The sequence below is a fragment of the Candidatus Omnitrophota bacterium genome (assembly GCA_030688425.1).
Classification (GTDB): Bacteria; Omnitrophota; Gorgyraeia; order Zapsychrales; family JANLHA01; genus JAUYIB01.
The window spans coordinates 1-57671 of the sequence record JAUYIB010000027.1 but is presented as its reverse complement, the minus strand read 5'-3'; the positions used below and the strand labels follow the sequence as shown (position 1 = coordinate 57671).

The 57671-nt window shown below is 54.0% G+C and carries 52 protein-coding genes, 4 tRNA genes and 1 pseudogene (1 of these 57 running past the window's edge); 35 read left to right on the top strand and 22 right to left on the bottom strand.

Annotated features, from left to right (window positions below; genetic code table 11):
* The 7 genes in view from Q8Q08_10740 to Q8Q08_10710 are tightly spaced (at most 47 nt apart) and all read left to right on the top strand, a layout consistent with a single transcriptional unit that may run on beyond the window.
* On the top strand, positions 1-484 hold the 3' portion of the coding sequence (locus Q8Q08_10740) for a methyltransferase domain-containing protein (GenBank protein MDP2654488.1). 383 nt of this gene lie to the left of the window's left edge; only the last 484 of its 867 coding nucleotides appear in the window; its start codon lies off the left edge, out of view; it ends in the stop codon at positions 482-484.
* Positions 485-489: 5 nt separating this feature from the next.
* Positions 490-1662 carry a hypothetical protein gene (locus Q8Q08_10735; protein MDP2654487.1) on the top strand — a complete coding sequence of 391 codons (1173 nt, stop codon included), beginning with the start codon at positions 490-492 and terminating at the stop codon, positions 1660-1662.
* Between the two features lie 9 nt (positions 1663-1671).
* Positions 1672-3120, top strand: coding sequence for an oligosaccharide flippase family protein (locus Q8Q08_10730; GenBank protein MDP2654486.1), 1449 nt, complete (start codon positions 1672-1674; stop codon positions 3118-3120).
* Entirely contained in the window at positions 3117-4022 is a 906-nt protein-coding gene (locus tag Q8Q08_10725) for an NAD(P)-dependent oxidoreductase (protein ID MDP2654485.1), read from the top strand. Before Q8Q08_10730 ends, Q8Q08_10725 begins: the two co-directional genes overlap by 4 nt.
* Positions 4019-5077 carry a hypothetical protein gene (locus tag Q8Q08_10720; GenBank protein ID MDP2654484.1) on the top strand — a complete coding sequence of 353 codons (1059 nt, stop codon included), beginning with the start codon at positions 4019-4021 and terminating at the stop codon, positions 5075-5077. The genes Q8Q08_10725 and Q8Q08_10720 overlap by 4 nt, the downstream gene beginning before the upstream one ends.
* A 5-nt stretch (positions 5078-5082) precedes the next feature.
* On the top strand, positions 5083-7053 hold the full coding sequence (gene asnB, locus Q8Q08_10715; GenBank protein MDP2654483.1) for an asparagine synthase (glutamine-hydrolyzing): 1971 nt from the start codon (positions 5083-5085) through the stop codon (positions 7051-7053).
* A gap of 47 nt (positions 7054-7100) precedes the next feature.
* Positions 7101-8369 (top strand): hypothetical protein, encoded by a 1269-nt coding sequence (locus Q8Q08_10710; protein MDP2654482.1) that lies wholly within the window; start codon positions 7101-7103, stop codon positions 8367-8369.
* Positions 8370-8524: 155 nt separating this feature from the next.
* Here Q8Q08_10710 and Q8Q08_10705 read toward each other — a convergent pair whose 3' ends face one another.
* Positions 8525-9730 (bottom strand): 6-phosphofructokinase, encoded by a 1206-nt coding sequence (locus tag Q8Q08_10705; protein ID MDP2654481.1) that lies wholly within the window; start codon positions 9728-9730, stop codon positions 8525-8527.
* A 129-nt stretch (positions 9731-9859) separates the two neighbouring features.
* Complete coding sequence (gene recN, locus Q8Q08_10700) at positions 9860-11527, bottom strand: DNA repair protein RecN (GenBank protein ID MDP2654480.1); 1668 nt, start codon at positions 11525-11527, stop codon at positions 9860-9862.
* Positions 11528-11997: 470 nt separating this feature from the next.
* Between recN and Q8Q08_10695 the strand changes: the two genes are divergently transcribed.
* The 6 genes from Q8Q08_10695 to Q8Q08_10670 all read left to right on the top strand — a co-directional run bounded on the left by Q8Q08_10695 (position 11998) and on the right by Q8Q08_10670 (position 15074).
* Positions 11998-12073, top strand: a tRNA-Thr gene (locus Q8Q08_10695).
* A 69-nt stretch (positions 12074-12142) separates the two neighbouring features.
* The gene (locus Q8Q08_10690) at positions 12143-13249 is read left to right on the top strand and encodes a class I SAM-dependent methyltransferase (protein ID MDP2654479.1); all 1107 of its coding nucleotides are present in this window, start codon (positions 12143-12145) and stop codon (positions 13247-13249) included.
* A gap of 154 nt (positions 13250-13403) precedes the next feature.
* Positions 13404-13489 (top strand) — tRNA-Tyr (locus tag Q8Q08_10685).
* Positions 13490-13497: 8 nt separating this feature from the next.
* Positions 13498-13571, top strand: a tRNA-Gly gene (locus Q8Q08_10680).
* Positions 13572-13726: 155 nt separating this feature from the next.
* On the top strand, positions 13727-14431 hold the full coding sequence (locus Q8Q08_10675; protein MDP2654478.1) for a glycosyltransferase family 2 protein: 705 nt from the start codon (positions 13727-13729) through the stop codon (positions 14429-14431).
* 181 nt (positions 14432-14612) lie between these two features.
* A complete protein-coding gene (locus tag Q8Q08_10670; protein MDP2654477.1) occupies positions 14613-15074 on the top strand; it encodes a hypothetical protein in 462 nt (153 codons plus the stop codon).
* Here the strand turns inward: Q8Q08_10670 and Q8Q08_10665 are convergent.
* Positions 15058-15315, bottom strand: coding sequence for a hypothetical protein (locus Q8Q08_10665; protein MDP2654476.1), 258 nt, complete (start codon positions 15313-15315; stop codon positions 15058-15060). The genes Q8Q08_10670 and Q8Q08_10665 overlap by 17 nt on opposite strands.
* On the opposite strand from Q8Q08_10665, the gene Q8Q08_10660 reads away from it, so the two are divergent.
* From Q8Q08_10660 to Q8Q08_10575, 18 genes and pseudogenes are all read left to right on the top strand, one after another.
* Positions 15296-17377 carry a hypothetical protein gene (locus Q8Q08_10660; protein ID MDP2654475.1) on the top strand — a complete coding sequence of 694 codons (2082 nt, stop codon included), beginning with the start codon at positions 15296-15298 and terminating at the stop codon, positions 17375-17377. The genes Q8Q08_10665 and Q8Q08_10660 overlap by 20 nt on opposite strands.
* A 138-nt stretch (positions 17378-17515) precedes the next feature.
* The gene (locus tag Q8Q08_10655) at positions 17516-18544 is read left to right on the top strand and encodes an NAD(P)H-dependent glycerol-3-phosphate dehydrogenase (GenBank protein MDP2654474.1); all 1029 of its coding nucleotides are present in this window, start codon (positions 17516-17518) and stop codon (positions 18542-18544) included.
* Between the two features lie 198 nt (positions 18545-18742).
* A tRNA-Pro gene (locus Q8Q08_10650) sits at positions 18743-18816 on the top strand.
* Between the two features lie 170 nt (positions 18817-18986).
* Positions 18987-19388 carry a PilZ domain-containing protein gene (locus Q8Q08_10645; protein MDP2654473.1) on the top strand — a complete coding sequence of 134 codons (402 nt, stop codon included), beginning with the start codon at positions 18987-18989 and terminating at the stop codon, positions 19386-19388.
* Positions 19381-20679: a homoserine dehydrogenase gene (locus Q8Q08_10640; GenBank protein MDP2654472.1), complete on the top strand. Its 1299-nt coding sequence runs from the start codon at positions 19381-19383 to the stop codon at positions 20677-20679. Before Q8Q08_10645 ends, Q8Q08_10640 begins: the two co-directional genes overlap by 8 nt.
* Positions 20680-20755: 76 nt before the next feature.
* Positions 20756-21808, top strand: a complete 1053-nt coding sequence (gene thrC, locus Q8Q08_10635; protein ID MDP2654471.1) for a threonine synthase — start codon at positions 20756-20758, stop codon at positions 21806-21808.
* Positions 21809-21892: 84 nt separating this feature from the next.
* Positions 21893-22531, top strand: a complete 639-nt coding sequence (locus tag Q8Q08_10630; GenBank protein ID MDP2654470.1) for a phosphopantothenoylcysteine decarboxylase — start codon at positions 21893-21895, stop codon at positions 22529-22531.
* Entirely contained in the window at positions 22528-23730 is a 1203-nt protein-coding gene (locus Q8Q08_10625; GenBank protein ID MDP2654469.1) for a cofactor-independent phosphoglycerate mutase, read from the top strand. The genes Q8Q08_10630 and Q8Q08_10625 overlap by 4 nt, the downstream gene beginning before the upstream one ends.
* A gap of 142 nt (positions 23731-23872) precedes the next feature.
* Entirely contained in the window at positions 23873-25102 is a 1230-nt protein-coding gene (locus Q8Q08_10620; GenBank protein ID MDP2654468.1) for an aspartate kinase, read from the top strand.
* Positions 25103-25234: 132 nt separating this feature from the next.
* Positions 25235-26806, top strand: coding sequence for a citramalate synthase (gene cimA, locus Q8Q08_10615; GenBank protein MDP2654467.1), 1572 nt, complete (start codon positions 25235-25237; stop codon positions 26804-26806).
* A gap of 79 nt (positions 26807-26885) precedes the next feature.
* Positions 26886-29561, top strand: a complete 2676-nt coding sequence (locus tag Q8Q08_10610) for a valine--tRNA ligase (GenBank protein MDP2654466.1) — start codon at positions 26886-26888, stop codon at positions 29559-29561.
* Between the two features lie 53 nt (positions 29562-29614).
* Complete coding sequence (gene nadC, locus Q8Q08_10605; GenBank protein ID MDP2654465.1) at positions 29615-30460, top strand: carboxylating nicotinate-nucleotide diphosphorylase; 846 nt, start codon at positions 29615-29617, stop codon at positions 30458-30460.
* Positions 30457-31146, top strand: a complete 690-nt coding sequence (locus Q8Q08_10600; protein ID MDP2654464.1) for a hypothetical protein — start codon at positions 30457-30459, stop codon at positions 31144-31146. The genes nadC and Q8Q08_10600 overlap by 4 nt, the downstream gene beginning before the upstream one ends.
* A 10-nt stretch (positions 31147-31156) precedes the next feature.
* Complete coding sequence (locus tag Q8Q08_10595; protein ID MDP2654463.1) at positions 31157-33013, top strand: CPBP family intramembrane metalloprotease; 1857 nt, start codon at positions 31157-31159, stop codon at positions 33011-33013.
* Positions 33014-33123: 110 nt separating this feature from the next.
* A complete protein-coding gene (locus tag Q8Q08_10590; GenBank protein MDP2654462.1) occupies positions 33124-33981 on the top strand; it encodes an FAD binding domain-containing protein in 858 nt (285 codons plus the stop codon).
* Position 33982: 1 nt separating this feature from the next.
* Positions 33983-34420 (top strand): annotated as a pseudogene (locus tag Q8Q08_10585) ((2Fe-2S)-binding protein).
* Between the two features lie 280 nt (positions 34421-34700).
* Positions 34701-37055: a molybdopterin-dependent oxidoreductase gene (locus Q8Q08_10580; GenBank protein ID MDP2654461.1), complete on the top strand. Its 2355-nt coding sequence runs from the start codon at positions 34701-34703 to the stop codon at positions 37053-37055.
* A 19-nt stretch (positions 37056-37074) separates the two neighbouring features.
* Entirely contained in the window at positions 37075-37476 is a 402-nt protein-coding gene (locus Q8Q08_10575) for a hypothetical protein (protein MDP2654460.1), read from the top strand.
* On the opposite strand, the gene Q8Q08_10570 is transcribed toward Q8Q08_10575, so the two are convergent.
* Complete coding sequence (locus tag Q8Q08_10570; GenBank protein ID MDP2654459.1) at positions 37433-38050, bottom strand: nucleotidyltransferase family protein; 618 nt, start codon at positions 38048-38050, stop codon at positions 37433-37435. The two genes, Q8Q08_10575 and Q8Q08_10570, sit on opposite strands and share 44 nt — an antisense overlap.
* Positions 38051-38471: 421 nt before the next feature.
* A complete protein-coding gene (locus tag Q8Q08_10565) occupies positions 38472-38642 on the bottom strand; it encodes a hypothetical protein (protein ID MDP2654458.1) in 171 nt (56 codons plus the stop codon).
* Positions 38643-38672: 30 nt separating this feature from the next.
* Between Q8Q08_10565 and Q8Q08_10560 the strand changes: the two genes are divergently transcribed.
* From Q8Q08_10560 to Q8Q08_10545, 4 genes are read left to right on the top strand one after another with little or no spacing between them, the layout of a single operon-like run.
* Positions 38673-39767 (top strand): hypothetical protein, encoded by a 1095-nt coding sequence (locus Q8Q08_10560; protein MDP2654457.1) that lies wholly within the window; start codon positions 38673-38675, stop codon positions 39765-39767.
* Positions 39760-40308: a peptidylprolyl isomerase gene (locus Q8Q08_10555; protein MDP2654456.1), complete on the top strand. Its 549-nt coding sequence runs from the start codon at positions 39760-39762 to the stop codon at positions 40306-40308. Before Q8Q08_10560 ends, Q8Q08_10555 begins: the two co-directional genes overlap by 8 nt.
* 26 nt (positions 40309-40334) lie before the next feature.
* Entirely contained in the window at positions 40335-41162 is an 828-nt protein-coding gene (locus tag Q8Q08_10550; GenBank protein ID MDP2654455.1) for an XdhC/CoxI family protein, read from the top strand.
* A 4-nt stretch (positions 41163-41166) separates the two neighbouring features.
* Complete coding sequence (locus Q8Q08_10545) at positions 41167-41577, top strand: pyridoxamine 5'-phosphate oxidase family protein (GenBank protein ID MDP2654454.1); 411 nt, start codon at positions 41167-41169, stop codon at positions 41575-41577.
* Positions 41578-41877: 300 nt separating this feature from the next.
* On the opposite strand, the gene Q8Q08_10540 is transcribed toward Q8Q08_10545, so the two are convergent.
* From Q8Q08_10540 to Q8Q08_10460, 17 genes are all read right to left on the bottom strand, one after another.
* Positions 41878-42324 carry a DUF134 domain-containing protein gene (locus Q8Q08_10540; GenBank protein MDP2654453.1) on the bottom strand — a complete coding sequence of 149 codons (447 nt, stop codon included), beginning with the start codon at positions 42322-42324 and terminating at the stop codon, positions 41878-41880.
* Positions 42325-42507: 183 nt separating this feature from the next.
* The gene (locus tag Q8Q08_10535) at positions 42508-43533 is read right to left on the bottom strand and encodes a PocR ligand-binding domain-containing protein (protein MDP2654452.1); all 1026 of its coding nucleotides are present in this window, start codon (positions 43531-43533) and stop codon (positions 42508-42510) included.
* Positions 43534-43555: 22 nt separating this feature from the next.
* Positions 43556-44968 carry a sigma-54 dependent transcriptional regulator gene (locus Q8Q08_10530; GenBank protein ID MDP2654451.1) on the bottom strand — a complete coding sequence of 471 codons (1413 nt, stop codon included), beginning with the start codon at positions 44966-44968 and terminating at the stop codon, positions 43556-43558.
* Entirely contained in the window at positions 44955-46262 is a 1308-nt protein-coding gene (locus tag Q8Q08_10525; protein MDP2654450.1) for an ATP-binding protein, read from the bottom strand. Before Q8Q08_10525 ends, Q8Q08_10530 begins: the two co-directional genes overlap by 14 nt.
* On the bottom strand, positions 46259-47158 hold the full coding sequence (locus Q8Q08_10520; GenBank protein ID MDP2654449.1) for a tetratricopeptide repeat protein: 900 nt from the start codon (positions 47156-47158) through the stop codon (positions 46259-46261). Before Q8Q08_10520 ends, Q8Q08_10525 begins: the two co-directional genes overlap by 4 nt.
* Complete coding sequence (locus Q8Q08_10515; GenBank protein ID MDP2654448.1) at positions 47158-47793, bottom strand: hypothetical protein; 636 nt, start codon at positions 47791-47793, stop codon at positions 47158-47160. Before Q8Q08_10515 ends, Q8Q08_10520 begins: the two co-directional genes overlap by 1 nt.
* A gap of 476 nt (positions 47794-48269) precedes the next feature.
* Positions 48270-48551, bottom strand: a complete 282-nt coding sequence (locus tag Q8Q08_10510) for a PEP-CTERM sorting domain-containing protein (protein ID MDP2654447.1) — start codon at positions 48549-48551, stop codon at positions 48270-48272.
* A gap of 48 nt (positions 48552-48599) precedes the next feature.
* Complete coding sequence (locus Q8Q08_10505) at positions 48600-49376, bottom strand: exopolysaccharide biosynthesis polyprenyl glycosylphosphotransferase (protein MDP2654446.1); 777 nt, start codon at positions 49374-49376, stop codon at positions 48600-48602.
* A 384-nt stretch (positions 49377-49760) separates the two neighbouring features.
* On the bottom strand, positions 49761-50414 hold the full coding sequence (locus tag Q8Q08_10500; GenBank protein ID MDP2654445.1) for an EpsI family protein: 654 nt from the start codon (positions 50412-50414) through the stop codon (positions 49761-49763).
* A gap of 12 nt (positions 50415-50426) precedes the next feature.
* The gene (locus Q8Q08_10495) at positions 50427-51266 is read right to left on the bottom strand and encodes an exosortase/archaeosortase family protein (GenBank protein ID MDP2654444.1); all 840 of its coding nucleotides are present in this window, start codon (positions 51264-51266) and stop codon (positions 50427-50429) included.
* Positions 51266-52429 carry a glycosyltransferase family 2 protein gene (locus Q8Q08_10490; GenBank protein ID MDP2654443.1) on the bottom strand — a complete coding sequence of 388 codons (1164 nt, stop codon included), beginning with the start codon at positions 52427-52429 and terminating at the stop codon, positions 51266-51268. The genes Q8Q08_10495 and Q8Q08_10490 overlap by 1 nt, the downstream gene beginning before the upstream one ends.
* On the bottom strand, positions 52426-53202 hold the full coding sequence (locus Q8Q08_10485) for a polysaccharide deacetylase family protein (protein MDP2654442.1): 777 nt from the start codon (positions 53200-53202) through the stop codon (positions 52426-52428). The genes Q8Q08_10490 and Q8Q08_10485 overlap by 4 nt, the downstream gene beginning before the upstream one ends.
* Positions 53203-53301: 99 nt before the next feature.
* On the bottom strand, positions 53302-53814 hold the full coding sequence (locus Q8Q08_10480) for a hypothetical protein (protein ID MDP2654441.1): 513 nt from the start codon (positions 53812-53814) through the stop codon (positions 53302-53304).
* Entirely contained in the window at positions 53814-54944 is a 1131-nt protein-coding gene (locus tag Q8Q08_10475; GenBank protein MDP2654440.1) for a hypothetical protein, read from the bottom strand. The genes Q8Q08_10480 and Q8Q08_10475 overlap by 1 nt, the downstream gene beginning before the upstream one ends.
* A gap of 10 nt (positions 54945-54954) precedes the next feature.
* A complete protein-coding gene (locus Q8Q08_10470; protein MDP2654439.1) occupies positions 54955-55458 on the bottom strand; it encodes a prepilin-type N-terminal cleavage/methylation domain-containing protein in 504 nt (167 codons plus the stop codon).
* Complete coding sequence (locus Q8Q08_10465) at positions 55455-55853, bottom strand: prepilin-type N-terminal cleavage/methylation domain-containing protein (protein ID MDP2654438.1); 399 nt, start codon at positions 55851-55853, stop codon at positions 55455-55457. Before Q8Q08_10465 ends, Q8Q08_10470 begins: the two co-directional genes overlap by 4 nt.
* A gap of 14 nt (positions 55854-55867) precedes the next feature.
* A partial coding sequence (locus Q8Q08_10460; GenBank protein ID MDP2654437.1) for a hypothetical protein occupies positions 55868-57671 on the bottom strand: 1804 nt, incomplete at its 5' end.

Sequence of the window (57671 nt, the reverse complement as noted above, 5' to 3'; positions counted from 1 at the left end):
CATCGACCCCATCGAGAACCGGTCTTTCCGGGGGACCCGGATTACAGGATGCACCGAGTTTCTGCCCTTTACAGACGAAAGCCTTGATGCCGTCGTTTTTGCCACCAGCCTGGATCATGTCTGCTCCCTGCAAAAAACAATACTGGAGACAAAAAGGATTCTCGTGAGAAATGGCAAAATCCTCATTTGGATGGGGGACAGAAGCAAATCTTTCTTGCGTAATCTCAAAACCTCTATTTTGCAATTTTTATGCCCGCCCAGTTTTAAAAAAACCAATGTCCCCTATCGCGTCAATAAATTTTATGTTTACCCCAATTACACCGTATTTTATATACCCGATGGCGCCATAGACCCCTTTCATGCTTTCAATGAAAACCCCAAAGAAATCATCAAATTGTTCAAAAAAGAAGGGTTCGTGTGCGACGACTATTCTTATCATAATCAAGACCTCGTCTTTCTCACCTTCGCAAAGGGGGGCCGCTGACACTTATGAAAAGAGTCCTGTACAAATTGGTTTTCGTCCCCATAGAGCTCGCCGCTGTCATCCCTTATATTTTTTTAAGCCTTCTTGCCCGGGCCATTAAGAAAAACATCTCGGTCGGGCTTGGCCCCGAGCCGCTCATTAACAACGTTTACCATAAGCGGGCCTTTGAAAGGGCCGGATTCACCGCCGAAACGTTTGTGAACAGCGTTTACTTCATCACCCAGGATTTCGATTTCCGCGCCGATTTGCTGTTGAAGGGACTGCTGGCCCCATTCCGGGGGCATCTGTTGTTCATCCGGTCAATTTTCCGGTACCAGGGGCTCTACATTTATTTTCACGGCGGGCCATTGATGGAAACGATCTTCCTTTGGCGGATGGAACCCCTTTTATACCGGCTGGCGGGTGTCAAGGTCGTCGTGATGCCTTATGGCAGTGATGTGCAAGAAATGTCCCGGTCCCCCAACCTGCTTTTCAAGCATACGAGAAGCATGGATTACCCAAGCCACCGGTCACGCCGCAAGACGATCGAAACCCGAATTGATTTATGGACGCGAGACGCCGATCATATTATCAGCGGCTGTGAGTGGGTCGACTATATGTATCACTGGGACACGCTGATGCTCGGTCATTTTTCCATTGACACCGAACAATGGACGCCGGCCGCCACCCCGCCGGCCGCCCCAAAACCGTTGAAAATCCTTCATGCTCCAAACCATAGAAACATTAAGGGGACCGCGTATTTTACCAAGGCCGTCCAGGAGCTGAGGACGGAGGGGGTTGCCATTGAATTGGTCCTCTGCGAAAAAGTTCCCAATGATAAAATACGGGAGATGATCCATACCGCCGATATTGTCGCGGACCAGTTGATTGTCGGCTGGTATGCCATGTTCGCCCTGGAGGCCATGTCCATGGGCAAGCCCGTCTTATGTTACCTGAGGCCGGACCTGATCGATTTTTATACGTCCGCAGGACTCATCCGGCCCGGTGAAATTCCAATCATCAATTGCAACCCTCTAACCCTAAAGGAAACGCTCAAGCGCCTGGCAGAATCCCCGCAGACATTTTCCGGGCTGGGTGAAAAAGGCCGACAATATGTCCTCCGGCATCATTCCCTGGAATCTGTCGGAAAGGTCTTTGCTCAAATCAATTCCTCCATAGGGATTTCTCCCAGGCAATAACCAAGCCTCATGGCCACTCAATTCATAAAAGACATCTTCATTTATGGCATAGGCAATTCTCTCCTGAAGCTGCTGACGTTTTTTGTCTTTCTGGTGTACGCCAACGTCCTGACCATCGAAGAATTCGGCATTTTCTCACTGATCACCTCGCTGGCCAATTTTGTCATCATTTTCCTGAGCATCGGGATGAGCAACTCCGTCCAACGGTATTACCTGGACACATCGGAAATCCCTGTAAGCCAGCGCCCGCTGCTGGTCAGCACGGCCCTGTGGATCACGTCCGTATGGTCAATCGTCCTGACATGTGCAGCCGTGCTCATCCTCAGCCCGTTCCAAGGATGGATCTTTCACAAATATCAACTGCCCTGGCTCCTGATCCTTCTCGGCCTGGCCAACAATATCCCCACACAGATCATTCAACTGTTCTCCGACACCCTGCGAATCCATTTCCGGCCGTGGCGCTACGCCGGGTTTACGTTAGTGTCCACTGTCCTGGGATACGGGATCGGCCTTTTCCTGGTCCTAAAGCTGGACCTTAAAATCCAGGGTATCCTTGTCGGCAGCCTCCTCGGGGGCTTGATGTCCATCCCCATCGGTTTTTGGTCTGTCAAGAAAGACATCGGTTTCCATTGGAACTCTTCCATTGCCAAGAAAATCCTGCACTTCGGAAGCCCTTTTGTCCTTGCAGGAATCGCCAGCTGGATGGTCGTCCCTCTCAACCAATGGCTCCTGGCAACCTTCAGGGGGAATCAGGAGGTCGGGCTGTATAATGTGGCCTTTAATTTTTCCAACATCCTGAATTTTTTTATTTCTGCGTTTGCCATCGCCTGGGGACCATACATCTTGAAGGCGTACGCGGAAAACCCGAACTATAAACTTATTGTCAGCCGCGCGCTTTCCTACTGGGCTTTTCTCCTGATTGCCTTCGCCAGCCTTCTGATCCTTTTTTGCCAGGAAATTCTCCAACTCACAACACCCCGCGCGTTCTGGGGGGCCTTGACCCCAACCATTTTCCTGCTAATCAGCAACGTTTTCCTTGGTACCACGCAAATCACGGCCCTGGGGATCACGTTTGCCCGAAAAACCCATCTCATCTCCATCAGCGCATGGATATCCGCTATCGCCAATTTCATTTTGAATGTCCTGCTAACCCCCCAGTGGGGAGCGGTGGGAGCAAGCATAGCGACATGCATCGCATCCGCCGTTTTAACGTGCGCTTACTTATACTGCTCCCAGCGTCTGAACCCGATTTCATTTCAATATGACCACTTGATCTTTCTGAGCCTTACCATTTGCTCAATCGCCATTTGCGCCCTTGTTCTTAAAACATACCCTCATTCACTTGCACTCATTTCCACAAAACTGTTTCTCTGGATGCTCATCATTGCCGGTGGGTTCGTTTACCGTGTCGTGACGCCCAAGCAGATCAAAAACCTTATCCTGGGGAGGGTTGTATGAAAACCTGCCTGCTGACCGGGGGGACCGGCCTAATCGGATCGCAGCTGCTCGGAGAGTTACCAGACAAGGGCTGGAATATCATTGCGCTTACCCGACGAGGCTCGCACGGGCACCACCCGGGAAAGGGCAGGGGCATTCAACACATCTCCTGCGATTTTTCCCGGGATGAAAATCGGACCGAATGGCCGGGCAAAGTTGACGCCGTGATTCATCTCGCCCAGTCCGAGCGGTTCCGGGACTTCCCAGAACACGCAGAAGAGATTTTCCGCGTCAACACCCTGAGCACTCTCTCGTTGCTGGATCATGCACGTTCCTCCGGGGCAAAAACCTTCATTTACGCTTCGTCCGGAGGCATTTATGGAACCTCCGCGCAGCCCTTGAAGGAGGAGCCCTTTTCACCGTCGTTACAAATGGAATTTTACCCCGCGACAAAAATCTGCTCTGAAATGCTCTGCCAGGCCTATCGTCAACACCTGCGGGTCATCATCCTGCGGTTCTTTTTTGTCTATGGGCCAGGGCAGCGGCCCGCCATGCTGATCCCCCGGATGGTGAACTCGGTCAGAGACGGCAAGCCCGTCACCCTGCAAGGGAATGACGGACTCAAAATAAACCCCATTTATGTTTTCGATGCCGTCCACGCGTTGTCCCGTGCTTTAGATCTTGAAAAAAGCCAGGAGATCAACGTTGCCGGCCCGGAAATCCTGTCAATCCGGCAAATGGCCGATATGATCGGCCAAGCCATTGGGAAAACGCCTGTTTTTAAAATTCAGCCGGTTTCGCCACAAAATCCAAACCTTGTGGCCGACATCCAGAAAATGTCGAAACTTTTGGTTCACCCACGCGTCAAATTCCAGGATGGGATTACGGAATATTTAAAAAACCTCTCTGGGAACCATGCATGAGAATATTACACTTGCCGACATCCGTGGGAGGGAATTCCTGGGGATTGTCCCGGGCGGAAAGAGATCTCGGCCTCGATTCCCAGACATTGGTCACACGGGACAACTGGCTCAAATATCCCAGCGATATTTGCCTCCATTGGGAAAAAAACGCTTTTCCGGGAATAGCGCTCAGCGCTGTAAAAACGTTTTGGGATATCCGGAAGAAGTTTGATGTCTTCCATTTCAATTTCGGTTCCACCTTGATCGATTTCCGCCGTCTCGGCATCCATCATTGGGACTTGCCATTCTATCCAAAAGGCAAAAAATTGATCGTCACCTACAACGGTTGCGATGCACGGCAAAAATTCAAGATAACGGGAGCAAGAAAGACAGGGGGGTGTCCCATCAGGGATTGCTGCGGGAAAAAATTCTGCGGCTTGACCGACCATATGAAACGCCATCGGATCCGCATCATGGCCGGCCACGCCCACCACATCTTTGCGCTCAATCCCGATCTGCTGCACTATCTTCCATCCGGGAAAAGCTCATTTTTACCCTATACCATCGCTAACTGGAACTCCCTGACTCCATCCCTCCGCCTCAGGGAGGCGAAAATCAAAATTGTTCATTCCCCCACCAACACACAGATCAAAGGAACTGATCTCGTTTTGGAATCGATCGGGAGGCTCCGGCCGCGTTACAATCTCGACGTGCAGATCGTGCAAAATGTCCCCCATGAGGAGGCGCTGAAAATCTACGAAAACGCCGATTTGGTGATCGACCAGTTGCTGGTTGGATGGTATGGCGGCTTTAGCGTCGAAGCCATGCGCATGGGGAAGGCCGTTGCCGTCTACATCAACACGGACGACCTGAAATTCATCCCGGAGGACATGGCACGGGACCTCTTGGAAGCGGTCATCAACGTCAACCCGGCCAACCTGACCGAAACGCTGTCGCTCTATCTGGAAAATCCGGAATTGTTGTCGCGGAAGGCCCGGGCGGGGATGGATTACGTTAACACGTGGCACGATCCCGCAAGAATCGCGAACATCACAAGATCCTTTTACCACCCATAAATCCCATGTGCGGAATAACCGGCATCATTTCCAGGAAAGAAGACCTTCATCCGACCCTCATCAAATCCATGACGGGTGCCCTGGAACACCGCGGCCCGGATGACGAGGGATATCTGGCGGTTGACTGGACGGGAGGGCACGTCACCCCGCTCACAGGCCCCATCAGCCAGTCCCCTGACCTTCGCATCGAACAGTTCCATCGACAGGCCGGCATGTTCCTGGGACACCGCCGGCTCTCGATCCTCGACCTTTCCCCCGCAGGCCACCAGCCGATGTCCGATCCCGAAAAGATCATCTGGATTATCTACAACGGTGAAATCTATAACTACTTAGAAATCCGGGAAGAACTTCTGGCGCTCGGTCACCGGTTTCAAACATCCACCGACACGGAAGTCATACTGGCGGCCTATCGCCAATGGGGGCGGGAGTGCGTTCACAAATTCAACGGCATGTGGGCGTTTGTCATCTATGACAGCAGGCAAAAAATCATTTTCGGATCGAGAGACCGTTATGGCGTAAAGCCGCTCTATTATTTTAGCGATACTTCGCATTTTGCCTTTGCATCTGAAATTAAGGCGCTTTTAACGCTCCCGTTCGTGAAACGGGAGATCAACGACTCCCAGGTCCATGGTTATCTGAAATGGGAAAAAGAGAGCGGGGAAGAGACATTTTTCAAAAATATTTTTGAGATTCCCCCCGCATGTTCATTCTCGTTCGATCTTCGCTCTGGGGTATTTCAAAAATGGCGCTACTATCAAATCCAGTTTAACCCCGACTGGGAAGACTTCGATCAGGCGCGTTTTTGCCGGCATTCGCAAAAAACGGAAGAATTGATCTTTAACGCCGTCCGCCTCCGCCTTCGTTCGGATGTCCCCGTGGGGTCCTGCTTGAGCGGCGGCTTGGACAGCTCCGCGATCGTGTGCAGCATCAATCATCTGCTAAAACGCCAACATTACGCCCAGTTGGGCCCCTCCCAGAAGACGTTCACAGCGATCTATCCGGGATTTGAATGTGATGAAAGCCAATGGGCGAAAATTGTTGTCAACAGCACGCGAACGTCCTGGTATACGACAACCCCGACCAGCCAGGGTCTGCTTCAGGATCTCGAGGACTTTGTCTATACCCAAGATACACCCTGCGGCTCTACGAGCATTTATGCGCAATATTGTATCATGCGGCTTGCAAAAGAACATGGCGTCAAGGTCCTCCTGGATGGCCAAGGAGGGGATGAGCTCTTTGCGGGATATACCCCGCACTATCAATTTTTCTTCAATGAAATCCTGAAAAACCGGGCCGTCCGGTGCTATCTCAATGAACTCAAATTTCTCGCCAACTCCCCTCTCAACGGCGGGTATCTCTTCAAGGCCTTGCAAGATCTGCTCCTGGGCCGGGGGCTTCCATCCTACGGGATCAATGTTTTTAACAAGCTCACCAACAGCCAAAAGTTCTTGTCGCAGGATTTTCTCAAGGCCTATCCATCCGCACAAGGATACGCCATCGTCCCTTCTGAATGCGGGGGATTGTTGAACGCCGCTTTAAAGGCATACCTGGAAAACAGCCTTCCCAATCTGCTCAAATATGAAGATAGGAACTCCATGCGATTCTCCCTGGAAGCGAGGACGCCACTGGCGGATGACGCCCCCTTGATTGACTATACGTTCCAGGTCCCGTCCGTTTATAAGATACACAACGGGTGGAACAAGTATCTCTTCCGAAAATGCCTGGCAGGAATTTTACCCCCAGCCATTCAACGCCGAAAGGATAAAATCGGGTTTGCCACCCCGGAATATTTCTGGCTCAAGGACATCAACGGCCATCTCAAGGGCTATATCACCCGTAAGCTCACTCCATACGTCAATGTTGAACTTTTGCTCCAGAAATGGGACACGGTATTCCATGATCCTTTAAGCTTAAAAACCGCAAATATCTGGCGGATCATCAACCTTGCGGCATGGATGAAAATTTATTCCCTATAGGATCCCCGGCTTTTTCAACCAAAAAAAGGGCACCTCCTAAAAATCCCATGTCTCCCAAAATCCTCATCATCACCCGCGATTTCCCGCCTTATTACCACTCCCTGGGCGGGGTCGTCAGGACGCTGAAGATGGCGGAATACCTCCTCGACCACGGCGTGGACGTCTATGTCCTGGCGGCCAAGGGCAAGCCCATCAGCTATTTCGGCTACGAAGACACAGTCAAGCGGCTGAAGGTGACGTACGTCGACAACCTGTGGCAGGCCTTTTACAACGACCAGCAGATGCGCTTCCAAAACCAGGCCGGTTCGCTCCTGTCTCCGGACAACCCTGTTTCGTCGTTCATCAGGAACGCCATCCCCGACCTGTGCGTCCCGGACATTTTTGTCTTTTTCATCAACAGTTTTGTCAAACAGGCCAAACGGCTGATTAAGGACAACGGCATCCCCAACGTCCTGATCTCGACCCCGCCCCACAGCCTGCAGCTGGCCGGCCTTAAATTGAAAAGGCATTTCAAGGAGCGCATCCAACTGCTGGTGGATTACCGGGACAGCTGGAACACGAGGGGGCTGTGCAAAAAAAGAAATCCTGTGTCCCAATGGTTCAACGCGAAATGCGAAAGGGACGTTTTGTCAGCTGCAGACCGATTTCTCTATTGCTCCCAGCCCATGTTGGGCAAAATCCACCAAACGATCGCCCCGGTGGAATCCAAAGCGACACTCATGTGCAACGGTTATGACCGGAACGCGGTCCCGGCCGCCGACCCCAAGGCCAAAAACAAAATCTTGACGATCAGTTTCCTCGGCCGGATGAGCGACCAGCCGGAAAGCACGATGAATCCAGGCAATTTCTTCCGAATCATATCCGAATTCCCGCACCCCGTCCAATGCCGGCTGGTCGGCCCGGTCTTGATCAGCCAGTCCTGGCGCGACCGATTGGGGGACAAACTGCACATCAGCCCGCCCGTCAGCCACCCGCAGGCCATAGACCTCATGCGCGACTCCGACATCCTGCTTATCCTTTATTCCGACCGCGATGGATCGGATGAGGTCATCTCCGGGAAGCTTTACGATTACATGGTGGCCGAAAGGCCTGTCCTGGTGATCGGGCCGCCGGACATGGAGGCAAGAAGGATCGTCCTGAACGAAGGGATCGGCTATGCCGCCGATATCGATGATGAAGCGGAGATGCGGAAGGTCCTCAATGACATTTACGCCCGATGGGAGAGTGGTCAGTTGCCGGCGTACTCCATCGAATCCCTTAAAGAATACTCCCGCGATTCCCAATACGCCAAATTATTGCCCCTCTTAAAGCCGTAAAAACGATCGCAGGGTCCTAAAAAAAATCCAAAGGGGGAGAATATTCTCATATAATCTGAGTTGTTCCTGCGGTGCTCTTCTGGTCCTAAAAAAAATCCAAAGGGGGAGAATATTCTCCCCCTTTGGATTTGATCAATTCCGGCCAACGAACTTTTTTACAAATGCCGTTCCATCTTCCCGCTGACTTTGGATGACTGCGGCTGCAGGTCAGCCGGTTTTCTTCCGAAACAAATACCCAGATTCTCATGCAGGGTGACAAGGTTCAGGTCCACATGGCGCTGTTTGATGGCCTCGAGGGTCTCCATGTAACGGATGTTACCACCGTCCAAGCCGGCCACCGTGACCCCGGTGATCCCGCTGGAAAGGAGGACCACCGCCGCCGCGCCAACCTCCTTGCCGAAATTCGCGTCGGCCGCCGAAGTGTGCCCGCAGCGAACCAGATGTCCCGGTGTGACCGCGCGGACTTCCGGCGCTTCACAAATGCCTTTCACGAACAATTTCTCGCGCTTCATCATCTCCCCCACCTGGGGATCGGCCTTGAACCGCTTGCTCAGCTGCTGGGCCACGTAATTGCCGGACCCGGCCAAACGTTTATGCCCGAACGCGTCCACGCCTGCGGCCTCATCAACCAATTCTGAACCATCGGAATTCTTCAGCCCCTCGGCCACAACAATGAGGTAAGAACCCGCTTTCACGTCGCTGTCGGCGACACGCTGAAAGTACCTTTCCTTGGCGTGCTGATAGAGGACGTCAAAATCCACCGGAATTTCCGGGATGAGGGCGGCGTCCGCGTCAGCGGCGATCGCGCCGCGGAAGGCCGTGTGCCCGGCATAACGCCCAAAGACTTCCATCACTAAAATGCGGTTATGCGTCCAGGCGGTTGTTTTCAGGTCTTCCACGAACGTCGCGATCCGGTTGATGGTCGAATCCCCCCCGACGGAGTAGGTCTGCAGGTCCAGGTCCATGGTCTTGGGGGCGTGGACGCACTTGATGCCCTGCTGGGCCAGGTCCACCATGACGCTGCCGGAATCGTCGCCGCCGCTGATGACAAGGCCATCGATGCCGAATTTATTCAAACCTTTTTTGATACGTTCATACTTCTGGGCATCATCGATCTTCTTGACCTTGACGCGGGAATGGCCGGCATCCGAACCGGCCAGATTAAGGTCGATTTTGTCCAGACGGGCCGGGGTCAACTGCGTGAGGTGGTCAAAATCCAGGAGATTGTAAAGGCCGGCATACCCGTTGGGGATCACATAGCAGGCAATTCCCTTGCGGTTGGCCATGAGGGCGGCGCCCTTGATCACGGCGTTGAGACCTCCGCAGTCCCCGCCGCTGGTGATGACTCCGATCTTTTTCATTGGGAAAATCCTTTCTATGAACCGATATTAGGAAATTGTGGAATAAAGTTTTTAAAAATCTTAAGCTAACAACTTATCATAGAATCCCGACAAAATCAATCTGCGCGTGAAAGCAAAATGAGGTCAGTGTCAGTGCTGTTGCGCACGGGAAAGCATTTCCTCGGCATGGGATACCGAGATGCGGTTTTCATCTTTGCCGGCCATCATCTGAGACAGCTCCTGAACGCGCGCCTTGGCATCAAGCTCCTGGACCCGGGTGACGGTGCGCCCGGCAGAAACGGCCTTGGTGACCTTGAAATGCCGGTCCCCGAAGGAGGCGATCTGGGGCAGGTGCGTGATCAGAAGGACCTGGCGGTCTTTCGAAAGCTCTTTAAGTTTTCCGCCTGTGATCGTGCCGAGCCGGCCGCCGATTTGGGCGTCGATTTCGTCAAACACAAGGACGGGGATCGGATCGACCCTGGTCATGGCCTTCTTGAGCGCCAACATGGTGCGGGCCGCTTCGCCCGAGGACACGATCTGGGAGAGGGGTTTCATGTCCTCACCGGCGTTGGGGCTGATATAGAAAACGACCTTGTCCGAGCCGTCCTTATGGAATTCCTCCGGAGTGACCCGCGCCTCAAAAGCCACATGCTCAATGCCCAGGTCCCGGAGTTCTTTCTCGATGGTCATTTTCAGACTCTGCGCCGTTTTTTTACGGGCTTTAGTGAGCTTGTCGGCGACTTTCTTTAATTCCACCCGGAGATTTTCAATCTTCTCCTTCAATTCGCGGTCATTGTGCTCGAAATTCACCATCAGATCATATTTCTGCTTGGCCTCTTCATAAAACCGTTTGGCTTCCTCCAGAGACGGCCCGTACTTACGGCGGATGTCCTCGTAAATGTCGTAGCGCCGGTTCAGGTCCTCGGATTCCTCGGGACGGAAGGAGAGGGAGGAGAGATAATCGCGCAGTTGGGCCAACAACTGCTCGCTGTTATCCTGGAGCCCGGCCAGATGGTCGGACAGGGAGGCGGTCTTTTCATCGATCTGGTTAAGCGTCCTCATGGGCGCGAAGGCGCGGCGGATCATCTCCGAAAGCCCGACCTCCTGGCCTTCAAAAAGCCCGATCAGCTCGGAGACGCAGTGGTAGAGCTTTTCGGCGTTCTTGATCTTGACCATGTCCTGGGAAAGTTCGTCATACTTGGCCTGGTCCAGGGGAATCTGCTCAAGCTCTTTCACCTGATGCGACAACATCTCCAGGTCGCGTTCGCGGGACAGCGAAAGGGCCTGCAGATCCTGCCATTCGGTTTGCAGGCGGGCATATTCCTGGTAACGGCCGCGAAAGGCCTCCATGTGTTCACCGAAATCCGTCAGCTGATCCAGTATCCCCACGTGCGACCCTTCGGAAAAAAGCATCTGGTGGTCGTGTGGGCCGTGGAAATCGACCAGTCGGTCGCCGATGTCCTTTAACTGGGAAATCGTTACCGCAAAGCCGTTGATTTTGATCTTATTCTTGCCGTCCGGAAGAAGTTGCCGCTGAATGATGAGATCCGCCCCGTCATCCTGAAAGTATTCGGCCAAGAGGTCATCCTTACGCAAGGATTTGTCCTTGATCTCAAAAACCGCCTCCACAACCGAAGGGGTCTCGGGGTTGCGGGCCGGAGGGGACTTGGGTCGTTCGCCCAGGGCGAAACGGAGGGCGTCGATGACAATGGATTTGCCCGCGCCGGTTTCTCCGGTCAACACATTCAGCTGTGAAGAGAACTCCAGGGAAATCTGGTCAATGAGGCCGAAATTGCGGATCGTGATTTGTGAAAGCATGGAGCCTTGCGAGTTTTGGTTCAGCTCATTCTCTCCGTCACAAGCGAGAATCGAGGGACAGCCCGCGATTCCTTTCGTTCCTCGTGCCTGCGGGGCGGAACCCCGCCGGTTTCCCACCCCCGGGTTAAATCCAGGGTGTTTTTGGGAAAACGGAATAAAATTCGAGATTGTGTGATGGGCAGAAGATATCTTAGCAAAAGGACCGGGGGTTGGGAAGAATTTTCCCGTCGTTTCAAACTCCTCCTTTACAGAGATATTAAAATTTGTTATATTTATTCACCATTCTTAATAAATCTGCCGGCGTCCCGCTTTTCCAATAGTCCTTGAATGAAGGCGGGACTGGCAATTTTTTCTCAACAAAACCCAAGGTCAATTGCGGCGCAGGTCAGCCCTTCGGCTGCGCTCGGGGCAAAAACGCTTCTGAGCAAAACCGGCGCCGGGGCAAGCATTGATTCTAAGCAAAAGTTATAGCTGGCGTAGCTCAGTTGGTAGAGCAGCTGATTTGTAATCAGCAGGTCGGGGGTTCGAAGCCTCTCGCCAGCTCCAGTTTTCAAATGGATGGCCTGGGAGGGTATCCTTTTAAAATATGTCCCAAACGACTAAGCAAAAACCCTTATGAACACTTCCAGCGGAATCAAGCGCGAGTTGCAGCAAAAATGGGACAGAGAGGTCAAGATCGCCGCTGCCCGCATAGCCCCCAAAATCCTGGGGCTGGATATCCAAAACCTCCCCATCTCCGATTACAACAAGAGCTATTTTTCAAAGACCCGGCAGGAGTTGTCCGTTCATTTACATATTCACGCTTTCCTTTTGTCGTTGGCCCTGGCCCAGCATCCCCATGAGCCCCAGGACATCTCCATCCTGGATTATGGCGGCGGATGGGGGATGCTTTCGTTGCTGGCGAAAGAGCTCGGAATCGGCCGGGTGGTCTATAATGACATTTATGAGATTTCCTGCGCGGACGCCAAAGTCATTGCCGATGCCATCGGAAAACCGGCCGACCAGTATGTGGCCGGAGACATCCGCGCCCTCATTGACTTTTTCCAGACGCATCGCATGCCTTGCAACGCCGTGATATCCAATAACGTCATTGAGCACATCTATGATATCGATGATTTTCTTAAAAAGATCCCTCTTGTCAGCAACGATGGACTAACAGTCGTCCTCGCGACAGATGCGAATGTCTACAATCCTCTTAAGAAGTGGATCCTGATGAAAAAACAGCGTACCATTGAAAATCAGGATCGCGTCGGCGGCTATGGCTGGAAAGAGCGGGATTCCCTGAAATCCTACCTCAAAGCACGAAGAGAAATGATCGCTCAGCACCTCGCCGACAAGGGGGTCGCCCTGGGAGATCAGGAAATTTCCCGCTTGGCGCAAGTGACCCGGGGCAAGAGGGGGGATGACATCAAAAAATGCGTTGACGCCTATTTGCGAACTTCGGAGTTCCCCGGCGCCCCGGACCACCCGACCAACACATGCGATCCTTACACGGGAAATTGGGCCGAGCACCTCATGGATCCTTTTATGCTGGCCGGCACGCTGGAAGCCGATGGATTCGAGACCAAAGTTGTGTGCGGCTCCCATGGGCCTTACAAAAACTTTGCGATACGGCAGGTCGACAACATGTTGAATATCCTGATGGGCGTCCTTCCCGCGCGGATCGGGTTGATGGCGGCAAGATATTTTGTCCTTTACGGGCATCGGGCTCCCGGGGAATAAATCATCCGGCAAGGGGGCCGGCGATGAAACAAGAGAACTTAACCCTTGACCAAATGCCCTCCGGTTATCTAATATAATATGTTTTTGTCAGTCCTTTTGTTATTGGAAGGCTCCCATTCCCGGCTTACTTTCTGACTTCGGGAAATCTTCATACGGGCAGGTACTCAAGTGGTCAACGAGAACAGACTGTAAATCTGTTGCGCTTGCGCTTCGGTGGTTCGAATCCGCCCCTGCCCACCATTTTTCCCGCGGGCGTAGTTCAGTGGTAGAACTCCAGCCTTCCAAGCTGGTAACGTGAGTTCGATTCTCATCGCCCGCTCCATTTGCGCGACCCCGCAGCAAACCGCGGGGTTTTTTATTGACGCCCGCCAACCTTTACGGCCAGGCCTCGGGGCATCCCCGGAAAAAGTCAAAAACACATATACTTTTCTTTCCCTAAATGTATAATAACTCCAGAAGTTTATCCCAGAGCCAAACATGAAAGTCACTCTCCTTATCCCCACGCTCAACGAAGTCGAAGGCATGAAAACCATCATGCCCAAGATCAAAAAGGAATGGTACGACCAGCTCCTGATCGTTGACGGCCAGTCCAAGGACGGGACCATCGAATACGCCCGTCAGATGGGCTATCCCATCGTCATCCAGAAAAAGAAGGGCATGCGCCACGCCTACATGGAGGCCCTGCCGCACATCACGGGTGACGTGATCCTGACCTTCAGCCCGGACGGCAATTCGATCCCCGAGCTCATCCCGGACTGTATCGCCAAGATGAGGGAAGGGTACGACATGGTGATCGTTTCCCGCTATGCCAAAGGCGCCAAAAGCTATGATGACGACGCCGTCACCGGGTTCGGGAACAAACTTTTTACGACGTCCATCAACCTGCTCCATGGGGGCCGTTACACCGACGCGATGGTGATCTACCGGGCCTATAAAACAAGCCTGATCCGGGAGCTTGGCCTCGATAAAGATTCCAGCTATGAATTCGAGGAAAAGCTGTTCCACACCGTGATCAGCTGGGAGCCGCTCTTGTCCATCCGCTGCGCCAAGCGAAAGCTCAAGGTCGCGGACATCCCCGGCGACGAACCCGCCCGCGAGGGAGGGGAGAGAAAACTCCAGGTCATGCGCTGGGGTGCGGCATACATGTTCCAGGTCCTCCGGGAAGTCTTCATCTGGCGGTAAATCCCGACCTCTCCGTTTATTTTTCTATATAAAATTTCATTTCCAAACTCATTGTGATACAGTGATTTCAGGGCAAATCAAGGTATCGCAAGGGAAAAGTGTAGGTAAAAATCATTTTTGGTGGTGAAATGGTGGTGGAAAGAGCTGCCGCCAAAAAGGAGGGAAATTGAGTAAGAGACTAATGAAGAGCATGACCTGTATGATATTCTCTTCCCTTTTTTTATTGGGGTGCGCTACTATTGGCTCAATTGAAAAAAATTATGCGAAAATAAATTACAGTGACGGCATAAAGGAGGAAGAGGCTATCCTTATCGCTAAACATAATCTGATAAATTCTGATAGTAAGAATTCCTTTCGCGTTATTACTCCAAGGCTTGAGAACTGTCAATGCGTTCTAAAAAAAGATGGTAGAGAAAGGAAGTTGGGAGCGTGGTTGGTTATATTTCGTTCAAAACCAAGTTTGTTATTCGCTTCTGACTTTTTGGGTTTGGGCGATTCTGAAATGAGGTATTTTATCGACAAAAATTCTGGGAAAATTATCGCTTCAGGTGCGCATGCAATCAGTGGGATGTCATTATACATGCAACAGTTATTCGAATCCGATTCAAAAGTCCATTGCTCGGGGATTAGAAAAAATGAATAATTTTGGTGGTGAAAATGGTGGTGAAATGGTCATTTTGAATATAAAACAGAATTTGTCCCGACTTCTCCGGTATGTTTGATGGCAGCCGGGACCATTCGGGGAGAATGACCTGGTCGTCCCAACCGCTCCGTTTTATTCTTAGAGGAAGTCGGGACACCCCTGAATGGGTTTTATGGTAGTCCGGGCCGTCACCGGACAGGCCGCCCGCAACCGATCCGGCCATGAATAACCGCATTTCCATACCACGCATCCTTGCCAGCGATTGGGTCATCGCCGCGATCCTGCTGGCCGTTTTCCTCCTGGCCAACGGCTACACCTACGCCTGGGACGACCAGCACCTCGAAATCCCCCTTTTAAAGAAACTCATCAATCCGTCGCTCTACCCGAACGACTATTACGTCGACAGCCTGGCGCGGAATTTCACATCGTTTCTCTATCCCTTGCTGGCCAAACTCATTTCCGTGGACCAGGTCCCGGCCGTGTATTTTGTCCTGTATCTGCTGTCACGGTATTTCATGTTTTTCTGGATGCACAAGCTCTGGCGGCTGCTCACAGGACAGGTCTGGATCGCCGCCGCGTCCGTGATGACGATCATTCTCGTCGGCAGGGTGGAGGAGTTCCTCTACCGGACGTTCTCGCACCAGGAACTGGCCATGGCGGTGATCTTCGCCGGCCTCTATTATTTCTATAAAGAGCGTTTTATCCTCGCGGCCTTTCTCCTGGGGCTGGCCGCCAATTTTCACGCGCTTTACAGCCTTTACCCGATGGTTTATGTGTCTGCCTATTTGCTGTGGCGTATCCGGCAGCACGGCATCAGAACCCTTCTGCAGGCCGGCCTGTCTTTTGTCCTGGCCGCGGCGCCTCTCATCATCTGGGTATTCCAGAAATACCTGGGAGAAGGGCCGGGGAAAGGGGAGTACGACGGCGGATGGATCGGGCTGTATCAGCTGGCCTGCCCGCAAAACTTCACCTTTTATGAGATCCCCCTCAAAGCCGCGTTGTCCGACTGGAGCACGTTTTTCAAGGCCGTGGACATGTACCTTGTGCTGGCCGCCTTTTACCTGCTGAATTATTTCTTTAGCGAAGAGTTCCGAAAAGACGCGAAAACACAGGTCATGGCCGCCTGCGTGGCCGGATTTGTCGTCCTGTCATTCTTGTTCTCCTATGTCTGGCCCAACCCGTTCATGCTGGACCTGAATCTTGTCCGGAACACGCAATATCTCCAGTTCCTCCTCATGGGGTATACGGCCGTACTGGTTGTCCGGGCCGCCTGCACAGCCAACCCGTTCGTAGGGGTGGGAACATGCTGGTTGTTCCTGTTGATCCGCTACGGCGAAGCTGTCGCTCTTCTGACCGTGTTCCTCTGGATATGCCTGCTGAGCGCAGAACTTGTCCGGACAAAAGCCCGGAAGAATAAAGACAGGATCCTTGCCGCGTTGCTGATCCTGCCGGTGGCCTCCTCGGCGGGGTGGGGGATGGTTGCCCTTTTATCCGCAAAAAAATACAGCATGGCGTCCCTGCAGACCCTGTACGGCACGACCGCGGTGCTTGCAGCCTTTGGGGTCACGTTGTATGTTCTGGAAAACCGGTCCCGTTGGATGCCCCGGACGGTTCGGCTCCTCACAGGTGTCCTGGGGGCGGGACTGGCCCTGTCCGCCGGTTATTGTTTGCGCGGACTCATCGCCGGCCCGGGTTCTCAGGCACTCCTTTCCCAAACCGTCCCCTGGATGTGGGGGCTCGTTTTTTGCCTGGGGGTCTTCTGTCTGCATATTCTTCTCAATAAAAAATTGATCGATGTTTCTATCTGCAGAAAAATCCTCATTTTCATCCCCCTGGCGGCCCTGCTCATCAATTTTGCGTTCTATCATCACAAGCATCTGGTCATGGAACGGACCTCCCCGGGATTCTGGCAGCTTCAGCGCAACTGGATCGACATGCAGAAGTACGCGAAAGCCAATACACCGCGCCAGGCGATGTTCCTCGTGCCCAACGACATGGAGATGGGCGGGTTCCGCATCTTCTCCGAACGGCCGATCGTGGTCTGCTACAGGGATTGCGGGATCATCGGGTTTGATTACCGGGCAGCTGTGGAGTGGCGCCGGCGGCTCAGGGATGTAGAAAGCTTCAAGGTCATTGTCGATGCCCCCATCGGCCCGGCGGTCATGACGGCCCTGCTGAAGTATAAGGTCAATTACATCGTCTCCATGCGTTATCTGCCCCTGCCGGAAAACGAGATCTTCGAAAAAATTTATGAGAACGAAACTTTCACGCTCTATAGGATAAAAATCAACCCGGCCCTTTAAACCGCAAATGTCCATAGGGACACGTTATTCCCCGGAAGAGTTACCGGACCGTCTTGAAAATTTATTTTTGATTGGGAGAAACGGCGGACGCAAGTATAATGATCAGGACCACTCCATAGGAGTTTCCATAACGTCATCATGAAGAAAAAGACGAAAAAATCGGGACCTCATCCACATATCCGCCATATCGCCGTCATCGGGGACGGGGGATGGGGGACAACCCTGGCCATTCACCTCGCTGAGAAGGGGTTCGACACCCGGCTCTGGGGAAACTTTCCGGATTACGTTGAAAAAGTCAGGCAGGTCCGCTTCAATGAAAAATTCCTTCCCGGGGTCCCGATCCCTGAGCAGGTCATCCTCACGTCAGATCTCCGGGCCGCGATGGACGGAGCAGACCTGGTCGTGCTGGCTGTGCCGTCACAATTCCTGACCGGCGTCCTGAAGAGAATCCCCCCCCTGGAGACCAAAAACAAAATATTTTTGAGCGTCATCAAAGGCATTGACACCGTGTCTCTTCAGCGGGTGTCCCAGATCATCCGTCAACAGCTGGGGCCTGTCAAGCTGGCAGTGCTTTCGGGCCCCACCATCGCGGGCGAGGTGGCCAAAAAGATCCCGACCACGGCGGTCATCGCCTCTCCTGACCTGAAAATCGCCCAAAAACTGCAAAACGTCTTTAACGCCTCCCATTTCCGGATTTACACCAACACCGATGTGGCCGGCGTGGAAATCGGAGGCAGCCTGAAAAACATCATCGCCATCGCCTGCGGTGTCTGCGACGGGCTGGGATTCGGCACCAACGCCAAAGCCGCCATCCTGACCAGAGGGCTCGTGGAAATGGCACGGCTGGGCAAAGCCCTCGGCGCCCGGGAAGAAACCTTCGCCGGCCTGACAGGGCTTGGGGATCTGGTCACCACCTGCGTCAGCCCCCAAAGCCGCAATCGCTCTGTGGGGGAACAACTGGGGAAGGGGAGAACCATCGAGGAGATCAAGTCCTCCATGGAAATGGTCGCGGAAGGCGTGGAGACGGTCAAAGCCGCCTACCGCTTGAGCCGCAAGCACCGGATTGCCATGCCGATCACCGCAGAAATTTACAACATCCTCTATAAGGGTAAGAAACCCCAAGCAGCCGTTTCCGCCCTGATGTCAAGAAAAGCCAAGACAGAGTAGCGGCCAGCACCGTTTTCAGCCCGTTCAGGCCGCCCTGCATCCGCAATTCCCGCCTTTTCAATAGTACGACTTTTTCCTTTTTATCTATAGAATATTTAGTATAATATATGTCAATTCAGACCCATGATACGGCTTTTCCGGAGCGCAGCCCTCAGCTCTCGCTCAGAGGATACAGTCGGGACAACAATACGTTTTATCCGGAGCGTAGCGCAGGTGGCTAGCGCACTTGAATGGGGTTCAAGAGGTCGACGGTTCAAATCCGTCCGCTCCGATCAATTTTATAGCCTCCGGACGCCCGGAGGCCAAGGGCAGTTCACGGACAGTCCAAGGCCTGGCTTGCGCACAGCCCCTTTATTTTTCGCGTGAGCAGAGCCATGACCTTCTGGATTTATCATGAGCTTTCATCAAATTGCGTGAAGGTTATAACCTGAAGAGGTGCCCGATGATGAACTTCAACAAAAACGGAAAGAACCAGGAATCGGACCAGGCCGAACGCCGCAAATACAAAAGGATCCAAAAACACTTCATCCTGTCCTATTTTGACCTTTTGGATCCCCAGATCCGTTTTGACGCTTCCCAATTGAAAAACATCAGCCTGGGCGGGATGTGCTTCGTGACCTCCCGGCCGTTTTCACCCGGCACGCGCCTCGGGATCGAACTCAAAACCCCATTCCTGGCGGAACTGACCTACCTGGAAGGGGTTGTGCTGGGGTCCAACGAAAAACTGAAAAACATCATCTACGAAACCCGCCTCAAATTCGAAAACCTCACCCCTCAGGCGGAATTTGTCATCAATAAGCTCATCCAGTATTTTGAAAAAGGAGACAGGGAATCCGATGAATAAGATCAACCTGGGACTGATCGGATACGGCAACGTCGGCAGCGGCGTTGTCAAATTCCTGCAGACCCGTGCCAACTATTTCCGCAACAAATTCCACACGGAATTTGTCCTCAAAACGATCTGCGACCGCAGCACCCGCGACAAAAATTTCTCAGGGCTGGGGGACGTCCAGGCGACAACGGACATCAATCAGGTCCTCAACGACCCGAGCATCGACGTCGTCATCGAGCTCATCGGCGGCATCCATCCGGCCAAAGAAATCGTCCTGGGCGCGCTCAAAAATGGCAAGCATGTGGTCACGGCCAACAAGGAACTTCTGGCCCACCACGCCCAAGAGCTGTTCCGGGAAGTCCACAAAAGGGACAAAAACATTTACTTTGAATCTTCCGTCATGGCCGGCGTGCCGGTCATCAGCATGCTCACGCACGGAATCGCCGGGAACGTGGTCAGCCGTCTTTACGGCATCATCAACGGGACCTGCAATTTTATCCTCACCGAGATGACCAAAAATGATTGCACGTTCTCCCAGGCCCTGGAAAAAGCCCAAAAAAAGGGGTTCGCCGAGGCCAACCCGAAACTGGACATCAGCGGCATGGATTCGGCCCACAAGCTGGCCATCCTGACGTCCCTGACGCTCGGGAAATTCCTGAAAATCGAGGATATCTACACCGAGGGGATCACCCATATCTCTCATGTGGACATCGAACACGCGGAAAGCATGAACCTCACGATCAAGCTCCTCGGGATCGCCAAAAGGGTCGAAAACGCGATCGAGGCGCGAGTGCACCCGACGCTCATTTCCAAGGACCACCCCCTGGCGTCCATCAACGGAATCTACAACGCCCTGTTCTTATCCACCGAGCCTCTGGGCGACATCCTCATCTCAGGGGAGGGGGCGGGGCAGATGGCCGCGGCCTCAGGCGTCATCAGCGACCTTCTGAACCTGGCGTCCCGGACCGGCAGCGAGGCCTCCAACATGCTGGGAAACCTTTACACCGAAGCCCCGGACCGGAAGGTCACAAAGATCGATGAAATCAAAACACGGTTTTACCTGCGTTTTATCGCGACCGACAAGCCCGGCGTCCTGTCGACGATCACGGGAATCCTGGGAAAGCACGGCATCAGCATCAACTCCGTGACCCAGAAGGCCCACATCCGAAGGTCCACGGTCCCGGTCATCATGCTGACGGACTATGCCCCGGAAAAGAACCTCCGGATCGCGCTCGAAAAAATCTTCCGGCTGTCCATCGTGAAATCCATGCCGGTGGCCATCCGCATGGAAAATCTGTCTTAAAATCCCTCGGTTAGAAATCCGGGTCCCCGCTTGCCGCGTCTGACGCGGCAGGGATTTGGAAAAGAGAGAGCCTATCATGTCTTGGAATGGAATCATCAACCGCTACCGGGAATTCCTGCCGGTCTCCGACAAAACCCCGGTTGTCACGCTTCTGGAAGGCAACACGCCGCTCATCCCTTCTGAGGACCTCTCCAACGAGACCGGGCTCAAGGTCTATCTCAAGTACGAAGGCCTGAACCCGACCGGGTCCTTCAAAGACCGGGGGATGACCATGGCCATTTCCAAGGCCAAGGAAAAAGGCGCGAGGGTGGTCATGTGCGCCTCGACCGGTAACACGTCGGCCTCGGCGGCCGCTTATGCGGCGCGCTGCGGCATGCGCTGTGTCGTTCTGATCCCGGACGGCAACATCGCCCTGGGCAAGCTGGCCCAGGCCATGATCCATCACGCCAAGGTCATTGCCGTGAAAGGAAATTTTGACGACGCGCTGAACCTGGTCCGGCAGATCTGCGACAAACATCCGGTCGAACTGGTCAATTCCATCAACCCGTTCCGGATCGAAGGACAAAAAAGCGGGGCGTTTGAGATATGCGACGCGCTCGGCGACGCCCCGGACTTTCACTTGATCCCGGTGGGCAACGCCGGCAATATCACCGCTTATTGGAAAGGGTATCAAGAATATAAAAAAGCCGGCAAGAGTAAAACGCTTCCCAAGATGCTTGGATTCCAGGCCGCCGGCGCCGCACCGATCGTCCAAAAGCGCGTGATCGAAAAACCGGAAACTATCGCGACCGCCATCCGCATCGGCAACCCGGCCAGCTGGAAGCCGGCCGAGGCCGCGCGGGACGCATCCGGCGGGCTCATCGATGCCGTGACCGACGAAGAGATCCTGGAGGCTTATAAACGGCTGGCCGGCGGCGGGGTCTTCGCCGAACCGGCTTCCGCCGCTCCCGTGGCAGGTCTACTGAAGCTTCACAAAGCCGGTTATTTCAAAAACCATCGCGGGGCGACCGTGGCCTGCACCCTGACCGGGCACGGGCTCAAAGACCCGAACATCGCGATCAAAAACGTCGGGCAACCCGTGGCTCTGCCGGCGGATATCAAGGTGATCTTAAAGGAAATCGGGATATGAAAGGAGAAAATTGAAGATAGAAAATTGATAACAGCCTTGTATTGTACTCTCCATCTTCTATTTTCCATCTTCTATCTTCATTCTATGTCTTTGAAAAATAAAAAAATCCTCATCACGTGCGGCCCGACCTGGGTCCCGGTGGACGGGGTCCGGGTCCTCAGCAACATTTCGACCGGAGAGATGGGACACCGGCTGGCAGACCGAATCGCGGCGGCAGGGGGGAAAGTGACCCTCCTTGAAGGCCCGGTGACACACGCGTACCGGGGCCGGCCCGTGAAAATCAAAAAGTACCTTTATTTCGATGAACTCAAACGGCTGCTGGAAAGCGAACTCCGAAAGGCATACGATGCCGTGATCCACGCGGCCGCGGTTTCTGATTACCGGTTGAAAAAGACCAGGGCCGCCAAGATCCGATCCGATGCCAAACGCCTGACGCTCACCCTGGTCCCGACGGAAAAACTCATTGACCGGATCCGGGCCCGCGCGAGGTTGGTGGTTCTTGTCGGGTTCAAATTGGAAACAGTCGCCGGAAACAGCCGCCTGCTGCGAAACGCGAGAGCTTTGTTAAAAAGGGCCGGGTGTGATTTTGTCGTGGCCAACACGCTGGCGAACGGATACCGGGGCTGGGTCTTCGGCAGCAGCGGCCGGGTCCTGGCCAAGGCTTCGTCCCGGAATGGTTTGGCAAAACAACTGATCCGACTGATGAAAGAACGGTTACCATGAAATACATTGTCATTGTCCCCGATGGGATGGCCGATCTCCCCCTGGAAGAATTGGGCAATAAAACTCCCATGGAAGTCGCCCGCACCACCAACATGAAATTCATGGCCCAGAACGGGTTCACAGGGCTGATCCAGACGATCCCGGACAAAATGGCTCCGGGCTCCGACATCGGTAACCTTTCTCTCCTGGGTTACGATCCGCGGGAATGTTTTTCCGGCCGCGCGCCCCTGGAGGCGGCGAATATGGGGGTGGAACTGGCCGAGGACGAAATCGCGTTCCGCTGCAACCTCGTCACCATTGAGAAAGGCCAAATGATGGATTACAGCGCGGGGCACATCTCCAGCAAGGAAGCCCTGCCGCTCATTGAGGCCTTGAACAAGGATCCCGACGATCCCAACGCGCGTTTTCTCCCGGGAAAAAGCTATCGCCACCTGATGATCATGAAGGTCCGCAACGTCCAGGACTTTCTGGAGATCAAATGCGTTCCCCCTCATGATATCCAGGGCAAGGACATCAAGAAATATCTGCCCCAGGGCGTGCACGCGCCGCTGGTCCTCAAGCATATGGAACGCTCAAAGAAAATTCTGGGAGAACACAGCGTCAATAAAGTCCGCTTGGACCTCAAAGAAAATCCCGCGAACATGATCTGGCTGTGGGGGCAGGGCACAAAACCGAAGCTGCCCCTGCACCGCGAAAAATTCGGAGTGGAGGGGGCCATCATTTCGGCGGTGGACCTGGTCAACGGCATCGGCCGGCTGGCAGGGCTGGAAGTCATCAATGTCCCCGGGATCACCGGGTATTACGACACCAACTACCTCGGCAAGGCCCAGCATGCCCTGGAGGCCCTCAAGAAAAAAGATTTTGTCTATATCCATATCGAAGCGCCGGATGAGGCTGGGCACAATGGCGACATGAAAGAAAAGATCGCGGCCATCGAACGCATTGACCGGGACATTGTGGGCACGATCCTGAACCATTTCGACCCGAAGGACGACTTCCGCATGGTCGTGCTCCCGGACCATCCAACGCCGGTGTCCCTGCGCACACACACCAACGACCCTGTCCCGTTTGTGATGTACGGCCATGGGATCCCGGTGGACGGGGCAGACGGGTACAATGAAAAAATCGGCAAGGACAAGGGGCTCAAGTTCAAAAGCGGCAAAGAGATGATGGAATTTTTTATGCAGAAACATCTGTGATCCCGCAAAATGGCCCCGCCTGATTTGCTGACGCAAATCAAAACGGCGGGATTAATTCCTGCCTACCGGCAGGCAGGCGCGCATTGACTTCCGTTCACGACGTTCCGTAAGTCAAGCCCACATTAAGGAAGGTAACATCGAAATGGAAAAGACCCTGATCGTTCAGAAGTTCGGCGGATCGTCCGTTGCCAACATCCAGCGGATCAAGGCCGTCGCCAACCGGATCCTCGAAACAAAAACCAAGCACAATGACATCGTGGTGGTCGTGTCCGCCCTGGGCGACACCACCGACGAGCTGGAATCCATGGCGTTCGAACTCAATGCCACCCCCCCGGCCCGCGAAATGGACATGCTGATGTCCACAGGGGAACAGATCTCCTGCGCACTTTTGGCGATCGCGATCAAGGACCAGGGGCATGACGCGATCTCCTTTACCGGAGGGCAGGTGGGGATCAAGACCGACAAAACCCACACCAAGGCCAGGATCGAAACGATTGACGCGCGCCGGATCCGCAAGGCCCTGACCAAAGGGAAGATCGTCATCGTGGCCGGCTACCAGGGCATCACACGGGAGAACGACATCACGACCCTCGGCCGGGGGGGGTCGGACCTCACCGCGGTGGCCCTGGCCAAGACGCTCAAGGCCGACGTCTGCGAAATTTACACCGATGTGGAGGGCATCTACACCACGGACCCCCGCATCGTCAAGGAAGCCCGGAAGATCAAGACCATCACGTTCGACGAAATGCTGGAAATGGCTTCACTGGGCGCCCAGGTCATGCAGGCGCGCTCCATCGAAGTCGCCAAACGATTCAACATCCCGTTACACGTCCGATCAAGCTTCTCGAAGGAGGAAGGGACCATGATTGTGCACTCGACAGAAAAACTGGAAGACATCGCCGTCCGCGGCATCACCTGCAATAAATCCGAGGCCAAAATCACCATCCGCGCCGTTCCGGACAAGCCCGGGGTCGCGGCCATCATTTTTAAAGAAATTTCCAAGGCCGGCGTGATCGTCGACATGATCGTCCAGAACGTCAGCCAGACCCGCCACACGGACCTTTCGTTCACGATCCCCAAAGCGGACATGACCAAGGCCCTCGCGACAACAAAAAAGATCGCGGCCAAAATCGATGCCGGAGACGTCCTGGAAGACAAAAGTGTCGCCCGCATTTCCATCGTGGGTTCCGGCATGAAATCTCATTCGGGGATCGCGGCCAAAATGTTCCAGACCCTGGCTGAGAACGAAATCAACATCGACATGATCTCGACATCGGAAATCAGCATCTCCTGTATTATCCAGCAGGACATGTCGGACAAGGCCGTGAAGGCCCTGCATAAAGTTTTCAAGCTGGACACCTTAAACGGATAGCCCCAGAGCCCTTGGCGCTTAGCAGGATACCTCTGGGGTTAATTCGCCCAGCAAACTTACGTTCACCTACCGTCCGTAAGTTTGGGGCTCATTAACCAAATCCGGCGTTGCGCCGGTGAAAGCGAACTGGTTATGCCACGCGTCGTCATCTATGACACAACGTTACGGGACGGTTCCCAGACCGAAGGGATATCGTTCACCGTCAACGACAAACTGAAAATCGCCGCAAAGCTCGACAACCTGGGCGTGCACTACATCGAAGGCGGATGGCCCGGCTCCAACCCGAAAGACAAAGAATTCTTCCGGCTGATCCGGCACCAGAAGCTCAAGCACGCCAAGATCGCCGCGTTCGGCTCAACCCGGAGGGCCGGGGTCAAGGCCTCCGAGGACGTCAACCTGAACGAACTCATCAAATCCAAAACGCCGACATGCACGATCTTCGGCAAAAGCTGGGACTTGCACGTCACCGACATCATCAAGACCACGCTCGAGGAAAACCTCGCGATGGTCCACGATTCCGTGTCATTTCTGAAAAAAAAAGGGAAAGAGGTCTTCTACGACGCGGAGCATTTTTTTGACGGCTACAAGAGAAATCCCGACTACGCCCTGAAAACGGTCCTGGCCGCCCAGGATGCCGGCGCGGACTGCATCGTCCTGTGCGACACCAACGGGGGCACGCTGACCGAAGAAGTCAGGGACATTGTGGCGGCTGTCCGGGAGAAACTCACGGCCCCGATGGGCATCCATTGCCACAACGACCTGGACCTCGCGGTGGCCAACAGCCTGGCCGCGGTCGAGATGGGCTGTATCCAGGTGCAGGGGACGTTCAACGGGCTGGGGGAGAGGTGCGGCAATGTGGATTTGTGCACCATCGTCGGGATCCTGAACACCAAGCTCCACCGGAAATCCATTCCCGAGGACAAGGTCAAACTGCTCACAGAGACATCGTATTTTTTGAGCGAAGTGAGCAATTTCAAATTGCCGGACAACCATCCGTTCGTCGGCCACTCCGCCTTTGCCCACAAGGGAGGCGTGCACATCGACGCCATGCTGAAAAACCCGATCGCTTATGAGCACGTCAACCCCCAGGCCGTCGGTAACCGCCGCCGGTTTGTGACATCGGAATTGGCGGGCAAGATGCCGATCGTTCTGCGGGCCAAGGAAATGAACGTCCATTTAGACAAAAAGTCCCCTCAGACCCAAAAACTGCTCAAGGCCCTGCAGGACAAGGAACATGGCGGGTACCAGTTCGAGGCCGCGGACGCGTCGTTTGAACTTTTCATGCGCCGCCACCTCAAGCAATACAAGCCGTTCTTCACCCTGGAAGGATTCAAGGTCGCGACGGAAAAACGGTTCGACGGAAAGATCTTCGCCGAGGCTTCCATCCGCCTTAAGATCAAAGACGGCCGGGAGGAATTCAGCGCCTCCAGCGGCGACGGTCCGGTGGACGCCCTCGACAAGGCCCTGCGCCACGCGCTGGAGAAATTTTATCCCGGCATCAAGTCCATGCATCTGTCAGACTACAAAGTCCGCGTCCTGGACACCCAGGCAGGAACAGCCGCCAAGGTGCGCGTCCTCATCGAGTCCCAGGACGATTCCAATTCCTGGACCACGGTCGGCGTGCATGAGAACATCATCGAGGCCAGCTGGGAGGCCCTGGTGGACAGCGTCGAGTATAAATTACTCAAGGATACCAAAAAATAGGTCACAGGGTCACACGTCACAAAGTCACATGCCCTCGTGTGACGTGTGGCTTTGTGGCCTTGTGACTTTTTTAAAAATCATGAACGACCTCTCCACACGATTCAGCTTCAAAGACGTCGAGGCCAAATGGCGCCGGCACTGGGAAGACAACGGCATTTTCCACGCCGAACCCAGGGATGGGAAAAAACCGTACAGCATCGTCATCCCACCGCCGAACGTCACCGGGATCCTGCACATGGGCCACGCCCTGAACAACACCCTGCAGGATATCTTGATCCGTTACAAACGCATGCAGGGCTTCGAGGCCTGCTGGATGCCCGGGACTGACCACGCGGGGATCGCCACGCAGAACGTCGTTGAAAAACAGCTGGCGAAAGAGGGGAAGACCCGCCACGACATCGGCCGGGAAGAGATGCTCACCCGCCTCTGGGACTGGAAAAAACAGTACGGGGACACGATCATCAACCAGCTCAAACAGCTCGGCGCTTCCTGCGACTGGCCCCGCACGCGGTTCACCATGGACGACGATTACAGCGGAGCGGTCCGGCATGTTTTTATCGCTCTGTACAAAAAGGGCCTCGTCTATCGCGGCCAGTATATCATCAACTGGTGTCCGCGCTGCCAGACCGCGCTGTCGGACGAAGAGGCGGAACACAAAAATGTCAACGGCTCGCTTTACCACATCCGCTATCCGTTCAAGGACGATCTCCAAAAATTCGTCATCGTGGCCACCACCCGCCCCGAGACCATGCTGGGCGACACCGCCGTGGCCGTTCATCCCAACGACCCCCGTTACAAAAAATTGATCGGCAAAACCCTGGTCTTGCCGCTGTTGAACCGCGAGATCAATATCATCGCAGATGATTTCGTCAACCCCGAATTCGGGACCGGCGTGGTCAAAGTGACCCCGGCCCACGATCCCAACGACTTCCAGATGGGACAGAGGCACAAGTTGGAATTCATCAATATCATGCACCCGGACGCCCGGCTCAATGAAAACGCCGGTCCGTTCAAGGATATGGACCGCTTCAAGGCCCGCGCCAAAGTGCTTGAGGCCCTTAAAGAAGCGAATTTTCTGGAAAAAATGGATCAGCATGCCCACGCCGTAGGCCATTGTTACCGCTGCCACACGGTTGTGGAACCCTACCTATCCAAACAGTGGTTTGTCAAAATGAAGCCCCTGGCCCAACCCGCCCTCAAGGCGGTCAAGGACGGGAAGATCAAATTCTACCCGGAACGCTGGACCAAGGTCTACACCAACTGGATGGAGGAAATCCGCGACTGGTGTATTTCCCGGCAAATCTGGTGGGGGCACCGGATCCCGGTCTGGTACTGCGACGGTGAGAAAAAATGTTCCGAACCGATTGTCGCTGACCAGGCCCCGGCCAAGTGCCCGCATTGCGGTTCCTTACAACTGAAACAGGATGAGGATGTGCTGGACACCTGGTTTTCCTCCTGGCTTTGGCCCTTTGCCACGTTCGGATGGCCGGAGGGCAGTCAGAAGTCAGATGTCAGAAGTCAGCAGAAGAAGGATTTGGAATATTTTTACCCCACGAATTCGCTGTTCACGGCATCGGAAATCATTTTTTTCTGGGTGGCGAGGATGATCATGGCGGGAATAGAATTCATGGGCGACATCCCGTTCTCGGACGTTTACATCCACGGCACGGTGCGCGACGCCCAGGGGCGGAAGATGTCCAAATCTCTCGGCAACGCCATCGACCCGCTGGAGATCATCGGGGAATACGGCGCAGACGCCCTGCGCTTCAGCCTCATCGTCAATTCCGGCCAAGACCTTTACATCTCAAAGGAAAAATTCGAGGTCGGCCGCAATTTCGCCAACAAAATCTGGAACGCGTCGCGGCTGGTGTTGATGAACGTCTCTCTTCCGGAAGGAGAGAGGAACATCGATCTTGAGAACGACGCCTCAGTCAGAACTTCGGACCTGCCGACGCGGTGGATCGTTTCCAAATTCTATTCCACCCTGGCCGAGGTCGACCGTGCCATCGACAATTACCGGTTCTCCGAGGCCGAAAACCTGATCTACGATTTCTTCTGGAAAAATTTCTGCGACTGGTATCTGGAAATGATCAAGGGCCGGTTCAGCGATCCGGCCGTCCAGAAGATCACGTTTGCCATTCTTGAAAAATCCGTGCGCATGATGCATCCGTTCCTGCCGTTTGTCACCGAGGAAATCTGGGCCCATCTGGGGATCAGCAAGGACTGCCTGGCCGTCCAGCCCTGGCCGGAGGCCAAGCCCGGGCTGATCGACAGCCCGACGGAAGACAGCATGCAGACCATTATTGACCTTGTCTCCGGCATCCGCAACCTCAAGGTCCAGTGGAACATCAAGCCTCAGCAGGTTTTGGACTGCCATTTCGCCGCCGGCGCAAAGGCGCACCAGCGCTTGTTCGATCAAACAAAAGAGATACTGCAGAACCTGGGCAGAATAAATCCCGTCGTCTCCCCGGACAACCTTGCAGGATTAAAAAATGCCGCGACCGGCATTACGGGAGGCATCAAATTCGCCCTGCCGCTGGGGGATGTTATCGACGTGGAAAAAGAAAAACGGCGCATCCTCGAGCAGATCGCCCAGTTCAAAAAAGACTCAGCCGGCCTCTCCGGCCGCCTCGCTAACCAGAGCTTCCTGGCCAAGGCGCCCCATGATGTGGTGAAAAAGGAACAGGAACGGCTGGCCGCGCTCACTGGCAAGATCCAGGAGCTTGACGGCGTCATCCGGAATTTGAGTCATTGACCTTGCATCATCCCCGGTGGGGGGCTATAATCGCAACCGAACCAAAAATCTCTATGAAACAAACATTGCGACAACTGATTAACCGGGCGCTGAACGAGGATGCCGCCTTTGCGGACGTCACAAGCCGCAGCCTGATCCCCGTGTCCCAGCGTTCGTCCGCGGCCGTCATCGCCAAACATGACGCCGTCGTCTGCGGGCTGGCTGTCGCGGCCATGGTCTTCCGGCGGCTCGACCCGTCGATGAAGATCCAAATTTCCACGCGGGACGGCCGCGCGGTCAAAAAGAACCAAAAGATCCTCAAATTGACGGGCCAAACCCGCGCCATCCTGGCAGGGGAGAGGACCGCCCTCAACATCCTTTCGCACCTGTCCGGGATCGCCACTCTGACCCGCCGGTTTGTGAAACAAGCCGGTCCCAGCAAGGCCAAAATCCTCGACACCCGCAAAACCCTGCCGGGCTTGAGAGACCTTGAAAAAATGGCTGTCCGCTGCGGCGGGGGCACCAACCACCGACGGGATTTGAGCGACATGGTCCTGATCAAGGACAATCATCTGAAAACCGCTAAACACCACAGCTATCCGCACATGATCCGCGAAGTCCGCAGAAAAACTTCCAAACCCGTTGAGATCGAAATCGAGACCCTGGGACAGCTGAGCGAGGCCCTGGCAGCGGGAGCCGACATGATCCTGCTGGACAACATGACGCCGGCCCAGCTGCGCCGGGCCGTCCGGCTCCGGGACCGGCTGCGCAAAAAGTGCCTACTGGAGGCGTCCGGCGGCATCACGCTCAAAAGCGTGCGGGCCATCGCCCGCACCGGCGTTGACCGGATCTCGGTCGGGGCGCTGACCCATTCTCCCTCGGCCGTGGATTTCTCGCTGGAGGTCGAACAAAGGCCATGATGCTCCGCAGCACCCCGGTGAATAAATGCCTTTGCCTCTGCGCGCTGATGTCGCTCCTGACGATCTGGCCAGGAAAAACGGGAAGGGCCGAAGATGCCATTCCCGACCAGGCGATCTTCAACGACAAACTGATGCTCGACGGCTATACCGCCAACTTCAGCAAAGAGAACCTTGAGACCATCCTGGCCATGATCCAGGATGAAAGCCTCGATGGCATGAAACTGGCCGCCGCGATCCGGGTCTTGAGAACAAAATACCTTGATGAAATTTTCTATCCGGGAAAAAAGATCGTTGAGAAAAATCTCCTGCGCCGGCTGAACCTGACGGACTCGCCCTTCGTGCAGGTGGAGATCATGCACGCCCTCTGCCGGATGGACCGTTACCGCTATTACAAGACCATGGTCCCGGCCCTGATCCAAAAACTCGATCATTACAATTCGGCGGTCAACGAACTGGCCTACGAAAGCCTTAACGGACTCACCCTCGGCCACGAGCGGGCCACCGAGGCGAGGATCGTTTTTACGACCCTGCGCAAGGTCCTGTTCCTGTCGCGCCGGCGGCTGGCCAACATCACCGAGCCCAACACGCGCCTCAAACAAAAACTTCAGCTTCTGCGGTGGTCCATCAAGATCCTCGGGACGCAGGAATTAAACCGCCTGCCCAAGGAAGTCATCCATCTTCTGTGAAAACATGCCGATGAAAAAAATCGTCTGGCTCCAAATCTTTCTGCTCGCCTTGATCGGCGCCGTCATCTGGGTGACGTTCACCTATCCTCAGCTCTCGTTCATCGATCTCTCCGTCGACCGTCCCCAAGCCGTTGAAATCGCCGACCGCTTTCTCAAAGAGGACCGGGGGCTGGACATGTCCGGCTACCGGCGCGCATCGGTCTTTGTCGCGGCCATCGCCGCCGACCAATATCTGCAAAAAGCCGTCGGCTTTAAAAAAGAGCTGGAATTCTTCAAAGAGCACAATTATGAATTGTTCTTCTGGAAAGTGCGTTACTACAAGGAAAAGCAGACCGAAGAGTATCAGGTCTCGGTTAGCGCCGCGACAGGAGAGGTCACCGGCTATCAGCGGAGGATAGATGCCAGCGCGTCCCGTCCGGAGGTGAACGAGGACGCCTCCCGGGAACAAGCGTTCCAGTATCTGCAGAAAAAATTCGGTTACCTTCCGGAAAGCTACAAACTCCATTCCCACCTGCGCACCACGTTTGACAACAGGATCGAATTTTTCTTCACTTGGGAAAAGGAGGGCGTTTATATCCCCTGGAGCCGTATCGAAGACAACGGGGGGGCGATCCTGATCTCCGGCATCACGGTCTCAGGCGGGGAGGTCATGAATTTCTACAAGCAGAAACTCCTGCTGCCAGACCAGTTCAACCGGAAATTGAGCTCCAGCCAGGACATCGGCCGAAATCTCTCCGTCATTTTCCGGATCGTTTATTACGGGCTTCTGGCCGCGGCCGTCTTTTTCGTCCTGTTGCACAAAAATAACTTGGTGATGCACTGCGTCAAACCTTTCGTAATCCTGCTGACCCTGGTCCTCTTTACCCTGACAATCCTGGGACACCTCAACGAATTCCAGAGCACTCTGTTCCATTACCCGACGACATCCTCATTCAATTCGTACTTGTGGCAACATTTCTCCAATCTCATCCTGGACGTCTTTATCGCCACCATCGGCATCATCATGCCCTTGCTCGCGGGGGAAGCCCTGCACTACCAGATTTTCCCCCACAAAAAGGAGGGGGCCTTCCTGCACTATATCCGCACGACGATTTTCTCCAGAGAATTCAGCAGGACGGTGATCCTGGGATACATGTTCGCCGCGATCATGATCGGCATCCAGTCGGCCTTGTACGAATACGGGCAACGGTATCTGGGCGTCTGGATCGAATACGCATGGATGGCCCGGCTGTCGTCCAGCTACCTGCCGGTCTTGTCGGCCTTGATCATCGGCGTGGGGGCCAGTTTCCCGGAGGAAATCATGTTCCGGATGTTCGGGATCAGTCTTGGGAAAAAATACCTGCGGAACACGGTCCTGGCCTGCATCATCTCCTGCGTTATCTGGGGCTACGGCCACAGCGGGTACCTAGTCTACCCCATGTGGTTCCGCAGCTTTGAAATTTTTTGCCTGGGGCTGTTCTTGTCCTGGGTCTATCTTCGTCACGGGATCGTTGCGGTCATCGTCGCGCATTATGTTTTTGACGTCTTCTGGGATACCTCCCCGTACCTTTTGGGTCAATCCACGGAGTATCATTTTTACAGCGCCGTTTCCATTTTGCTTCTCCCATTGCTGCTGGGACTGCTGGCGTTTCTGAGAAACCGGGCCGTCAGCGAAAAACCCCTGAGATGGCGCCTGAACCGCCACCAGATCTTTAATATGGAAATCCTCAAAGACTATCTGCGCGGCCGGCCACAGCTTCTGGGTCAGGGCAGGGAGGCCTTGAGAGCGGAAATTGCTTCACATGGCTGGGACGCGGCTGTTGTGGAAATTGTCTTGGATGATTTGAAGACTTCCGGCAACCCGCCCGTCCCGGACAGAAAAATGTAGTTTTCCTGGAATTTTTCTTGCAAAAACCGGTTTTTTTGTTATACTGTTGCGCATAGTAAAATTTTACTATTTTTATCGCAAGTCCAGTTAATTCAGCTATTACAGGCGTCATGCTATTAAATCCCTTAACCTTTCATAGCCCGAAAACCTCCGCGGAAGCGTCCCAGCTGGCAGCGTCCCTTCCGGACGTCAAAATCCTGGCAGGGGGGACCTTTTTGCTCAACAGTCTTAAACTTTTAAAGAAAAAGGGGACCAAAACCCCGCAGCATGTAATCAGCCTGCGCAAGGTTGACGAGCTCAGGGGGATCGAGGCGGATGAAAAACAGCTCACGATCCGGGCGATGACCATCATCAACGACCTCTTTGATTCACCGCTGCTGGAGGACAATTTTGAAATCCTGCATACGGTCTGCCGCAACATCTCGACCAACCCAATCCGGAACATGGCCACGGTCGGCGGCAACCTGACCTGCCGTTACACCTGGACGGAAATGGGGGCCGTGATGATCGCCCTGGACGCGCAGATGCATTTTGTGGGGGCCGACGGGAAATCGGTCGTTATGTCAGCCGACGATTTTTTCAAAAATAACGCCAAGACCGACAAAATTTTCACCCACGTCACCATCCCGCGGGACAAAAACGCCAGGATCGCCTATCGCCGCGTGAGGAAAACCATGCACGTGGACATCCCGCTGCTGGCCGTTTGCATCCGGGCCCATTTCCAGGGGGACCGTTTCGCGGACACCCGCGTGACCGTCAACAGCGGCACCGCCTTCGCCCAACGGGACTTGGTCCTGGAAAAATTCCTTAACTCCGCAGAGGCCCGCGAGGGAATCGCCAAGGAAGCGCTTGACCATTTGGACGTTAACATTTACGATAAGAGAAGCGACGATTACAAAAAACACATGTTCCGCGTGAGTATCAAAAGCATGCTGGAAGAGCTCCTCGAAAAGCGGAGAACCCACTGACATGGCCGCGACCACCCTGACCATCAATAAACGCAAATTTGACCTCGACCTCAAGGGCCACGAAACCCTGCTGGAGGTCCTGCGGGACACCATCGGCCTGACCGGGACCAAGACCGCCTGCGAGGAAAGCGAGTGCGGCACCTGCACCGTGCAGGTGAACGGCAAGGCCGTCCTGTCATGCATCACCCTGGCCTGCGACATGGCAGGGGAGGAGATCACGACGATCGAAGGCCTGGCTGAAGGGGACAAGCTGCATCCGGTCCAGCAGGCGTTCCTCGATTACGGGGCCGTCCAATGCGGGTTCTGCATCCCCGGCATGGTCATGTCGGCCAAGGCCTTGCTGGAAAAAAACACGCAGCCGTCCCAGGAAGAGATTGAGTACGCCCTGGACGGGAACATCTGCCGCTGCGCCGGGTATCCGAAAATTTTTGACGCTGTCCGCAAAGCCGGGGACTGGATGAAACACGGCCGCCATCCCGGGCCAGAAGAGGAAGGGGTCAAGGACAAATTCAAGAACACCATGACCAAGGGCATGACCTACGAAGAATACCTGAAAACCTCCGGGCAAAAGTCCGGTTAACCGTCCCCCCGGCTGTGCCCTCATCGCTTGGCAGGGCAAACCGCCGGGGTTAATGGTTTGGCCCTCCTGGGCCAAACCACCCTGAGTGAAGCGAATGGGTTCGCCCCGTTCCTTTGCAAGGGTAAGAAAAGTCATAAAGATGAGCACATCCGTCAATTCATCCACAGACCGCGTCAACCTCAATCCCGTTGGGAAAAGTGTGCCCCGCATCGACGGCCGCGGCATCGTCACGGGCCAGACCAAGTATGTTTTTGATCTGAACCTGCCCGGCATGCTGATCGGCAAAATGATCCGCAGCGAGCACCCGCACGCGAAGATCCTGCGCATCGACACGTCCGAAGCGGAAAAACTCCCCGGCGTCAAAGCCGTGGTCACCGCCAAGGACACCTACAACATCAAATTCGGGTCCAACGAATATTTCTTTCCCCACACGGTCGACCAACTGCCGCTGGAAAATGAAAAGGTGCGCTACATCGGCGATGAGATCGGGGCAATCGCCGCCGTGGATGAAGAGACCGCGGAAAGGGCCGTGAAACTCGTCAAGGTCGAATACGAAATCCTTCCGTCCGTAACAGACATGCTGGAGGCGATGAAACCCGGCGCCCCGCAGATCCATGAAGCGCTCAACAACATCGGCGTCATCCTGCCGGTCAATTTCGGCAACGTGGAAAGGGCTTTTAAAGAATCCTACCACGTGCGCGAAGACAAATTTTACGCCTCAGCCGCGGCCATGGCCGCCCTGGAGCCCCATGTGTGCGTTGGACAATGGGAAACCTTTACCAATAAAATCACCCTGTGGTCCTCCAGCCAGGCGCCTTTCAAGGCCAGGGAGGCCTTGGCGAAAACCCTGCGCATGGACTTGAACGACGTGCGAGTGATCAAACTCGCGGTGGGGGGGGGATTCGGCGGCAAGCTGGAAATGCTGCCTATGGATTTCTCCGCCTGTCTGCTGTCCAAAAAAGCCGGCGGGCTGCCCGTCAAAATCTGCTATGACCGTGAAGAAGAATTTTCTTTTTCCCGTCGCAAGCACGCCATGCATTACACCATCAAAACAGGAACGACCAAGGACGGGATCCTCACGGCCATCGCCGGAGAGGTCATCGCGGACGGGGGGGCCTACTGCAGTTACGGCCCGACGGTCCTGGCGGCCGCCATCATGCGCATCTTCATGGTCTACAAAATCCAGCATTTCCGGATCACCGGCTACCGCGTTTACACCAATACCCCGATCAGCGGCGCCATGCGCGGGTTCGGAGGGGTGCAGTCCGGCTGGGCCATCGAATCGCACATGGACCTCGTGGCCAAGGACCTCGGCCTGGACCCGATCGATTTCCGCCTTCGCAATATCACGACCCCCAACATGGTCACCGTGAATAAAATGCTTTTGACCACTAACGGCCTCAAGGAGTGCATCGAAAAGGCCTCTTCCGCCGCCGAATGGACAAAAAAACGCGGCAACCCGGATTACCACAAAACCGGAAAACTCCGCCGCGGTGTGGGGATCGGGATCGCCGCCGACGTCATGGGCTCCAAAATGTACAAATCCCACGAATCGGCAGGCGCCATCGTGAAGGTCGAAGAGGACGGGTCGGTGTATTTATTCACAGGAGCGGCCGACACCGGCCAGGGGTCCAACACGGCTCTGTCCCAGATCGCGGCCCACGCGCTCGGCGTCAAATACGAACGCATCAAGTGCCGTTCCGGAGACACAGAGATCACGCCGTTCGACACCGGAAGCTTTGCCAGCCGCGTGACCTTCATTTCCGGCAACGCCGCCCTGCGCGCCGGCAAAGACGCCAAGATGCAAATTCTTCAGGTCGTTTCCGAAGAATTGAAGATCGACATCAACGATCTGGACATCGAGGCCGAGCAGGTTTTCCATTTGAAGGACAAAATCAAACTGATGAATTTCGACAAGGCCCTGGAGCTCTGCTACTCGTTCAACTACGGCCGGCAGATCATCGGACGGGGCAGCTATAACCCCAAGACAACGCCTGTGGACTTCCGGACAGGGGAAGGGAACGTTTCAGGAAGTTACGGATTCGAGGCGCAGATCGCCGAAGTGGAGGTCAATACCGAGACCGGAGAGGTCAAGATCATCAAGATGTGGGACGCCCACGACATCGGCAAGGCGATCAACCCGCAGTCCGTCGAGGCCCAGATCGAAGGATCTCTGGCCATGGGAATCGGGTACACGTTTTACGAGGACCTGCAGTTCCGCAACGGCCGCGTGGTAAACCCCAACTTCGCCAATTACCGCCTGCCGCGGTCAATCGGAATGCCGCCGATGGAAACGATCCTCGTGGAAACCAACGACCCCGAAGGGCCGTTCGGCGCCAAGGGGATGGGGGAGGCCTCGCTTCTGCCGACGTCCGCCGCCATCGCCAACGCCATTGAAGACGCCGTCGGAGTGAGGATCAAGGACCTGCCCATCACCCCGGCCAAGATCATCAAAGCTTTGAAGGAAAAAGAGGAATCAGAACACGGAACTTAAAAGAAAGATGAGGATCCCCATGAAAAGTAAACTTTTATTGTTCCTCTGCGTTTTGGGAGCCGCAGGCTGCAGCCTGTATCACGTCAACTCCGAGGAAGTCACGTTCAATTATCATCCCCCCAAGAAATCCGCGACCGAAGTCGTTTATCTGGAAGCCGTGGACCGGCCGCATGAGGTCGTCGGATTCGTCACGGTCAACGCCGAGCGGCGCCAAAAAATGCCGGCGGTCATTGAGCAGTTGAAAAAAGAAGCGGGTGTTTTGGGCGGAGACGCCATCACCAACATCACCAAAAACGGCAAAGGGGGGACGGAGGAAAAAACGGGCTTAAAAAAATTCCTGGCCAACGGGAATATCCGCACGAGCTTCACGGCCACCGTTATTTCGTTCCAGCAGGTCCCTCAGGAGCAGCCCGCTCCCTGATTTGCCGGAATTCCTCCGGAGTGTTAAAGGTCACCAAAACGCCTTCATCGTTGACCGAAAAATCCACGACATCCGTTTCATACCGATGCAGAACGCTGTTAATCCCGCAATCGTCTCCCAAGGCCAAGAATTCCGATAACAAGTCCGCACGAAACAGGGGGGGGTGGCCCCGACGGCCCTCGTGAACAGGCACCAGAATCAGGGGCTTTTGCTGATGGAACGCCGCGATCAACGATTGCAATGTGCCACACTGGATGGCAGGAAAATCCACAGGAAGAAGGAAAACAGCTTCGGCGGCCGGAGAGCAGTGGGGCAATGCAGCCCGGAACGACGATGTCTGGCCGAGAATATAATCTTTGTTATAGACAATACGAATTTTTTTGTGCTTTAATACATGAGGCCGGACGTTCTCGGCGCCAGCGCCCACTACGACAATGATCTCGTCGATGGAAGAGGACAATAGGAGCGACTGGAGATGCCCGATGACGGTCTGGCCCCCGATCCAGGGGGCCAGGGCCTTGGGCGATCCGAAGCGGGAACTCAACCCCGCGGATAGCAAAACGCAGGAAATCATACACCTATTATAAATTCCCGGGTGCGCTTGTCAAACACCGCTTTGACCGGGATAAACGATTCGGAGACAGACCTTGCTACCGTTTTACATCGGGATTGGCGTCATCGCTCTCGGACTCGGGATTGTGGCTTGGCTGATGTGGTCGGAAAAAAAACAGCAGCCGCAGGAACCTTCCGCTGAAGGCCAACCCAAAGAAAGCGTCACCTCTGCGGCCATCCTTAAAAAACTCGGGCTTGGAGAGGAAGCGCTGAAACCCTCTTCCGAGTCAAAAACAATCACCATCCCCAAGATTTTCGGGACTCTCCAGCGGAAGATCTTCAAGGAGCAACCGCAAGTCATGCAGCAGCCGTCTCTGCCGCCCATCAATTCTCCCACGCCGTCCACAGGGACAGCGGCCTTGCGCCTCGACACACGGTCCTTTTCAGACAAAAACTCCGTTGAGACCGAGTCCGATCTGGCCCTCCGCCACGACGAGCTTGAGAAAAAGCATTCCGAACTCATTGAAAAATACCAAAAACTCGACGCCCTTTTTCAGGAAAAAAGCCAAGACCTGGAAAAATCTGAAAAGGCCCTGTCCAATGAAGTCAAGCACCGCAAGGATTTCAACAAAGTCAAAGACCTCTTGGAAAAAGAACTCAAGGATTCCAAAGACAAATGCCGCGAGCTGGAAGTTCAGTTGACCGCAGCCCAGACCGAAGGCAACTCCTATCTGAAGAGGGTTAACCAGCTTGAGGAAAACATCAAAACGCTCGAAAAAAACATCCTCGCCAAAGAAGAGGAAATCAAGGAAGCCCAGGGCCAGATCCAGTTGAGGCAAAAAAAGATCGGGGAGCTGGAGGAAAAAATCCAGGGGCAGGAGAAACTCATCCAGGAAAAAAACCTCAAGATCAACGCCGTTGTGGACCAGCTCAAAAAGGACGGACACGTCTCCCCGGAAAACGAGCTACAACCGAAAAACACAGAACCGGAGACTCCTACGCAAACAGAGCCCGTTATCAATGAAGAGCCGCCGGCTCCCGCCGCCATTCCTGCTGTAGCCGATAGCCCATCAAACTCAGTCGCAGAAGTCGTCCTGTCTCCGGAATCTTCCGAGCCACCTCCGCAGCCATCCGACACGACAAAGACCGAGGATCACCCCGCAATGACAGAGGAAGAAGCTCCGAAAACGCCGGAAACAACAGGGCCAGATCATCGCCCGCAGGAATCCGCTGCAATCAAGTCTCCGGCTGAACCGCCTGGGGAATCTGCACTCAGGAAAGAAGCCCTTCCACAGGATTCCGAAGAATCTCCGCTCCCAACCGAAATCATGCCGCCGACCCTTGCCAAGCCAGAACTGATTGAAAATAAAGAACCTCTGCCTGCTCCTCCCGCCAAAACAACAGCAGGGGAGGAGGCTGCACCCAAAACGGATAACAGTCCCCAAGAGTCCCCACCGGTTTTCTCTGAAGTGATCGTTGACGACCCCGCTCAAAAGAGCGGCCAGGAAGATCCCGGGGAGCCGGTCACGGTTTCATTAGCCCCCGACATTCTGGCAGAAGATCCAAAACCAAACACTGACACCGGGCCGGAGAATGCCCAGGCTGAAAACCCTCAGCATGCCGAGAAGACAGAAAAAGCACCAGAGAAAGGGGACGCAGATCAGAAACAGGAAATCCCCGATAACACGTCAAAAGCAAACGAGGTCCCGGATGATCCCGAAAACAAAAAAGATGCTTAAGCAAAATACTCCCGCTTTTTATCCCGCTGTTTTCGCGATCATTTTTTTATGCGCGGCCTGTGCCCAAAAAACTCCAATTGTTGTCCTTGAGACCAACAAAGGGGTCATTGAACTGAAGCTCAATCCGCAAATTGCGCCGAAAGCGACGCAAAATTTCGTCAAATTGGCCGAAAAGGGGTATTATGACGGCGTCCTTTTTCACAGGGTCATCGCTGGTTTTATGATCCAGGGGGGCGACCCCACCGGAAACGGGCGTGGCGGGCAAAGCATCTGGGGCAAGACATTTCCGAACGAAGTTTCCTCCAAGGCTGGGTTTGACAAACCAGGAATTTTGGCCATGGCCAACGCCGGCCCCGACACGAACGCCAGCCAATTCTTCATTACCGTGGCGCCCCGGCCCGAACTCAACATGAATTATACGATTTTCGGCGAGGTTGTTGACGGCTATTACGTTGTCGAGCGGATCGCCAATACGGAAACCGGGGCCAATGACCGCCCCGTGGAAGAGCAGAAAATCATCCGCGCATATCTCAAAAAATAACCCTCATTTTCCCTCAAAAACAAACCATGGATCCCGTGATCAAAAAGGCCTACGAGGCCGCCCAAAAGGGACAAAGTTATGCCTTTGCCACGGTGGTGGAAAGCACCCTGAAGGGAACTCCGCGCAAGGCCGGGGCCAAAATGGTCGTTCTCCAGGATGGGACCCTGGTCGGAAGCATCGGCGGCGGCAGAAATGAAAAAGCCACCGTCCTGGAATGCCAAAAGGCCATCAAGACCCGCCAGCCGGCCGTGGTCACTTATGATTATTTCGGACAGGAGGGACAGTCGGTTTGCGGGGGGCAGATCAAGGTCTTCATCGAACCCTTCGCAGGCGTTAAAAATCTTGTCATTTGCGGGGCCGGACACATCGCGCTGCCGTTGTCCGTGATCGGAAAAATGATGAACTTCAAAGTGACCATCATCGATGACCGCAAGGAATACGCAAATAAGAGCCGATTCCCGCACGCGGATGAAATTTTTCTGGGAAACCATGCCAAGGAATTGGCTCGCATCCCGGTAACTCAGGACAGTTGCGTCATGATCGTGACCCAGGGGAACGAATATGACTTTGAATGCCTCAAAACCGTCATTGATTCTCCGGCCGCTTATGTGGGGGTCATTTCCAGCAAGGCCAAAAAAATCAAGTTTTTCAACCGGCTGAAAGGCATGGGTTATGATCAGAAAAAACTCGCCCGGATCCGGATCCCGGCCGGCATTGATATCGGTTCCCAGACACCGGAAGAAATCGCCGTGTCTATAGCCGCGGAAATCATTTCAACCCTCAACACCGAATGGGTCGGGACCGCAAAATTCAAGGACAAAAAGGCATCGGCAAAGCCAAAGACCGGAGGTTAAAAGTATGCAAAAACAGGAAGTGATCGACTTGATCAAAGATGCCGGTTTTGGGGTGCTGGCGACCGTGGACGGCGGCCAGCCCAAGGCCAGGCCCATGATGCCATATTTGGATGAGGACGGCAATCTTTTACTGGCCGTTTTAGCGCATTCGCGCACCATCAGCCAAATCAGCCAGAATCCCCAGGTGGAGATGTGCTATATTGACCGCAAAATGTGCTTTGCCAGGATCTCCGGCAAGGCCAAAATCAGCGAAAACAAAGACAAAAAACAGCAGGTTTGGTATAATATCCCGATGCTCCGGCAGTATTTCACCAGCCTGGAAGACCCCAATTTTGTCCTTATCGAAATTGACACAGAATCCGTAGAAGCCATGAGTCCCCAACAAAGGAAGCCGGATGTCCTGACGCTCAAGTAACAAAAATCCCTTCAGAATGCTAAAAAGCCAGGGTAAATTTCATATTTACCCTGGCTTTTTTCTTTCTCGGCTCAAGATGTCAAAAAACAACAGAGGCCGAGCAATTCTGCAGAGATTCGTCAAAAACAGGGAAGATCACATACACGAATAGAATATAAGTAAGTTTGGCCACAACGCATTGACTAAAACGCAAAAGGCAGCAAACCCGCTGGAATCAAGGCATTAGACCATTTATCCAAACTCCATGTAGTTTACATAACATATATTATAAGAAGTTAATGTATAATCAAATAATCCCCCCTAAAACATGTCTTTAGGGGTTGCGCCTGCGGGTGTCTGCGCGCGTCGGGCTGCGGATGCGCTCTTTGCGGCCCTCAGGACCTTCTTTGTCTGGGCATTAAACTTTGCCAAGTCCTCCTGAAAAGAATCCAGCCGAAAGTCGACCTTGCGAACGCCCACCTGCGCATCGCCCGGGTAGATCTTGATGATCTTGCCGTTAGCCAGGGCGTCCGCGACCTTACGGCGGGCCCCCCGGACAAGACGCCCAAAACTTGGCCTGGATAGCTTCATCGCCTGGGCACCCTGGGCCTGGCTAAAGCCCTGGTGGTCCGAAAGCTTCAGGGCCTCAAATTCATCGATAGAAAGCCCAACTTCTTCAGGCCGCCCCGGCTTCCCCCGGGGGCTGAATTGAAGCACCTGCGGCATATTTTGAATGTACCTGACCTTCTTCGGTCGTCCTTGCCCCATGCCGTCTCCCTCAAGACCAACTCGCGATATACCCGCACGATATTATGAGCATATGCTCATAATAACCACCCATTAATAATTAGCACCTGCTCATAAATAATATACATTATATTGCTCTCTACGGCGTAATTTTTTTGTTTTTTTACGGATTTGTAACGAAAAACAGGCGGGAACTGCGAGTCGCTAAAAACTGTTCATAGCGGCGGTAACCAGGCGGCCGAAATTCTGGAGGCTTTCCATGCCGGCTTCAATGCTGTTATCCTCACTCTTGGCATGCAGATTCAAAACGCCAAAAACGCGGTCTTGCGTGGTCAACGGCATGACGACAGCCGTCTTGATTTCCGGTCTCTTGAGAAGATGCTTGATACGGTTGTCCCCCTGGACACCCGAGATCAAAAATGGCGTGTTTTCCTGCGCAGCGACACCGGCCACCCCTTCCCCCATCTTGACGCGGGCGCCGCAAGCACCTTTGCCAAGGCCGCGCGAAACCTTGATCGCCAGCTCCCCTGTCTTTTCGTCCAGGAGCATGATGGAGCCGCACTCAGCGCGGGTCAAATTCAACGCCACATCCAGGATGGTCACCAGGAGCTCGTCCTCATGGATGGATTTATACATTTCCTGGGCCGCATCGGTAATTTCCTTAGGAAGAATCTCACGGTTGAAGCGCGTCTCATGCAGTTTGCGCCGTTCCAAACTCAACTCGACCACATCCTTGATGACTTCGGACAAAAGGTCCAAAATTGCCTTCATCGTAACAAAAGAGACAACGCGAACCTCATTCATGGCGTCCACCAGCGGCTCCGGGCTGACTTTTTGCTGCTGGGCCAGGGCCACATATTCGGCGGCCTCAAGCCGCCGGTTCAGGATCACGGGACCCACCAAAGTGTAGGCGAACGTCTTTCCCTCGACAGAGACAGGAACGGCGTAAATCCGCATGTCAAACGGGCTGGAGGCCTCCCAATAGGGTCCCTGCTTGTCGAATTTCTGAAAAAATTCCTTCCCCTTTCCTGAAAAATCGAAGCCAAACGATTCCACCAGGAGGTCGTTCTGAAATTTGCGCCGGTCCCCGTTGCGATACGGCGGCACAAGCATCTTCCCCTCATGATCCACGACAAAAAGATTGATCTTCAAGACATCGATGAACCGCCTCAAAAATTCGGCCCATTTGTCCTTCTCGATCAATTCCTCAACCAATTGTTTCGGGGTCATATTCGGCTCCACCCTGCCCGCCTTAACGGCCGGGTTTATGAAAAGAAATTTCGTATTTTTTCATCTTGTTATAAAGCGTTGTCCGGTTAATCCCGAGGGCCTCAGCGGCCTTATTGCGGTTCCAATGGCAATCTTTAAGGACTGTCAGGATCAAGTCCTTTTCCGGCTGCTCCATGACCTTCTTCAGCGGCCATCCATCCGGGTTGGCCGAGGTCACCGCCGGAGCTGACTCAAACTTCCCGAAATTCGGGATATCCCAGCGATTGATTATCCCGGTCTTGACCATGATCACCGCGCCTTCAATGGCGTTTTCAAGCTCGCGGACGTTCCCGGGCCAATGGTATTCCAAAAAAACCTTACGGACATCCTCGGCGATCCCCGTGATTTTCTTTTTATTATCGCGGCTATACCTCTCGAGAAAATGCCGGACAAGAACGTCTATATCTTCCTTCCGCTCCCGCAGGGCCGGCAGCTGAATCGAAATGACATTGATGCGATAATACAAGTCCCCACGGAATTTCCCTTTCGACACAAGGTCCGAAAGCGACTGGTTCGTGGCGACAATGATCCGGACATCTGCCTTGCGCGGAGCGTTGTCCCCCACCCTCTCAATAATCCCGTCCTGCAGCACGCGCAGGAGCTTCACCTGCAAATTCGGGGAAAAGGCGTCGATTTCATCCAAAAAAATGGTCCCGCCCCTGGCAAACTCAAAACGGCCCTCTTTGTCCTTGATGGCGCCGGTAAAGGCCCCTTTCACGTGCCCGAAAAGTTCGCTTTCCAGCAGGGTTTCCGACAAAGCCCCGCAGCTGACCTCAACAAACGGTTTGTCTTTACGATTCTGATCCAGGCTATGGATCGCCCGGGCCACAAGGCCCTTTCCCGTTCCGCTTTCCCCGCTGATCAGAATCGTTGCGTTGGAACTGGCCACCGAATCGATAACGTGGTAGACCCGCTGCATGCTCTCGCTGGAGCCAATCATGTCACACAGCGAACTGCGGTTGACCTGGGCGATCAGTTGCCGCAGGCTTTTGTTCTCCTCGACTATCGCCTTTTTATCGACAATCTTGTCGATGATGATCTTGATCTCGTTGTCATTGACCGGCTTGGTCACATAATCAAAGGCTCCTTTTCTCATGGTGTCCACGGCGGTTTCGATAGTGCCGTAGCCGGTGATCATGATCACTTCCGTTTCCGGGTGCGCGGCTTTGATTTTCGTTAACAGTTCCAGCCCGTCCATTTTGGGCAGTTTCAGGTCGGTGAGGACGATGTCGATTTTTTGCCGGCCCAAGAGAGTCAACGCCTCCTCCCCGCTTGAGGCCATATAAGCCCGATAACCGTCGATCCGGAGGATCTCATAGAGGGATTCTCGAATCAGGGGCTCGTCGTCCACAACGAGGATGTCAATTTTGCTGTTGCGCTCTTTAGGATTGTTCATTGGATTTCACGGGGATCGTAACGGCGAATTTCGTCCCCTGGTTGACGGCGCTTTCCACATGGATCTGGCCGTTATAGCTCTTGACGATCTCGCTCACAATGGTGAGCCCCAGGCCGCATCCCTTGTCAATATCCTTGGTCGTATAAAACGGTTCAAAAATCCTCTCCATCGATTCCCGGGAGATACCGGTCCCTGTGTCGACCACTTCGATCAAAACCTCGCCGCTCTTTCGCGATGTGGCGATAAAAATCCGCCCATGATCGTTCATGGCGTCGATGGCGTTCCGGATCAAATTCTGCAAAACCCTTTCCAGGCCGAAATCCACCAGTTGCGGCAGGCCGTCCTGAAGCCGCGTCTCAACCTGAATATCCTTGTGAATGATTTCCGTTTGCAGGGCCTTCAAAGCGTTTTCCGCGGCCTCATTTGGGCCGATTTTCTTGCCGGCGGTCTCCACCTGGCGTGAACAAGCCAAAAGGCTCCGGACGATCTCGGCCATGCGGTTCAAACCGTGCTTGATCTCCAGAAGGTATCCCCGAACGACCTCATCCTCCCGCACATGCTCCAGACAAAGATTCGTGTAACGCAACACCCCGTCCAACGGATTATTAAACTCGTGGGCGATGCCGCCGGCCAGCTTGCCGATGCTGGCGAGCTTTTCCTGCAAAACAACCTGCCGCTTGAGGATCGTGGTTTCCAGGCTGGATTTCCCCAGCTCATTTTTGAGTGTCTGTGATTCCTTGATGACCGTTTTGAATTTCTGGTATAACTCGATCCGGCGATAGTTCAACGCGATCTGGCTTGAAAGAAAGTCCAGCAATTGAAGCTCCTGCGGGCTGAATTTCTGCCCGGAGGCCTTGTCGGAAATATTGATGACCCCAATAAGCTTGTCCTTGATCAACAGCGGCGCGCAGATGAACGACGGGGTCCGGTAACTCTTTCTCGCCTTAAAATTGGAAAAACGCTGGTCCTTGGCAATGTCGTCAACAACGATGGGCTTTTTGGTGACGGCAACCTGACCGACAACCCCTTCCCCCAAACGCTTGACAATTTCAACCCTTTCCTTGACTTCCATGCCGCGGGCCGTTTTAAGGATCAGGTCCTTTCCATTCTCCTTCAGGATGAATATGGACCCCCGTTGCGCGCCAAAGAGAGCCAGCGTTTCGCTCAAGGACACCTCCAGCAGTTCTTTGCCGTTCCTGACGGCATTGACCGCCGCGCAAATATCGCTGATCTGCCGAAAAAGGCCGGATTGGTCCCCAAAAGCGTTATTTTTCTCGCCCGTATTTTCCATCATGGTCCCGGGACCGGCTGTTCGAGTCCCTCTCTCTTCTCCAATTGTTTGAGCGCCTTGATCATGTCCCGCAGAACCGGATTCAAGGGATGCTCGGGATTGATCTCCATGAATTTTTCATAAACCGCGACCGGCCTATTGTAGTCCCCCAGCTTCATGATCGAAACGTTATTGATGGCTTTGACGATCAATCCCGCGCGCTGGACGCTCAAGTGTTCTTCCGAGGCATAATCCAAAAGGATCCCGGACAACGTGTCCACGGCTTCCTGCCAGCGCTCCAAGGCCATATAGGCCAGGACAAGTTTCCCCAGCGCCGCGAATTGCCTGGAAGACTTGGACTGGTCCCGGGCTATCGTCCGATAAAAATCAACGGCGTCCTGCAAAGCCTCCTGATATGCGGGCGCGCTCCCCTGCTGGAGATAATACTCGGCAATATACAACGGGATGTTCAGCCCAATCTCCGTTTCAGGAAAACCGTGCATGACTTCCCGGTATGTTTCAACGGCTTCCGTCCAACGGCCTTCCTTTTCATACGTCTTGCCTATGCCAAAGAGCGCCTCGCCGCCGGTATCGGTCTTCGGAGCGGCTGACAGGGCCTTCTGAAAATTTTCCCGGGCCAACGGCCAATCTTCCCTCAGAACATAGATTTTCGCGATCTGAATATAAATCTTCGGGACCAAGGGCGAACGAGGATACGCGTGAATCAACTTTTGGTACTTCCCGGCCACGCTGTCGAATTTCCGTGCAGGAACGACCTTGGGATCAGCGGCGATGGCGTCAAATTGTCTTTGAATCCGCCATAACTGCTTCTCGACTTTATAATCGCTGCGGTCCGCAAGAGAAAGAACAATAAAAAGCCCCGCCATGATACTGCCCAACACGATGAGAATCTTCTTCATCACCGTCCCTTTTGCAAAAGATAGAACGTCGTGATGGCGGTGTACTGCAGGGCTTCCACAAACAGCAGGACGAGAATGCTCGCCGCCACAACCATCCCCCCGATCTCAGGGATAAAATACGCTTGAAAGGCGTCACGGCTCGATCGCAATAACAGGAACGGGACATACAACAAGACCGGGAGCAAAACAATCCAAAAAACGAACCCGGATGCCCCCCATAAAATCTGAAAATTCGTCACGCAGGCCGACAAAACCTTTTTTCTGTCAATAACGATCGCCGGGACAACAAAGGCCAAGAGGGTCGTGACCACAACCGGGATCAGAATGCTGAAGTAAGGCAAGGCCGCTCCCAAAACCTTTCCGAGTATCTCCGGGACCTTGGCCGATGACAAAAACTGACGGGCCAGAAGCATCCCTCCTCCATAAAAATCAAAAAGAACCAGCACCAGAATCGCCGAGAACAAAGTCACCAAGAAAAGGTGGATATACACCTTCGCCGTAGATTTCACAACAGCCTTCAAATCGATCTCGCGGCCGGCATTAACTTCATCAATGATCAGGACCATCATCCCGAGAAAAAAACTCCCAAAGATCACATATATCAACGGCTGAAGGGCCTGAGACCATTTCGCCATAAGGGCGAAATTGAACGGGTAATGCAGGAAAACCTCTCCCTCCAACCGGGAAATGACGGGCGCAAAAAAACCGGACAAAGGATAACGAGGGGCAAAAAAAATTAACTCAAGAATCAACAACTGAATGAATGCCAAAATTGAAAAAGGGAAGAGAATCTGGGGATGACGCAGGAGCGCGTTAAAAGATGAACTTAAAATGAAGACAGGCTGTTTTTGCGGGTTGTATGATTTCTGAGTCATGAAGAATAGAAACCTTAACTAACGTAATTTCAATAAGTTACGGTAATACTACCACGCAAGAGGGAAACCTGTCAAAATAATAATCATTTTTTTCTGCCGGCAATCACGCTCCCTTGATCAACTTCCAGACATCCGTCAGGCCAGAGTTGGCAAAAAAAAGGACAGGCCAAGGCCCGTCCTTTTTTTTACAAACATCTCCCCCATAAGATTTGACAATCGTAGAAAAGGATTAAAATTTAACGAACTCTGCTGCGCAGATACGCCATGGCCGCTACCCCCCCGCCGATCAACATCATGGTCGCCGGTTCGGGGTTTTGAATTGACGCCAAGGCATCTCCGCCGCCTGATCCCACGGATCCGCTGGTGGATCCGGTGCTCGAGCCGCTAGGAGAGCCACCGGCAAAAAGACTGCCTAAAGAGGCAGACCCGCCGCCGCTTCCCCCATTGCAGCCGTAAACGACCGGCAACAACACCGAGAGAATCAGGAAGTTCATTGTTTTAGCTGTGAATGTTTTCATTTCTCCCCCGTTTTGTGTTTTGGCCCATCATGGGCCCATTTTTATATATTATCTGGCTCCCTGGCCAGTCAAAACCACGCGGAACGTTCTCAAAAAAATCACAAAATCCGTCCACAATGACAACCTTTTGATGTAGAGGATATCATATTTGATCTTTTTGCGAACATCGGCAACGGTCTCATCGTATTTATGCCAAACCTGCGCCATACCGGTGATCCCCGGCTTCACGGCCAGGCGTTTTTCATAATCCGAAATTTCTTTTCTTAATTTCTCGACGAACATCGGACGCTCAGGGCGGGGGCCGACAAAACTCATTTCCCCCCGGAGAACGTTAAAGAACTGAGGGATCTCGTCAATCCTGGTCAAACGAAGGAACTTACCCGATGGGATCAGCCGCGAATCGTTTTTGGAGGCCCAAACAGCCCCAGTGTGTTTTTCGGCATCAACACGCATCGTCCGAAATTTATAAATCTCAAAAAGCCTGCCTTCCTTGCCAACGCGGGTTTGGGTGTAAAGAACAGGCCCCCGGGAGGTGCATTTGATCAAAATAGCCGCCAACAAAAATAATGGGGACAGCAAAATAAGCGCGGTGATGGAGATCGCAATGTCCATCCCACGCTTCGCCACCAGGTAAATCCTGCGGACAAACGACACCAGCATTCCCATAAAACCGCTACCGAAAAGCACCATTGTTGAAGGTTCCGGGGCTCGCCCTCTGGGTTTTGCGTTCCAGTCATTGGAAGACCCAGGTTCCAGAGAAGCAGATTCCAACCCGACACCCGCCTGCTTGCTGGCAAAAGCCGGATCTAAAAGGGCATGACTCATAGCCGCCATGAAGACAGCGCACCCCGCAATAACGCTCAGCAAACCGATCATTCGCAACAATTTTCGCCGCATTTTTCTCATTATCCAATACCTGCCCTTTCGATAAAATTTGTGCCCTTGAGCACACTAACAATGCAGCAAATACCGTGCCAACCATATTCTTTAAAAAACAATATTTACTTATAAAGCATTGTATAACTGCTTCAGATAAAATGCTTTATGGTGCATAAGCGCGAAAAGCTAATTTTTAAGTATACATACCCAGACATATACTGACATAGACGGACACAGCGATGTCGATTCAATTCAACATCGCGTTGCAAATGTTAATCATAAAATTTGAATAGTAAATTGAGAATTGGCGCTACGGCAATGCAGGGGAAATTACGGGAGATATTCTTTGAGAAGGGGAGAAAAGATCCGCGCAAAACTTTCAATGGAATTGATGGCTTTGGCAGGGCCGTCCCGGTCAACGGTTGAGGAAATCCTGATCAAAGCACTGCTGGATGGCTGCCCGAACAACGTCTTCCAGGCAACCAAAATCTGCTGTTTCCAATAATTGGAAGTCAAGTCATCCCCCACCTTGAACAAGTAGTACATGACCTGCTCCGTGTTGCCCTGCTCAATGAACAACCGGTTAGCTCGAACCTTGCCTTGATACGGGGGAAAATCCATGACTGCGGGTTCGTTGCTCAGGATTGTGGCCCCGCTACCGGTATAACAAATTTCCGGAGGATGAGAAACCTTGCGGTTATGCTGCGAATAAACCATCATCAAATAAACGATCTCGCCCTTGGGGCCGCTGTAACGCCGGGTGAAAACATTCCGCGTTTCCAGGATCGCATATTCGTCTTCCGAAATCTTTAAATCCTGGGACTCCCAGCCTTGGATCTGCCGAGGGAAACGATGAATGTTCACCGTATCCACTTGCCAGTGCTCCCGGAAAAACAGGTTCCAAGAAAATGAACCAACAGCCAAAAACAAAAGACAGATCAACAGATAAGCATTCCTTTTTTTTAGATATTTAGATCCGCTCATCGTCGCCTCATATTATTCCAGCAATTTCGCCAGCATATAAAACATGACAAAAGCCAAGGCAAAAACCAAATACCCGGTGATATCGTGGATCAGCCCGATCGTATACTGGGGGCCCCAAATTTCACTGATCGTCGACAAAAAAACAACACGGCAGACATTGGTGATGACCGCGATCGGGATCGTGGTCAAAAACAGCAGGATCCGTTTATACATCGGGCCCGTGATCCAGTAAGCAAAAATACTCCCCAAGGCCATCAAAGAGATCAGGGAGCGCAACCCGCTGCACACGTCGTCCACGATGATGTTGGCGCTGTTCATCTTGATGATGCTGCCCTGTTGAACCGCATAAAGCCCCATCTGATTGAGAAGATATGTCGCGATGGAGGCAGCAAACAACTTCATCTTAAAACTGATGTTGACGATCACGACCAGGGGAAGAGGGAACATGAAAAACAAAAAACACAGCGGGAACAGGACGGCCCTCAGCATCCTCGGCCCGAAGAAATGCAAAATGAGGCCAAAAAGCACCACAAACATTGAGAACGCCGAGGAAAAATAAATCCGGAACAGCGAATTCACGGCGTAAAAAAAAGCCCCCAGCAGGATCAGCCGGATTCCCCACGGAGACCCCGTCCAGGGAATCTTGGCCAACTCCTCCCTCTTCTGCCAGAGCAGGTATGCGGAAACAAACGGGACAAGGATCCCGTGGCTGTAATAAGAGTCCCGCTGAAACCACCGGTCCCACATCCAGATCAAAACGGGGCCGTAGCTCCACAGGAAAAAGAAAGCAATCGCAATGGCCTGGTAATATTTGCCGAAAAACGTCTTCAATTTGATGGCCGTGCTTGTCATTATTTCTCCCTGCCGTCGATATCGCGCGCTTTTTGCCACGTCACCTGCTGTTTCGAACCGACGAATCGCAAAAAACCGATCACCGCAGAAAAATTGAGCAGGCAAAATACATACGGCGCATAACAAAGCCGCGAAAGGCCACTAAGAATACCACAATTCCGATTCCTTGCCAAGCCGCCTGTCAAGGCCATGGTGTAAAAAACTATCTGGAGGACGGCCACCGCCCGCATCAGAAGAGAATCCAGGAGAAAAAGATTCAACACGAAAATGGCAATCAATAAAAACGGCGCCACCACCCGCAAAAACTTATGGGAAAAAAGCTGGATGGCGATGGGGCTTCGCCAGGGGAAAAAAAGATCGGGGAACAGCCCGAAGATTTGATAATTTCCAAATAGGGTCCTCGCCTTGCGCCGGTGCTCCTCCTGGGAATTGGCCGCCACGTCGTCGTACGCCTTGGCCGTTTCGTCAAAGACCGACCGGTAACCCCGGCGGATGATCTGGAATGGGACGAACATGTCGTCCAGGACCACCTGGTCCGGCACCGGCGAAAATAACGAACGTCGGATGGCATAGATCGCGCCCGTCGCGCCCAGGATCGAATGGATCCGGCTCTCGCATCTGCGCAAAAATTTCTCGTAATTCCAATACAGATTGACGCCTTTGGCGGTCGCCCCCTCCTTTTCGCGGAACATCAATTCCCCGCTCGCGCACCCGACGGAGGGATCGGAAAAATTGGCGACCAGTTCGCGGACGGTCTGCGGATCAAAGGTTTGCCTGGCGTCGGTGAACACCACGATCTCCGCCTGAACGCGGGACATGACATCGTTGAGCATGGCCGGTTTCCCACGCCGGTCACGACCGGCCAGGAGCTTCACCCGGTCATCGGAGAAAGACCGGACAATGTCTTCTGTCCTGTCTGTGGATCCATCGGAACCGATCCAAATCTCCATTTTTTGAACCGGATAATCCAGAGAGAGAAGGTTCCGAATTTTTTGCTCCATGACATCCTGCTCGTTCCAGGCCGCAACAACAATCGCGATATCGGGACAGATCGGCGACTTCCGGACAGGCTTTTCAAAAATTTGGGAAACCGCCCAGACGGCCAGCGGATACCCGGCGTAACAATAGACGATCAAAAAAAGAAAAACCAAAAAAACAATCATCGCGATGGACCCTTCAGCAGCGCGCTGCGCAGCCGGTCATATCCGGCGCCGCCCAGCACGGCTTTGCAGGTTTCCTTGCATATGTTGAAAACTTTCTCGCCTGCAGGGACCTTCCCTTCGACGGCCATTTCAAATCTTTTCTGGGACCAGGAGGACTGGACAGCGACGCGCCCGACGCAACGCGGGTGATGGGGAGCGGACTCGGAAACAAAAATCTTCTGGTAACCGGCGGCCATGGCCGCCTCGACGACCTTTTCGTCATAAAATCCTCGGGGAACGGAAAAATCCTTCACGGCGATCCCTAATCGTCCTTCAAGAACACACCGGGACTCCTCCAACTCGGATTTCAACTCCGCGTCCGGCAACCCCGTCAGTATCCGGTGGGTCAAGCCGTGCGAACCCACCGCCATTCCGGCCCTGGCAAGCTCCGAGAGCTCGCCCCACCCCATATACCCCTGAGCGCCCACGCGGTTGACCGTGACGAAAAAATACGCCGGGAATCCCAGCCCTCTCAGGACATTTAAGGCGCGGGTAAAATTATTCATTTCCCCATCGTCAAACGTGATGACGACAGGCGCGGACGGGGTGTCCGGACCGGCCAAAGATACGGAACACCCGCTGTCTTTCAACCATTGCATCTGTCGGGAAAATGTCTGCAGAGGGACATCGTAACGGTCAGCGCCCGGCTCACGGCCCGGCGGGACGTCGCCGCTTCCGGCGATGATACCGTGATACATGAAAACGCTCTGTGGATGAAATTTGGGAGAAGTCATGGTCTTTCGTAAAGATTATAAGCGAACTGATGGGGGTTCTTCAAGAAGGAAAGCGGATATTCTTCAGGTCAGGGCCACACGCCAGCGCGGGGAGAGAAATCAGCGGCGGTTTTTTTCCTCGAGGACGGTCAGCGTGGCCCGGAGCATGTAAAGAGATTGCAGTTGACGGCGGACTTCTGCGTCCTTGGGACGGTCAAGGGCCAACTTTTCATACACCTTGATACGCTCATCGATCCTCGCCCGGCGTTCCGCGAGTTCGTCCTGCCGATGGGTCGGATCCGTCAATGCCGGATTCTTTTCGGTAACGGTTTTCCAGTCGGCGGCGGACAACGACCGGCGGACGTCGCTGTCCCATTGCGCCTGATTCTTAAAACCGGGCCTCTCCTGGTAAGCGGTGATGGCATACTTCGCCGGGTCATCGGGCACAAGGCGTTTCTTGGCCCCCTCCCCGTCGGCAGTTCCCTTCCCGGGAACGGGGTCCGCCGGCTCCGGGGCTGGAACGGCCGGGCCTGACGTGCTGATGGATTTATGAATGACGCCGTTCATCAGCAAAAAAACCACCAACCCGCCGAAAACGATGCCAGCGTAATGGCGCCTGTCGAGCGGTCCCATCAAATCTCCCTCCACGAGACCGGCACGAGAATGTACCCTGTGGTCCCTCCGCCGACCAACCCCTCGAACCCGGGAGGGACGGCCCCGCCGCTGCGCGGGTCGAAATAATTGAAGGTCTTGGTCGACCAGACCTCTCCGATCTTGATACCGTCGTTGGCCGCGACCGCGCCGTTGGTCACAGAGGTGTCGTGGATGTCAAAAAAATTCGCCGTACCGTGAGTATAAATGATCCCGTTATGGCGGCCCGGCAAAAGCGCCGTTTCGTTGTACCCCTCCCAGGCAATGACGTTCATCTGTCCTTCATCCTTGGTCGAACCGGCGTGATTCAGCGTGACCGTCCCGGTGGAGATGATCGTGATGTTCTCCCCCTTCCCCCACTCGCCGACGTATTGGATCACAACATTGCCTGCGCCCTTGCCGCCTTCCACATAAACAATTTTTTTTCCCTTGAGAGAACCGTGCGGCATAACCGTGTACGTCGAATTCCCCTTGATATAGACAACTTCTTCCCGGGGATAACTCTCAACCAGGTTCCGGTTGAACGCCACAAAGTCATTGAATTCATCGGCCCTGCCGTTGTTATTGGCGTCGGGATAGGTCATCGTGACGGTTTTTGCCTTGGCCCCTTCTTGCTTATCCTCCAGAAGGACGCTCGAATAACTGGCGCCATTGTTGACCTTCCCGCTCAACCGCAGCCGGCCGTTAACCGCCAGGGAAACTTTTTTGCCTGTGATCTCCAGATCTCCTTTCGCGGAAATAGTGCTCTCGAACACCTCCGGAGCCCTGGCCGGCAACTCGACCTGGATGCTCCTGCGGCTGCCGGAAACAAGCCCGTTGGAGATGATCTTCCGGACCCGGGGATCGGAATCATCCCGGCGAAGATGGATCATCCCCCGGCCGAAAGGGATGGTCGTTGAAACCCTTTCCCCCAACAGAGACGGATCTTTGAAGAAGGTATTGACCCCGGCCTCGGCGAGCCAAAAAGCGGCGGTGGAATCGTAGTAGCGGCGGGAATGATGGATCTCGCTGAAATTCAAAAGCGCAACCCCGGAACAAAGCGTCACCAGGGCAAAAAGCACGATGTAGGCGATGATGAACGCGGACCCCCGGTTGTCAGTTCTCAATCGCATCACTGGACTCCTAACCCGGGGCTTTCATGATTCCCGTTTTCGCCCGCAGGGCCACTTTGGCGCGAAGCCGGACGGAAACCGGTTCCTTCCCCCCGGGGAAAACCTTGGTGCTCTTGATGTCAATCAGAATGGCATCGGGAAACTGTTTGAACGAAAGCGCCGTGATCTGTTTCGCCAGGATCCTGGTCTTATCCTGCTCGACCCGCAGGATACGTCCGGCCTGGTCGCCGTCCCCGGCCCAGAGGAAAGAGACATTGCCAACTCCGGGACGATAAAAATTGATCCTCAGCCGCCCCTCCTCCTTGACGATCAGGATGTTCTTGGCCTCGCGAAGTTCGTTCATCATGAAAATCATGCCCCGGCGGGTTTCCTGCTTGAGCGCGGTGTGCTCGTTATAGTAGATCCACGCCCTGTTGCCGACCATAAACGCACCGTAAGTCCCGGCGATGATAAAAGAAAAGATCACCGCCGCGATCATGGTCTCAACCAGGGTGAAAGCGCTCCGGCGTTTCATGGCTGTTTTGTCATTTTTGTTTTAAGGACGACATTGCTGTTCCTGCCCTTGCGGACCCAGTTGACCTGGACCTCAATCTCCAAAGGATCCTGGACGGCGTTCAGATAAACGACCTGAAACGATTCCTGGGGCAATGTGGCCAGCCCCTGCTGCTGGGCCCAGTTCGGCCAGTCTGTCCGTGTAATATCCGCGAGGGTCTCTTTCGTCTGCATTTCTTCCAAAAGGTATTCCGCATGGGACGTGCCTACCGTCATGTCCCACGCGTAACCCGATGACAGCATAGAATTGGAAAAAAAGAGAAGGACCCCGGCGATGCCGACCGAGAGGATGAAAACGGCGCAGAGGAGTTCAATGAGGGTAAAGCCAGTTTTGCCCTTGAGGGAAAACTTCGACATAGGCCAAGGACTCCTTACGGGGCTTTCTTGCCAGTGAACCAACTCTTCACTTTCGCCCAAAAACCGTCAATGGCCTGCTGAAGGGCGGGATACTGCGGCTTTGCTTTTTCGGCTTTTTTCTCCTGGACCGAGGTTTCGGAGGATTCCGACGTACTCTCCCCCTCGGATCCTGACAAACCCGCCTGGTGCCCCGCAGATTCTCCTGCCCCCGAAGCATCGGCTTTGTAAAGCGAGGCGAGCTTGCCGATTTTTGGCTGGGGCTGAACGTTCAATGGCTGAGCTGCCTGGGCCGCTGTCTCGGCCTTGGCGGCGAGTGTCAAAGGCGTTTCCCCGATGGTGCTGGTTGACGGCGCAGAAACCGCCGGGCCGGACTTGGCGGTCGTTGTCCTGGCGGGTCTTGCCGTGCGGGGGGTTCTGGCCGCTGAGTCATCCAAAGCCGGGCCAATGGAACCCAGAGATCCTGACGGAGAGGAAGAACTTCCAGCCGTTGTGCCGGAGCCGCCACCAGACCCACCGGACTTCCCGGATTTGACATGACCGCTATCCGATGAGGTTGGGGTAGCTGTCGAGGTATCCTGCGACTGCGATTGTTCCGGACGCGACGATTCGCCCCTGGAGGACACGTCGAAATCATCCTTCTTGCCCTCATTCTTCTTGGTATCGTTCAAGGAATCCTGAGAGGACACGTCGGATTGATCCTCCTTGACCTCATTTTTCTTGGCATCGCTCAAGGAATCCTGAGAGGATTGCTCGGATTCCGGCGAATGAGTAGGGATGGTCTCGGTTGAAGGCTCCGGCGTCTGGGAGGATTGATTTTGCTGGGTATTGGAATTGTTCCCCGGAGACTGCGGCGCAGGGGTGTCCCCTGTAGCCGATGGCGTTGACTGCGAGGGCTTGGGCGGCTGAGCCTGCGGGGTCAGGTTACAACTATTGGCATACCAATAATACCCCTGAGCCGTGCAGTCCTGGTTCTTCGTGCAATATTGGATATTATCCGCGCACGTCGGCGCTGACGCCTGACAAGCGCTGTTATACCAATAATGCCCCTGCCCCGTACACGCAGATTGCGTTGTGCAATAAAGGATATCATCCGCACAGGTTGGGCCGGTGGCATGGCAGGAATTATCATACCAAGAATATCCTTGGCTCACGCAATCTGATCGCTTGGTGCAGTACTGGATTCCATCTGCGCAGGTCGGCGCAGAGGAATGACAGACATTGCCATACCAGTAATACCCCTGCCCCGTGCAGTCCAACTGCGTCGTGCAATACTGAATGCTGTCTGCACAACTTGCGGTCGCCGCATGGCAGGAATTGTTATACCAATAATACCCCTGTCCCGTGCAGGAAGACTGCGTCGTGCAATACTGAATCCCGTCCGCGCAGCTTGCGGCCGCCGAATGGCAGGAGTTGTTATACCAATAATATCCCTGGGCCGTGCAAGCCGATTGCGTTGTGCAATACTGGATCCCGTCCGCGCACGTCGCGGCGGCAGTGTGACAGCTATTGTTGTACCAATAGTGACCGTTCGCCGTGCAGTCCGACTGCCCGGAGCAAAGGGAAATGTCATCCGCGCATGTTGGCTGCGGCTCTTGCGTTTGTTCCTGCGGTTGGTCCGTGGCCACGGAACCGAATTCCAGGGCCCCAATGTCCCAAACCGAATCCCTGCTAAAATTGTTATAATCAAGATTCGACACGCCGGTCAAGATGATTCCTTTGTCTCTGACCGGACTATTGTTAAGCAAATTAACATTAAATTGGTCTCCGCTGTACCAGTGAGGATCCGGTTCGGCCAGTTTGGGATCTTGGCAGTAGGAA

What these genes read in the sequence shown, in the direction of transcription:
- Q8Q08_10735 (MDP2654487.1), top strand. Translation starts at nt 490, where the DNA reads ATGAAAAGAGTCCTGTACAAATTGGTTTTCGTCCCCATAGAGCTCGCC.
- Q8Q08_10730 (MDP2654486.1), top strand. Translation starts at nt 1,672, where the DNA reads ATGGCCACTCAATTCATAAAAGACATCTTCATTTATGGCATAGGCAAT.
- Q8Q08_10725 (MDP2654485.1), top strand. Translation starts at nt 3,117, where the DNA reads ATGAAAACCTGCCTGCTGACCGGGGGGACCGGCCTAATCGGATCGCAG.
- Q8Q08_10720 (MDP2654484.1), top strand. Translation starts at nt 4,019, where the DNA reads ATGAGAATATTACACTTGCCGACATCCGTGGGAGGGAATTCCTGGGGA.
- asnB (MDP2654483.1), top strand. Translation starts at nt 5,083, where the DNA reads ATGTGCGGAATAACCGGCATCATTTCCAGGAAAGAAGACCTTCATCCG.
- Q8Q08_10710 (MDP2654482.1), top strand. Translation starts at nt 7,101, where the DNA reads ATGTCTCCCAAAATCCTCATCATCACCCGCGATTTCCCGCCTTATTAC.
- Q8Q08_10705 (MDP2654481.1), bottom strand. Translation starts at nt 9,730, where the DNA reads ATGAAAAAGATCGGAGTCATCACCAGCGGCGGGGACTGCGGAGGTCTC.
- recN (MDP2654480.1), bottom strand. Translation starts at nt 11,527, where the DNA reads ATGCTTTCACAAATCACGATCCGCAATTTCGGCCTCATTGACCAGATT.
- Q8Q08_10690 (MDP2654479.1), top strand. Translation starts at nt 12,143, where the DNA reads ATGAACACTTCCAGCGGAATCAAGCGCGAGTTGCAGCAAAAATGGGAC.
- Q8Q08_10675 (MDP2654478.1), top strand. Translation starts at nt 13,727, where the DNA reads ATGAAAGTCACTCTCCTTATCCCCACGCTCAACGAAGTCGAAGGCATG.
- Q8Q08_10670 (MDP2654477.1), top strand. Translation starts at nt 14,613, where the DNA reads ATGAAGAGCATGACCTGTATGATATTCTCTTCCCTTTTTTTATTGGGG.
- Q8Q08_10660 (MDP2654475.1), top strand. Translation starts at nt 15,296, where the DNA reads ATGAATAACCGCATTTCCATACCACGCATCCTTGCCAGCGATTGGGTC.
- Q8Q08_10665 (MDP2654476.1), bottom strand. Translation starts at nt 15,315, where the DNA reads ATGGAAATGCGGTTATTCATGGCCGGATCGGTTGCGGGCGGCCTGTCC.
- Q8Q08_10655 (MDP2654474.1), top strand. Translation starts at nt 17,516, where the DNA reads ATGAAGAAAAAGACGAAAAAATCGGGACCTCATCCACATATCCGCCAT.
- Q8Q08_10645 (MDP2654473.1), top strand. Translation starts at nt 18,987, where the DNA reads ATGATGAACTTCAACAAAAACGGAAAGAACCAGGAATCGGACCAGGCC.
- Q8Q08_10640 (MDP2654472.1), top strand. Translation starts at nt 19,381, where the DNA reads ATGAATAAGATCAACCTGGGACTGATCGGATACGGCAACGTCGGCAGC.
- thrC (MDP2654471.1), top strand. Translation starts at nt 20,756, where the DNA reads ATGTCTTGGAATGGAATCATCAACCGCTACCGGGAATTCCTGCCGGTC.
- Q8Q08_10630 (MDP2654470.1), top strand. Translation starts at nt 21,893, where the DNA reads ATGTCTTTGAAAAATAAAAAAATCCTCATCACGTGCGGCCCGACCTGG.
- Q8Q08_10625 (MDP2654469.1), top strand. Translation starts at nt 22,528, where the DNA reads ATGAAATACATTGTCATTGTCCCCGATGGGATGGCCGATCTCCCCCTG.
- Q8Q08_10620 (MDP2654468.1), top strand. Translation starts at nt 23,873, where the DNA reads ATGGAAAAGACCCTGATCGTTCAGAAGTTCGGCGGATCGTCCGTTGCC.
- cimA (MDP2654467.1), top strand. Translation starts at nt 25,235, where the DNA reads ATGCCACGCGTCGTCATCTATGACACAACGTTACGGGACGGTTCCCAG.
- Q8Q08_10610 (MDP2654466.1), top strand. Translation starts at nt 26,886, where the DNA reads ATGAACGACCTCTCCACACGATTCAGCTTCAAAGACGTCGAGGCCAAA.
- nadC (MDP2654465.1), top strand. Translation starts at nt 29,615, where the DNA reads ATGAAACAAACATTGCGACAACTGATTAACCGGGCGCTGAACGAGGAT.
- Q8Q08_10600 (MDP2654464.1), top strand. Translation starts at nt 30,457, where the DNA reads ATGATGCTCCGCAGCACCCCGGTGAATAAATGCCTTTGCCTCTGCGCG.
- Q8Q08_10595 (MDP2654463.1), top strand. Translation starts at nt 31,157, where the DNA reads ATGAAAAAAATCGTCTGGCTCCAAATCTTTCTGCTCGCCTTGATCGGC.
- Q8Q08_10590 (MDP2654462.1), top strand. Translation starts at nt 33,124, where the DNA reads ATGCTATTAAATCCCTTAACCTTTCATAGCCCGAAAACCTCCGCGGAA.
- Q8Q08_10580 (MDP2654461.1), top strand. Translation starts at nt 34,701, where the DNA reads ATGAGCACATCCGTCAATTCATCCACAGACCGCGTCAACCTCAATCCC.
- Q8Q08_10575 (MDP2654460.1), top strand. Translation starts at nt 37,075, where the DNA reads ATGAAAAGTAAACTTTTATTGTTCCTCTGCGTTTTGGGAGCCGCAGGC.
- Q8Q08_10570 (MDP2654459.1), bottom strand. Translation starts at nt 38,050, where the DNA reads ATGATTTCCTGCGTTTTGCTATCCGCGGGGTTGAGTTCCCGCTTCGGA.
- Q8Q08_10555 (MDP2654456.1), top strand. Translation starts at nt 39,760, where the DNA reads ATGCTTAAGCAAAATACTCCCGCTTTTTATCCCGCTGTTTTCGCGATC.
- Q8Q08_10550 (MDP2654455.1), top strand. Translation starts at nt 40,335, where the DNA reads ATGGATCCCGTGATCAAAAAGGCCTACGAGGCCGCCCAAAAGGGACAA.
- Q8Q08_10545 (MDP2654454.1), top strand. Translation starts at nt 41,167, where the DNA reads ATGCAAAAACAGGAAGTGATCGACTTGATCAAAGATGCCGGTTTTGGG.
- Q8Q08_10540 (MDP2654453.1), bottom strand. Translation starts at nt 42,324, where the DNA reads ATGGGGCAAGGACGACCGAAGAAGGTCAGGTACATTCAAAATATGCCG.
- Q8Q08_10535 (MDP2654452.1), bottom strand. Translation starts at nt 43,533, where the DNA reads ATGACCCCGAAACAATTGGTTGAGGAATTGATCGAGAAGGACAAATGG.
- Q8Q08_10530 (MDP2654451.1), bottom strand. Translation starts at nt 44,968, where the DNA reads ATGAACAATCCTAAAGAGCGCAACAGCAAAATTGACATCCTCGTTGTG.
- Q8Q08_10525 (MDP2654450.1), bottom strand. Translation starts at nt 46,262, where the DNA reads ATGATGGAAAATACGGGCGAGAAAAATAACGCTTTTGGGGACCAATCC.
- Q8Q08_10520 (MDP2654449.1), bottom strand. Translation starts at nt 47,158, where the DNA reads ATGAAGAAGATTCTCATCGTGTTGGGCAGTATCATGGCGGGGCTTTTT.
- Q8Q08_10515 (MDP2654448.1), bottom strand. Translation starts at nt 47,793, where the DNA reads ATGGCGAAATGGTCTCAGGCCCTTCAGCCGTTGATATATGTGATCTTT.
- Q8Q08_10510 (MDP2654447.1), bottom strand. Translation starts at nt 48,551, where the DNA reads ATGAAAACATTCACAGCTAAAACAATGAACTTCCTGATTCTCTCGGTG.
- Q8Q08_10505 (MDP2654446.1), bottom strand. Translation starts at nt 49,376, where the DNA reads ATGAGTCATGCCCTTTTAGATCCGGCTTTTGCCAGCAAGCAGGCGGGT.
- Q8Q08_10500 (MDP2654445.1), bottom strand. Translation starts at nt 50,414, where the DNA reads ATGAGCGGATCTAAATATCTAAAAAAAAGGAATGCTTATCTGTTGATC.
- Q8Q08_10495 (MDP2654444.1), bottom strand. Translation starts at nt 51,266, where the DNA reads ATGACAAGCACGGCCATCAAATTGAAGACGTTTTTCGGCAAATATTAC.
- Q8Q08_10490 (MDP2654443.1), bottom strand. Translation starts at nt 52,429, where the DNA reads ATGATTGTTTTTTTGGTTTTTCTTTTTTTGATCGTCTATTGTTACGCC.
- Q8Q08_10485 (MDP2654442.1), bottom strand. Translation starts at nt 53,202, where the DNA reads ATGACTTCTCCCAAATTTCATCCACAGAGCGTTTTCATGTATCACGGT.
- Q8Q08_10480 (MDP2654441.1), bottom strand. Translation starts at nt 53,814, where the DNA reads ATGGGACCGCTCGACAGGCGCCATTACGCTGGCATCGTTTTCGGCGGG.
- Q8Q08_10475 (MDP2654440.1), bottom strand. Translation starts at nt 54,944, where the DNA reads ATGCGATTGAGAACTGACAACCGGGGGTCCGCGTTCATCATCGCCTAC.
- Q8Q08_10470 (MDP2654439.1), bottom strand. Translation starts at nt 55,458, where the DNA reads ATGAAACGCCGGAGCGCTTTCACCCTGGTTGAGACCATGATCGCGGCG.
- Q8Q08_10465 (MDP2654438.1), bottom strand. Translation starts at nt 55,853, where the DNA reads ATGTCGAAGTTTTCCCTCAAGGGCAAAACTGGCTTTACCCTCATTGAA.